Genomic DNA, 47,650 nt, shown 5'->3' with positions numbered 1-47,650 from the left:
TGTATTTAGCTACTGTTTAATATTTTTTAGCCCTCTTTTCTTCTCTTCTTTTATTTTGAACTTAATCGTTATTCTTGACTTTTATAAGTCATTATTAATATATAATCTGAATGATATAAAGCTCATTAAATAATGAGCCTTATATTAAAAATTCTTTTTTAGAATAAAATTTTAACTTTTAACCATTAAAATAATATCACTACCTAATAATGGCATTTTTAATATATGTTTTTTTATTTTGCCCCAAATTTGCATTTCACAAGCTTTGCAATTAAACTTCAGTAATAATTCTTCATTATTATTTTGTACTAATTTCATCGGTGTTACTTTAGTTTTAACACCTTGAATACCTTTAGCTTGCTTTGGACATAAATTAAAAGCAAATCTTAAGCAATGTTTAGTGATCATTAATGGAGCGTCATCTTTGACTTCGTGGGCTTCATAAGCACTTTCAATTAATTCAACACCGTGTAGTTTATAGAATTCTCGAGCTTTTTGGTTATAAACATTAGCTAAAAAACTCAATTGTGTTTCTGGATACATTGGCGTTGGGCTTATTTCTGGTTTTCGTATATTGCGCTTATAATTTGTTAATCTTTCTATAGTGAGTTTATCAATAACTTCTCGTCTTAACTGATTGAGTTGGCTATTAGGAATAAAATAAACTTCTGATAAATTTATTTTGAGATCTAAAAGATAGTAGATTGTATTTCCTAGTTTTGATATATTTTCTTGAATATTTTTAAGAATCTTATTTGGTTGAGTAGCCGGTTCAAAATTTCCTTTGAGTGCTAATTCAACACTAATGCCCTCTTCACTTATTGCTATTAAGCTAATACCATCAAAACTATTTCGGAGTTCAAATGAAACACCAATGCATCGTTTACTTGAATCTTTTAGTAAATTTTGTTGCCATACGTGATCTAAATTTCGATTAACAACATGTGGCAATTTAATAGAATAAAGCTGTTTAGGTATTTCATTAGGGTAAATGCGGTAATGATCTCGTGATATTTTTTCGACTTTGTCCGCTCTAAATCCAAAAATATCACGTTTAATTAATACATTAATTCCATCACCATTATTTAATGTGTTTTTGGATTTAATATCTAAAGTTTTAGATGTAACTTTAGTTATTTCGCCAATTTGTAAACCAATAAATTTGGGGGAATCAAAAGCACCAATATTTGGCTTTCTACCATGAATGAAATAATCTGTACTTCCTCTATGAAATGTTCGATTAGGGTCAGGTGTAAAAAAGTGTTCAACTCGACCGCTAGAGGCAGGAATTAAATCAGATGATTTATCTAAAATTTTATCCAATTTTTGCCGATAAAATGCTGTTATATTTTTGACATAACTCAGATCTTTATATCGCCCTTCTATTTTAAATGATCTTACCCCTGCTTGAATTAACCCAATTAGATTGTCCGATTGATTATTATCTTTCATAGATAATAAATGTTTTTCATAAGCAACAATTCGACCTTTATCATCTTTTAAAGTGTAAGGTAATCTACAAGCTTGTGAACAGTCTCCTCGATTAGCGCTTCGTCCTGTTTGAGCATGAGAAATATAACATTGGCCAGAAAAAGCTACGCACAGTGCACCATGTATAAAAAACTCAATGTTTGCATCAGTATTCTGATTAATATTAGCAATTTCAGTTAAATTAAGTTCTCGAGCTAACACAATTTGAGAAAAACCAACATCAGAAAGAAATTTTGCTTTTTCAGGTGTCCGAATATCCATTTGAGTACTAGCGTGTAAATCAATTGGTGGAATATCCATATTCAATATGCCCATGTCTTGGACAATTAAAGCATCGATACCAGCATCATACAATTGCCAAACCAGATTCCTTGCTGATTCCAATTCATTATCATGAAGTATAGTATTTAATGTGACAAAAATTTTTGCATAATATTGATGAGCAAATTCAACTAATTGTGCAATATCGCCAACCGAATTACCGGCATTATGTCTAGCCCCAAAATTTGGTCCTCCAATATATACAGCGTCTGCACCATGTAAAATGGCTTGTTTAGCAATTTCGATATTTTTGGCTGGGCTAAGAAGTTCTAATTTATTACTGGTGCTTTTTTGATGTAGCATTAATGACTCTTTTTTAAAAATACAATTTAAGAGGATTAGCTCTCGAGCTAGAATCAAACGTTATAATTAATTTAGTAATTCTTGTCAAGAAGTTTTAGGAAAGCATAGTTTGAGTAAAATTATACTCATACTATTCATTTGTTTTAGTATAACTATCTAGATAATATCCTGTTTATATATATATTTATGTTACCTAGCACTTTATTAACAACAATTATAATGAATACATTATTAGCTGCAGGTTAAATTTAATTCTTTTTTACTCACATACTCTATATTACTCAGTTAACTAACACTATGATTAAAGCGTTTAAATATTAATATATTTATTAATGGATAATACTTGTATATAAAATGAAACGAGAATTAAATCTAAAACATAATAGTTATATAGATTAATTTGACCTAATTATTGTAATAATTAAAATACTAACCTATATTACTTTAATAGTGAATATATTTTATAAAATTAAATTTATACTATAAGATGTAGTTCTATTTTTAGACTTTTCCTTGTTAAGGGATTTTTAAATAATTAGTTAGGGAAAAAACATGAAAAAACAGGCGGTATTTATTGCTGGCGATGAGAATATTTATTTTCCCGCGCTCGTAGCTTTGGAAAGTATTAATGAACACAATGAAGGTATATTTGATATGTTTATGTGTTTTGATGGCAGTAAATTGACACCATCTATGCAACAAACATTAAATAAATATTCGATAAATTTTGTTGATACTAAGGAATTAAGCAAATTTGGTATTGAAGAAAAATTTTCGACTATGATTGAAAATCATTGGCCTATTGATATTTTTTATAATTATGTATTACCTATTTATCTTGGTGAATTAGGTTATACTTATTCCTATAAAGTTGATTATGATATTCTTTGTGTTAGTAAATATATATTAGATGAAATAGAACCTTATGATGTTTTTTTTCTGGGTGGTCTAATAAAGTAGATTTAGAAAAAGAAAATATTGAAAAAGAAACCATTAAAAAACTTATAGATGAAAATATAGTTTCAGGACAAAGTATTGATTACATGAATGTAGGATTTCTTGGTTTTAATAATAAAATTTATACTGAACAAAATTTTTTCGAAAAACTATCTGAATATTACCAATTAATTAAAAGAGAGTCTCCTAATGCAAAATTATTAGAACAAATTGCTTTTGCATTAGTCATTGAAAGTACAAAAGGAAAATTCAAGAAAATTCCAGAAACTTATAATCATCGAGTTCTATCCACACGAGAAAGTGATGATAATTTTGAGTTTGATACTAAAAATATCCATTTTATTACAAAATTTAAACCTTGGAAAAAGCTTGAGAAAAATATAATCAAATGGGCTATTTTTAATAACGGAAGTCATATATATTTATATAGAAATTTATGGCTTGATTATGCATCCAAAATAGAAGGATTTGAGATTTTCTGCATGGAAAAACCATTAACAGTCAAACAACTTGTAGGAATGGAAATGCATGTTGTTCGATGCTTTAATGAAAAGTTAACTCATTAAAAACTTTAATTAACGGATAAGTTATCTTGTTATTTATTGACAACCTTTATATTGATAAAAAGGTTGTCAATTAAAAAAATTATCATTTTTTCTCAGAAAATTTAATAATTTTATCTAAATTTTCCATTTCATTACTTACAAACATTGTTAATCCTTTAATGTAACAAGATAATACTGACGGCGGCATCAATTGGTACTTATTATCAAATATCTTATTTAATAAATTAATTACTTTTTGATAATTTTTCTGAGCAAGAGACACTTTTGCCATTTGTATATGGCATTCTACATTATTAGGAGTGTGTTTTTCGAAATCGTCTAATAATTCATTTGATTTTTCAAATTGCCCTATGTTACGAAAAATATCAGCTAAAATTAATTGTGGTATATATTTTTTCAAAAAATATACAGATGTACTAGAATTTATCAAAGGGTTAAGCTGCATAATAGCTCCACCCCAATTTTGTTGTGTCATTTTCACGAGCCCATTTAATATATCTAATTCATTTTGCTCAAATAATCCTTTTTCTAAAAAATCAGAATTAATTTTAGCTGTATGCAGCGAATTGGGAATATAGTAGCAACATGTTAATTGATAAAAAAGATCTATCACTTTTTTATCATTGATTTTTTCCCAATATTGAAACGCTTCTTCCCATTTTTCCTGAGTCATTAAAATAAATGCTCTGGTTTTATTATCTTTAATATCTTCAATCCGGACTTTTACATTATTAAAAAACAGAGATATTTGATATTTTCGATAACCTGCCTCTGCTAACATTTGTTGTGCAAGAATTTTCCAATATCCTTCTTTCTTTAATAAAACTTTAGAGCAAGCTATGATTTGATCCCAATTTGCAGACATATCTAATGCTTTAATGTAAAGATTCAAGGCTGAAGCAGGAATTATCATATAGTTATTATTAAATCTTTTCTTTAAATGAGAGAGCACATTAGAATAATCTTCTTTCATTAAAGATAATTTAATTTTCTGTAATTCGAATTCAAAATTGTCCGTTTTGTGTTTTTCAAAATTAACTAACTGTGTTTGACATTTATCAAGTTCATTATTCTTCCTATATACATCTGCCAGAATTAATTCAGGAAAAAATCTTTTCAAAAAATTCTTTTTTACATTACTTTTAAGTAGAATATTTAATTTTTCTATAGCATCATTCCAATTTTCATTAGATGCTGATATTAATGCATTAATCAATAATGACGTTTCTTTATCATATTTTGATTGTTGCAAAAATTCATTTTGAACTTTAACAACATAATCATTATTAGTTAAATATTGACAACAAATTAACTGATAAAAGTATTTAGAGCTTGAATTTTCCTTTACTTTACTCCAACTATCATAAGCATTCTCCCATTGCTCTAATCCCATAAAAATAAATGCTTTCACTTTATCATTTTTAATATTATTAATATCAACAGGAAATATTGAAGGTTTTCTCTGATAGTAACATGCTTCTGCTAAAATAAGTTGTGCTATATCTTCTGGAGTTTTATCAAAGGATAATAATAGTTTAGCGCGCTCTATAGCTATTGGCCAATTAAGTTCTTCATACGCCCTTAACAGAAAATCAGTTAGTATTGTAAAATTTACTTCCTCCACCGCTTCATTAGGTTTATCTAAAGCTTCAATAGCTTCAAAAGTCCTTTCACAGCATTTGCCATCTCTGTAAGGGTAAACATTCTTAATTCTTGAAAAATACGGTTCTTGAATAGCAAAATCATTTTTAACAATTTCTTTTAAAGCATTAGTCAAATCTTCTTCTGTAGTAACAACAGGACCAAAAGCATGTTGTCTATAATCAAAATAACCTTTAGAAAAAGTATGTTTTCCTGAAAAAAATTCATGTTCATCAAATTGATAGTATATAATTTGTTTTTCAATATATGCCATTTCGAAGGCAATAGATGAATAGTCAGTGATAAGCAGTGTTGATTTCAAAAATAATTCTTGAATGCTACAGTTTTCAGAACGCCATTGTTCTATATATGAGGGTATATTAAATTCGTCCAAATATGGTTCTATATTTTTATGTAGAGCAAAAATAACTTTTATTCCATTATTCGTTATTTTTTTTAATTCTTCGTTATGTATGAAACTTTTCCAATGTACAGCATAATCAGTTAACATAAAATCAGGATTTTTATCGCGCTCTGAACGATCTGTTTTTGCTTTAGGTAAAATAGAATCACGCCATGTTGGCATTACTAAGATTGTTTTTTTATCTGATGCAAATTTGTCTTTTTGAAAAAATAATGCATCATGCCTTGGTAAACCTGTTAATTTTACTTCTTTATTTGTTAAAAAATATTTATCGTCAAATGCAATTGAATTGAACTCTGGTTCTGTACTCGTAAGCATTATACTTACATTTTTCTTGGTATTAATCCAATTTGATAAATCGTCTTTAATCACTCCGTGTTGTAAAAATACAAATTGTTGATTTAACATTGATCCGTCAGGAAAATAATCATTAACATATTTATCAATATGACTACTCACTACTTTTGATGCCGTTCTTAATAATTTTTTATGTTCAAAGGAGCCAAAATTTAATAAATTAAAATTATCTTTTTTCAAACGATTCCAATCATGAGATTTGTTTGATAATACATAGTAAATATTTCGCTCTGGATGTGTAGATCTTATATATCGATATAAGTGCTCTGCATTATCGTCAGCTGCAGAATCTCTGTCCATTAAAATCCAATGATCTTTTCTGTTTGTTTGAACAAACTTTGCTAAATTTTCTATCATTTTTTCATAAGATACCCCAGTATAAAAAAAGGTTCCTTTGATGAAAATTTTTGAATGAACACCATTAAATTTAATTTCAAATTTATTGAATTTTTCTGGTAACTGAACCCATAGTTTATATGTTGTTACAAAATATCTATCACCAAATGTGTGTTTTTTCTTTTTTTGATACTTTGGAATTGTATCATTATTATCAAATAGTATTGCAATATTACTATCATTATAACTATGATACGAGATTAGTATTTCTTTTTTAGCTTGATCATATCTTTCTATATAGGCGATCTGATTTATATCTGTTATACCTTTAAAAAATCCTAGCATTCCTACTTTGAATAAGAACCAAATACCTGCTAAATCAAAACTCAAAATTACTTCTTTATCTATATAAGATAAAACCTTTTTAGCATTTTCATAAAATCTAATTTTTTCATCTTCACTGAGGATATTTAAAGGATTTGGATTATTAATTAAACGTTTACAAATCCAAGCGAAATCATATAAAGCTTGTCGTTGAATAAATTCTGGTATTTGTTTTAATCTTTCCTTATAAAATTCCAAAACAAATATTGGACCGCGTTCTAAAGCATCTAAAAATTTACGTTTATCATTCCAAGATGTATCTAAGGTTGAAGAATTGTCATCTCTTTTTCTATAATAATATTTAGCAGAAGGTAAAAAAGCTACTTTTAGTGCTTTAATATAGTATATGTATTCTGAAGCAAAACGTGCATCTTCAAATGAAGGTTTCAATTTAGTGTCAAAAAATAAATCGTTTTCAAGAATTACTTGTGTAAGAAATATTCCTGAATTAACGGACATCACGATATTTTTTCCAAACTCAAAATTAGAGTTATATTTTACTCCATTTGCAAAACGATATTTTAGTGGATGTGTATCACTGTATTGATCAACATTTTCATTATAAAAAATGAAATTGCAGCTAACCATTCCGATATCTTCTGGATTTTTATCCAACACTTTTGCAATTTCTTCAAAATAATCTAGACTGACAAAGTCATCCGGATCCATAAAACTTACCCATTTAGTTTTTACATAATCCATACCGAAATTACGTGCAGATGCTTGTCCACCATTTTCTTTATGAATATAAGTAATATTATTTGGATATTTTTTTATCCATTTTTTAATGAGCTGTGCAGAATTATCTTTAGAATCATCATCGACTAAAATTAAATGAATATGATCCTCAAATCCAATAGTTTGATTGACTAAACTTTCAAAATAATCATTTAAATATCTCTCTACGCCATAAACTGCTGATACTACAGAGAATTCTTGTCCTGTTTTGTATTTTATTGATGGAGCATGCTTTAAAATATAATTTTGTCTTTTTAAATACATATCTGAGAAAAAAAGCTTAGGATTCCTTTTTAATTTATTCCATTTTTTTATTATTGACATAATCTTTTAAGACCCTATAATTCATGAAGTTAGTCGATTAAAGAAATAATTTTAATCTGTTATTATTTAATTAAATGTAAAATCTACTTAAAAACTTTATTAAATTATCTTTGTAGTTTTTTTCATTAATATTTTTTGCTGAAAAATCATTTGCACAAAAAGAATGAGGCAATGACTCATATCTATTACTAAGGAAAGTATAATTAGTTTTAGCTGTTGATGAACGTACATTGAAATAGTAACAAATATCACGTGACAATTTGGATTTACCTTCTAAATACATCATCCAAGGAACTAGGAATGTCGCTAAATTAAGATCATTTTCATATCTAAATCGATTGGGAAGAAATCCATTAATTTCATTTGTAAACAATGTCCAAGCTAACTCGAAATATGATTTCTTTAACGGAACATAAGTATGAGCTAATGGATTATTTATTTTTTTATTATATTTTTTTAATAGTAAATTACGACAATTTAAACTAGCAGATAAAGTTGGAGTATTGATACCTTTCTGAATCATTTGATCCAAATTTTTTTTATTTAAAAACAAAGATGACAAATTATTGCCACTTAAAAAATGTGTTTTAGGTAGTTTTCTGGCAATAAACACATCATCATTAAAGTAAATAAAATTTTCAGATAATCTAGGAATATTATGTAAATGTGCCTCAATAACATGAGAGTTAAATGTGGGAAGATATTTATGATTTATTATTTGCTTGTGATCAATTATTTTAACTTTATTAGATAAAGGAAATTCTGGAATTTGTTCATCCGTAACTAAATATATTGAATTTACCCAAGGTATGTGAGATTCAATACTTTTTATTACATAGTATAGTTCACCATGATTTTCAAACCTTGAACTATCAATGGATAAATGATTAATATCAATTTTACTATGAGCTTTATAATAATTTAGCTTTTTAATCCAATTTGGATCATTATTATTAACCCATGTAATAACCACATCAATAGTTTCTAAACATTGATTTTCATAAATGTTATATAACCTAAAATCATCCGTGATCAATATATTTTCATGAATAACATTGTGACCTTGTTCATCAAATGATAAAGGATATTTATTTATAAAATAGTCCCTAAGAAAAATACCTGGATTTCTTATAAACTTATTGAATTTACTCATACTATCAAATTAACATTTACTCATAATACAAAACTTATTTTAATTTTTTACTTACTTTCTCAAAATAAATAGAGTGTTTAACACAATATAACTTTAAAATAATTTCTGAATCTTGATAAACTGACTCTTTCAAATTTTCAATTTTTAGATCACTGTAATATTCCAATTCGTTAAAGGTTGACTTCACCCCTAGTTTATAAATACCATCAGGAATATCATCAATTAATAAACCTTCATTTTTAAATGTAAACATTCCAGCTTTATCATAACTAATATAATCTCCATTAAATAATTTCCGACTAATATTTGAATCTGAAAATTTTGCTAACTGTTTTTGATAATATGAATTCTCTTTACTAAATAATAAGAAGTTTTTTATACAAGGAGTATAATCAGGGCAAGGGATGCCAATAATAGCAGCGATACCTGTTAAATAGAGTTTATTATTTTTTAAGAAGATGTTATACAATTCAACATGATGATGACATTTTTTTTCGTCAATAGAGTCTCTTATAGGTGAGAGTTTATAGATATTATGAAATACTCCTTGACCTACATATATTGGCTTATTTTTAATTGTCTTATTCCAATAACGCTTTTGCGCTTTTATTTGACTAGCATGTGTTCTAATCCAGGGCTCAGTTAACATGATATTTTGCCGTTCCCAAGCAATATCTTTTTTCGTGGTCCTAGCAGGAGTTCCAACAATTACACAGTTGTTTGGATATTTTCCTTTTACAACGCTGGCAAAACCAATTACAGAACCTTCACCTATTTGACTACCAGATAAAACGACAGAATTAAAAGCAAACCATACATGCTCACCTATAATAATATCTTTTGATTTATTTACTCGATCTCCTGTATTAACATCATAAATTGCATGAGCATCATCCGAACGAATTTGATTACCTGTTGCGAACATGCAGTCATCTCCAACTACAATTTTCGTTTTTTCTGCTGATGTTATATATATTTTATTAGTACAAGTTACATTATCGCCAATGTTAATATTACAACAATAACCAGCTCTTATTTGTCCTGACAAGTTTCCATTTTCACCAATTATAATAACTGCATTATGTGATGGAAAATCAAAATTAAGATTACGAATTTTACTTGTATCTGCAATGATTAATTTATTGTTTCCGCCAACAAAATTCACTGTAACATTATGTAAATTTTTAGGCGCGAAAACCAAATTTCCATTATGGTCCGAATAATTACCAATTATATTTATATTTTTCATTCTAGTTTTCTCGCTAATATTTTCGAAAGAAATTAATTAATGTTCAACTCAAAATCAGTATAATAAACTGATCCCTTTATCTGGGATTTACTACATAAATAAGTTCGATAACGTTGAAATAATTCAGCATCAGGTTTTTGCCCTTCTTTCCAGAAATAATGGAGCCCTTTTTGAAAAGTTAGTCCTTTTATATCATAATGAGCATTACCTAACACTTTAACTGGTAATCCATGGATAAGAGCAGAAAGCCCACAAGTACTGTTAACTGTAACAAGTCCTTTTGCATTCCTTAATAAAACTGGCATAGGTATGCCATGTATATATATTACTCTTTTGCTAACACCATACCGTCTAGACAATTTTTTTATTAAACGATTATAATTGTTAAACCCTTCATCCATTGGGTGGTGTTTAATTAACAAATAACTTTCATCATCTGCAAACATGGAGAATGATCGAATAACTCTAAAAATATATGATTTCATTGAATGATAATTACTATGAACTTGGATTTGAAAATCTTGATCACATTGCAATGGAAAAATATAAAATGGTTTATATTTGTTATTAACTAAATTTTTTATTAATTTGGGTTTGATTAATTTTGCTTTTAATTTTCGAATTAATGCTAATCCCCAATGAGATGCATAAAAAGCTAATGATGTGTTTCTATGATGTATATAATTTAAGTACTTGTGTCTTTTTAAAAGCATTGAAATATAATAAACACTGGTATAATAAACCATTGAATAAAAATGTGATTTCCCTTTGTGTTCATCAAATGAAGCAATTTCAATATTCTGATAAAAATCATGATTTTTAGGAATAAGAGAAAAGCCATTCACACCATTTTTTTCAAATGTAATATAATGAGGCCTTAAATAACCCTCTTCAAATACCCAAAATGATAGATTGGAGTTAGAATTAACTATTGACTTAGCTATTTCATGATAAGCACGACAATCCCCAAAAACTACAATTGCATCAATAGTATATTTTTCAATATAATCCATTAAAAACTGATGAAATTCGGTAATTGGTTCATAAAAAGACATACTATTCTGCGGAAAGAAAAACTCATCGCCTCCATTTAAATTAACTTTATATACCTTACATCCTTGATTTTGTAACCATTTTGCAACATTTTTAAAAAATGGACCAACGGGTCCCTGTAACAAAAGAATATTTTCTTTTGTTTGAGCTAATTCGTATAAATAATGACTCATTCCATAATTCACATAATAAATTATTTCGCATAAAAAAACATATTATTTGTTATAAATACAAATATATAATTTATTAATCTAGTTCCTTTATAAATCCATTTATGAAACCAAAAACTTGCATATAATTTATTAACTTATGATTATAAATATAACTTTATTCTAAGGTTTAGTTTCAATAATAATTAATGTAATAAAACACAATAATATTTATTATTAATTTACCATTATAATAAGCTAATATTAAATTTTTGTAAAATTTATTAGAATTATTTTTGACCAAATTGCAGGTTTGAGTAAAAGTTGTTAGTAAATAGCAATAATTTCTCTATTTTTTTAAAGAATTAGATAAATTTTCATATAGAAAGTTATATTATAACATTCATAACGTTTTCAGACTTATTTAATCAATTTTTACTAAACTTCATTTTAACAATAAGATCGAGGATGTGCTTTATTTTTTGAAGTTGCTTTTTTAACCAGAATTGGTTAATTAGTCGTGTTTTTTCTAATTTTTCATTATTTAAATATTTAACCAATGTTTCTGGATCTGTGAAATCCATACTTTGTGGGTGAATATATATTGGATATTCATACATCACAATGTAAATTAATTCATCTAATGATAAAATTCGATTTCTTCTTGAGTTAGGATATATATCCTTAGTCAATCCCCAACCAGAATAAAATGGTTGGCCATAACAAACAACTTTTTTATGACGAATTAAAGCTTCAAAACCTGCCAATGAAGTCATTGTGTGAATTTCATCCACTTGCTCAATGCAATGAATAATATCAACAAATTCAACAATATCATTAATATATTTTTTTAATTCTGATTCGTTTATCCTTCCTATTCGATTACCACTTAAAACATCTGGATGAGGTTTATAAATAATATAAGCATCTGGATTTTTTTGTCTAACAATTTGTACGAGTTTCAAATTAGTTTTGATAATAGGTGATCCATATATTATTGATGCATCATCTTCAACTTGACCTGGTATTAGTATTATTTTTGACTTTGTTTCATGGGGTTTAATATTTTCTTCAAAACCTACATTGTATTTACCTAACTTTGTTTCTATTAGTAATTTCTGTAATGAATTCGCTTGTTGTTGTTCTTTCTTTGTTACTACTCTGGTCGCTAATAATGACTCTAATTCACTAACTTGTTGAGAATTAAAATAAATTCCCATTTCATCAATTACTAATGAATATGGCATTACAAAATTGGAACCTAATCCAATTGATCGAATAAAGCCATCTTCAATACGCATAGTATGAAATTGTCCATTTTGAATAATAGGGATAATATTTTTATTACCTTGTCCCCAGATTAATATTTTTTGGCATTCCACGTTATGATTAAATTTATTGTTATTTCCAATTTTTATAAACTTATTTATAGAATAAAAATGAGTTTTGACTGAAGGAAGATTTAGATATGGCAATAACACATTTTTTTTCCAGAATGAAAATCCAACTAAATTAACTGAACCTCGTAATTTATTATTTAATTTTTTAATTTTAATTAGGTAATTAATAACGTCGAAAATGGTCCCTTTTTTACCTGTATTTGGATTTATATATTGACAATATAAAATATAACTTGCTGCAAACAATTCGGTAATGCTTGCTTCAGTTCGTCTATTATTATGCTTTAAACTTTTTATATTTTTATGTCGATCATCTGTTAATCCCCACCCTGCATACCATGGTAAACCAAATGTTATAACCTCTTTTCCTAATAAAAGAGCTTCAAATCCCATGTGTGATGTAACTACATAGACTTTATTAACATGCTTTAAAAGTGAAATAGGATTGATGTCATCACTAAATAAAATTACTGAGTTATTATTTAAATTATTAGTTATAAAACCTTGTTTGTAACCATTAATTACGTCAGTATGTGTTTTAATATAAATTGTTGCGGTAGGATTTTCTTTTATAGCCTTATCTAGCATTTCAAGAAAAGTTTGTTGATCTGCACCACCATATTTGACGGACATATCACCTACAGTTTGATCAATTACTAAAACTTTCTCATTTTGATTTTGAATATGGTGTTTATTACTAAAACCTGTAAAGTCTGGTGCGTGATTGTATTTTGTTAATTCATTATCAATAATTAATTTTATTGCTTCAGTTGCCTCATTTAAGTGTAGAACTAATTGATTTTTATTTTTTATCAAATTTTCTAATTCTGAGGGTGAACGAGCATCATAATAAATACCTACGCTATCTGCTATAAGTGATAATGGTGAATAACCTTCTAATCCCAACCCCACAGAACGTAAAAATCCATCTTCAAGTGAAATAAATGGCAGTTTATTTTCTGTTGCATATTTTCTTGCTTTCTTTGTAGTCGGACGAAGTCCCCATCCAGCAATTGCATTAGCTTGCTTTTTAATTTTCTTATCTGTAAAAATTAAATCAGGAAAAAAATGATTAATGTTTTTAATTTTGATGATTTTTTTCGAAAAAACAGCAACTTTTTTCATAAACGATTGAATGGCTTTTAAGTTAATTTTTGTTGCTTATTATGATATTGATAAGCTTCATCGATAGTTTCAAATTGGTATAAATTACCTTCATCTAAAACCATTGCCTTATCACAATAGCTTTTTATTGCATTTATATTGTGTGACACTAATATCAATGAACGATCTTTTTTATTTTCAAATAGTTCTTTTTTACATTTTTGTGTGAATCTTGAATCACCTACAGCGATAACCTCATCAATTAGATAACAATCAAATTCTATTGACAAAGATAAGGCAAAAGCTAAACGAGCTCTCATCCCTGAAGAATATTTCTTAATAGGTTCATATAAATAATCTCCTAATTCAGCAAAATTCTCAACATATTCTTTAGCTTTTTTTATATCATTTTGATAGATTCTACAGATAAATCGTAAATTATCCATTCCAGTCAAACTACCTTGAAAAGCTCCTGAAAAAGCTAAGGGCCATGAAATGGTCATACTACGTTTAATCGTTCCTGATGTTGGTTTTTCAATTTCACTGATAAGTCTTATTAATGTTGATTTACCAGCCCCATTACGTCCCAGAATTCCGAGTTTTTCTCCTCGTTGGAGTGTAAAGCTAATATTATTTAATACAGTCTTGTAACCTTTACGAGTTATATATCTTTTAGATACATTATCTACTATGATCATCACCCTTCCTCAAGTATATAGTTTTCATTAATTTTAACCATTGCCAAACCAATGAATAGTAGAACTATATTACATAAAATTAGATAACTAATACTTTCATGAGTGGTAACAGATGAACCAAAATATCCAAAACGGAACATTTCAGTTCCATGAACAGGAGGAAGAAAAAGTAACCAGCTTCTAATTTCATCGGGAAAAGTATCTACCCAAAAAAAAGCACCTGAAATGGGTAATAACATAAAACTCAAAGTTCCCCATATCTTGTCAAAAGCTTCAAATCTAGCAGATAAAACAAAAATAATAAGCCCTAATCCAAGGGAAAACCAACACATCAATCCCCAAGCACACAGCATATAAAATGGGTCACTGGGTATGGAAATTAATCCAAAAAATATAAAAATTATCATTACGAATATTTGTGCTGCACTTGCACCTATCATTTCAAGAAAAATGCGCGCATATACAACATCTAAAATACGTATATTATGATGATATAGTAATGCTTGATTAGCTTTAACAGCCCCTTTTGCACGAGATGAACTATTACGCCACATCATTACCATAGGATAACCTGTTAATATAAAGGCTATAATATTAAGATTAGAAACAGCATTAACTTTAAAAAAATACCACATTAAGCTTATCAATAAAGTCAATGACATAGGTTCAACAAATAGCCATAAAAAACCAATATTATTACGACCATAACGAGTGATGATCTCACGTAATATTAAAGCTTTTATCACATTAATTTGTATAATGAGGGAGCGAAAAAACTGAGTTTTAGAAATGACTTCACTCATCAATCCTTGTGCTCCCTTATCCCAGCTATCATCAAATTAAATATACCATATATAATTAGGCTTATTATGAAAGTTGAGATCATATTGTATGCACGTGCAGGTTTGAATGAAACATCTGAAATACTAGGTTGCTCTATTCGTTCTAAATAAAGTTGTTTTTTAGTTATCTCCACTTGAGCATTACGTAAAGACAATGTAGCCGCTTCGAATTGCTGCTTTGCAACTGTATTATTTATAAGAATTTGTTGATATTCAGCTAGATTAGCATCTTTATTTTTATTCTTTTGGAATTCGGATAGAGCATTAGCTTCTTTTTTCATCTGTAATTCAGCATTTTTAATTTCAGCTAACGATGCTGTAATAAGATCTTGTTTAGCGCGTAAATTTATTTGATTTACAAATCCTTCAGCTTGTTTTAATAGATTTTCATTAATATTAAAAGCATCTTGCATATCAAATGCATTAACTTTTATTGTTGCAATACCCGAAGAACTATCGAAGTTGACAGTTATCATATCACTCATATAGCGATAAAAATATTCTTTTTTATCCATATATTTAAAATTAAACCCATTAAAACGAGCAATTATATCCCCTTTTTGAGTATACCATTGTTTAACGGGTAGCAGTTGTTCAATAGAAGACAATGCGTCTCTAGATTTTATATACGAAAGAACAACATATGAGTCATCATTAGAACGAGAAATACCAACTTTTGAAAAGAAAGACCCTAATCCTCCCAATGATGATTGAGTATCAGAGGAACGTATAATATATGTAGCTTCTGATGTATATATATTCTCTGCAATTAATCCAAAATAAATAATTGATAATAAAGTTGGTAGCGTAACGAGTAAATGCAGTAACCATCTTTTTTTCAAATTAATGAATAAAAACATAATTATATCAAGCCTATCTTGTAAATTAAAAAATTATTCTGTAATTTGATTAACTTGATTAATCATTCCTACACTTGGTGAAAATACAGCGTATAAGAATTTCTGTAGCTCAACAATTGGTGCAGAAGCAACATAAACAATATCATTATTTTGGATTTGGAAATTTTTTATAATGAATAAAGAATTTGGATCAGTTAAGTCTATTTGATAAATAGTTGGAATAGTTTCTTTTTTATTATTGGCTAATAGTTTATCTTGATATCTAAATACAAAAACACCCTTTGCATTTGCTTTATTATCAATTAAACCACCAATACGGCCTAGTGCTTGAGATAAATTTATCCCTATAGCTTCAAAACGTACTTCTTTGGTTGCTCCTGTTGCTCCCATTGAAATAAAAGAACTTGGTTTATTAATTAAAGTAATTATATCATTTTGTTGAAGATAAATATTAAATTTAGGATTTGATAGAAGCAAGCTTAATGGGATTTGGTTATTTTTTTTATTTCTAGTAAGTTGAATTAATGTATCTTTAATATCATACATACTATTACCTAACACGGCAACAGCATCTAACAATCGTTCTCCTTTAGCTGTAAGTGGCATTTTACCACTAAATTTATCTCCAATAATTGTGACTGTCGATGATCTTTTTTCTAATACCGTAACAATAATTTGGGGTCTATTTGCTATACCTGATAGTTTTTCAACTATTTCACTTTGTACTTGCCCAGTGGTTTTATCATCGACTTTTAGATTTCCAACAAATGGTAATGAAATAAACCCTTTTGAATCAACCGTCACCACTGGCAGATCAGTCAATCCAGTTTTTGGAGCTCCAGTATCATTTGAACCTATAAATAATATTGCTGGAGGAGTTTCAATAATTGAGATTTTTAGACTATCCCCTTTCCCAATTCTATCAACTTCTTGAATTTGATTCGTTGTTTCATTAATAAATTTTAAAGGGTCTTTTGATGAGTTAGCTTCTTTAGTAAAATTGATTGAATTATTGAGATCGATTAAATTAACTTTACTATAAATTGCATCCCTGTTGGAATCAGGTTTATTTATATTTTTTATTGAAGAGAAACTTGGTCCAGAATGCGGCAAAACCGAACAACCACTTAAAATCATGGCTAGTGTAATTGGCAGAAGGGATGGTAATTTCAAAATAAATTTCCTTATACATCATTTCTTATCTTTTATTATATTTATTATATTTATTATAAAACAGAAAATTTTAGTCTAATAGTGTTTTGTGGTGGAGACCCTATCAGCCACATCTCACACACATATTTTTTACTTTGGCTGCTTCCTTCCGGACCTGACCTGATGAGCAAAAAAATGTTGCAAGAGGACCCATAGTGCCTCCATAGGAAAGGTTATATTATGCTTTAATTATAAAATTATTTCAATTATTATTTTATCCAACAATATCCAATCGACCTTTCTTTAATCTTAATTTTAAAGAAAGGCGATTGTAATAAGAGTATAGTATAAAATTTAATTCTACATCATAAATTATAGAGCTAAATTCTTTTCTACTCGTTCTCTGAATTTAATACCTGGTCTGAATGTAACAACTCGACGAGCGGAGATATCCACACTTTCACCAGTTTTAGGATTACGGCCTGGGCGTGAATTTTTATCACGTATAGCAAAATTACCAAATCCAGATAATTTTACCGGTTCCCCTTTTTCTAAAGCCACTCGAATCTCTTCAAAAAAAAGTTCAACAAGGACTTTAGCTTCTTGACGATCAATATTAAATTTTTCGGCAAGACGATCTGCAATATCAGCTTTAGTTAATGTCATAGTTATTATTCTCTTAATAGGGCTTTAAAATGATTTTGTAAAGCAGTGACACACTTGCTTACAATGTTTGCTATATCTTCTTCTTCAAGTGTACGTGATTTGTCTTGTAAAATCAAACTGATAGCAAGGCTTTTTTGATCTTCTTTAATGTTATCTCCTTGATAGACATCAAAAAGATTAACTTTAACAAGTTGCTCTCCTCCAGCTTGCTTACACACTGAAATAATTTCTGCTGCTGGAATTGTATTTGAAACAATAATCGCTATATCTCGTTTGTTTGACGGATATTTTGAAAGGTCTTGAGCAACAGGCACCTTTTTAAAGTTAATTTTAGCTAAATTTATTTCAAAAACAAGCGTTTTACTATTTAAAGATAATTTTTTTTCGATTTCTGGATGTAAAACACCAAAATAACCGATAACCTCATCATTTAAATTGATTATAGCACTTTGTCCTGGATGTAAAGCTGATAATTCTGCTCTATTAAACTGGACTTGTCCATCACAACCTAATAATGAGAAAATGGCTTCAAGATCCCCTTTTAGATCATAAAAATCAACGCTCTTTTTAGGTAATTGCCAATGATCTTCATATAAATTACCCGTAATAACCCCAGAAAGCATGAACTCTTGACGCACACCAAACTCACATTTTTCATCTGGTATAAAACGTAAACCCGTTTCAAATAATCGTAAACGAGATTGTTGTCGATTTTGATTATAGAGCACCGCATCTAATAATCCTGACCACAATGATAAGCGCATTACAGACATTTCACTGGAAATTGGATTTGGTAAAGTGATTGCAGGTTCATTCGGATGAAGAATATGCTGAATTTTAGGATCAACAAAACTATATGTCACGGCTTCTTGATAACCACGATCAACCAATAAGTCTTTTATTCGGCGTAATGATATAATACTTTCTGGTTTTGGTTGCATTACCGATTCAATTTTCATATTTGCATTCGGAATATTGTTATATCCATAAATACGGGCAACTTCTTCAACCAAATCTTCTTCAATTTGTAAGTCAAAACGCCAGCTAGGTGATTTAACGATCCAAATGTCGTCTTTATATTCTACTTCACAACCAAGTCGAACTAATATATCTGTAATTTTTTGCGCTTCAATGGTATAACCTATAATTCGATCAATTTTGTTACGGTGTAACTTTATTGTTGCTTGTGAGGGTAATTCACTTTGATTTGTAACTTCAATAACAGGCCCAACCTCCCCGCCACAAATATCAACTAATAATTGTGTCGCTCTTTCCATTGCCACAAACTGTAATGCAGGATCGACACCACGTTCATAGCGGTGAGAAGCCTCAGTATGTAGACCATATTCTCGAGCTTTACCTGTAATTGCTAATGGAGCAAAAAAAGCTGACTCAAGAAAAATATCTTTAGTTGCTTGTGTTACACTTGATTTTTCACCGCCCATAATACCTGCAATTGCTAAAACTTTATTATGATCAGCAATAACTAATGTTTTATCATTCAATTTAACTTCATTACCATTAAGTAATGTCATTTCTTCGTCTTGGTGAGCATAACGAACGATAATGCCTTTTTCAATTTGCTTTAAATCGAACGCATGCATTGGATGACCAAGTTCGAGTAATACATAATTAGTAATATCAACGACTGCATCAACAGAACGAATGCCTCCACGACGCAACTTTTCTTTCATCCATAATGGTGTCGTCGCATTGATATTGATATTTTTAATCACTCTTCCTAAGTAGCGAGGAGCTGCTTTTGGAGCATCTATTTGGATTGATAAGGTGTCAGAAATTGTTGCTGGTACATTTGCTATTTTAATTTCTTTCATTGGAATATTATTAACGGCTGAGATATCTCTAGCAACACCAACAATACCAAAACAATCAGCACGATTAGGTGTAACACTTATATCAATCATAACATCGTTAAGATTTAAATATTCTCGAATGTCTTTTCCCAAAGGTGCATTATCAGGTAATTCAATAATTCCATTATGATCATCAGTAATACCTAATTCTGAATAAGAGCATAGCATCCCTTCTGAAGGCTCACCGCGAAGTTTTGCTGATTTAATTTTAAAATCACCTGGTAAAACTGCCCCAACAGTAGCGCAAGCAACCATTAAACCTTGTCGGCAATTTGGTGCACCACACACAATATCAAGTAATTCATCTTTACCTATGTCCACTTTAGTTACACGAAGTTTGTCTGCATTAGGATGTTGTTTACACTCAACAACTTTTCCTATCACAACACCAGTAAAATCTCCTGCAACCTTTTCCATATTATCAACTTCTAAACCAGCCATTGTTAATTGGTCGGCTAGCATTTCGCTACTAATTTCTGGATTGATCCATTCACGTAGCCAACTTTCACTAAATTTCATGTTTTGATCTCCAGAATTAATTAAATTGCTTTAAAAAACGTAAGTCGTTTTCAAAGAAAGAACGCAAATCAGTGACACCGTAACGTAACATTGTCAATCTTTCTATTCCCATACCAAAGGCAAAACCGCTATAAATTTCAGGATCAATACCAACATTACGTAATACATTAGGGTGAACCATTCCACATCCCAATACTTCTAGCCATTTACCATTTTTAGCTTTAATGTCAACTTCTGCTGAAGGTTCGGTAAATGGAAAGTAGCCAGGCCTAAATCTTATTTCCATATTATCTTCAAAAAAGCAATGAAGAAAATCATGTAATAAACCTTTCAAATGGCTGAAGCTAATGTCTTTATCAACTAATAATCCTTCCATTTGATGGAACATCGGAGTATGAGTCTGATCATAGTCATTACGGTAAGTTCTTCCAGGAGCGATGATTCTGATTGGCGGTTTTTGATTTTCCATAGTTCGAATTTGAACAGTTGAAGTTTGGGTACGTAATAAACGTTTCGCATCAAACCAGAATGTATCATGATCCGCACGAGCAGGATGGTGAGCAGGAATATTCAGTGCATCAAAGTTATGATAATCATCTTCTATTTCTGGTCCAGTTTCAACCGAAAAGCCTAGTTCTCCAAAAAAATCAACTAAGCGATTGATTGTTTTTGTCACTGGATGTAACCCACCTAACTCAAGAGATTTACCTGGTAAGGTAATATCAATCGTCTCATTTGCTAGTTTTGCATCTAGGACTTGACGCTCTAAAAGATTGCGTTTTTGATTTAATATTTCAACAACTTCTTGTTTTGCATCATTGATTTTTTGACCGACTGCTGGGCGTTCTTCGGCAGGAACATCACGTAAAGAAGCCATCTGCAATGTAAAGTAGCCTTTCTTACCAAAATATTCCACTCTGATCTGTTCGATCGTATTAATGTCGTTAGCATTTTCAATAGCGGATTTGGCATTACTTACCAGTTCAACTAATTGAGACATAAAATTCTCCTGCTTATTGTTCATTACATAAAAAAAGCCTCTCCTGAGGCTTTTATAATTATTTTTCGTTTTTCCATTGCCTCACGAATGAAAATTTTTAATGAAGCTAAAAAAGAAACGAAAAACAACTAATTTCATAATTACTTTACTCTTAAATAATATTTTCAATAAAATGATAAAAGCCGAGATAACTCGGCTCTTATAAAGCTATTATAATGCAGCTTTTGCCTTTTCAACTAATGCAGCAAATGCATTTTTGTCAAATACAGCAATATCAGCAAGGATCTTACGATCGATTTCAATTGAAGCTTTCTTTAATCCATTGATAAAACGACTATAAGAAAGACCACATTGACGAGCAGCAGCATTAATACGGACAATCCATAATTGACGGAATTGACGTTTACGCTGACGACGGTCACGGTAAGCATATTGTCCAGCTTTGATTACTGCTTGGAAAGCAACACGATAAACACGTGAACGAGCTCCATAATAACCTTTTGCTTGTTTTAAAATTTTCTTGTGACGTGCACGAGCAATAACACCACGTTTAACACGAGCCATAAACTATATCCTCTAATTAATTAACCAATAAATTAAGCGTATGGAACACACGCAGTAACTAAACCTAAATCGCCTTTTGACACAGTAGTCAAACCACGTAAATGACGTTTACGCTTAGTTGATTTTTTGGTTAGGATATGACTCTTGTTAGCTTGTTTATGCTTAAAGCCACCAGAAGCTGTTTTTTTAAAGCGCTTTGCTGCGCCTCTTACAGTTTTAATTTTAGGCATTTTATTAATTTCCACTTCGCATTGTTAATAAAAATAAAATAATGGTGTAATTTTTAGAAAACTAAAGATTAACTTGCAAAACCATTATTTCTTCTTCGGCGCTAGCACCATTATCATTTGACGACCTTCAATCTTAGTTGGATAAGATTCAATAACCGCCAAATCAGCTAAGTCTTCTTTAATGCGATCAAGCATCTCAGTACCTAACTGTTGGTGAGCCATTTCACGTCCACGAAAACGCAACGTGACTTTAGCTTTATCGCCATCTTCTAGAAAGCGAATCAGGCTGCGGAGTTTTACCTGATAGTCGCCTTCATCTGTACCAGGTCGGAATTTAATTTCCTTAACCTGAACAACCTTTTGCTTCTTCTTCTGTTCTTTTGTTGCTTTACTCTTTTCATAGAGGAACTTGCCATAATCCATAATTCGACAAACAGGTGGCTCTGCATTAGGGCTTATTTCGACTAAATCTAAAGTTGCTTCTTCCGCTTGTTTTAAAGCTTCTTCTAAGCTTACTATACCGAGCTGTTCACCATCGACGCCGGTTAACCTCACCTCACGAGCTGTAATCTCATCATTGATCTTATGCGCGCGTGTTGACTGAATACGTTTACTGACTTTAATATCTCATTCCTCCAAATTAATTTATCGTTAATTCATTTGTTCTAATGAACGACTATGAATTTCATTAAGCAACAATTCTATAACATGTTTCACTTCAAAGCTACCAAGATCTTTACCTTGACGAGTTCGAACTGAAATTGTTCCTGATTGCATTTCTTTGTCTCCACAAACAAACATATACGGAACACGTTTTAGAGTATGCTCTCGAATTTTAAACCCAATTTTCTCATTTCTCAAGTCTGCTTTTGCTCTAATTCCAACTTTTTGCAATTGCTCGGTTAATTGTTTGGCATATTCAGCTTGATTATCGGTAATATTTATTACTGCAACTTGCAAAGGAGCAAGCCACGTAGGGAAGAATCCAGCACAATCTTCGGTTAAAATTCCCATAAAGCGTTCCATTGAACCTAAAATTGCTCTATGGATCATAACTGGTGTATGGCGTTCGTTATCTTCACCTACATAAGTCGCATCTAAACGTTCAGGCAACATGAAATCAAGTTGTACTGTACCACATTGCCATGCTCGTCCTAAACAATCATGTAAAGTAAATTCAATTTTTGGCCCATAAAATGCGCCTTCGCCTGGTAAATATTCGAATTCAATACCATTTTCAGTTAAACATTCAGCTAAATCTTTTTCAGCTAAATCCCATGTTTCATCTTTACCAATACGTTTTTCTGGGCGAGTTGATAATTTAACGGTAATATCTGTAAAACCAAATGTGCTGTAAGTATCATAAACCATTTTAATACAGCTATTTACTTCACCCCGAATTTGCTCTTCAGTGCAGAATATATGCGCATCATCTTGGGTAAAGCCTCGAACACGCATTAAACCATGTAATGAACCTGATGGTTCGTTACGATGACAACTACCAAACTCAGCCATACGTAAAGGTAAATCACGATAAGATTTTAGACCTTGATTAAAAATTTGTACATGACCTGGGCAGTTCATTGGTTTAATACAATATTCACGATTTTCAGACGAAGTAACAAACATTAACTCTTTATAGTTACCCCAATGACCTGTTTTTTCCCATAATACGCGATCCATCATAAATGGACCTTTTACTTCTTGATAATTGTATTCTTTTAATTTAGTACGAACAAAAACTTCTAGTTCACGAAATATAATCCAACCATCATTATGCCAAAATACCATACCGGGTGCTTCTTCTTGCATATGATAAAGATCAAGTTGTTTACCAATTTTACGGTGATCACGTTTAGCGGCTTCTTCTAAAAATTGTAAATAACTATCAAGTTGTTTTTTATCCGCCCAAGCTGTGCCATAAATACGTTGTAACATTTTATTATCACTATTACCACGCCAATAAGCACCAGCAATTTTTTGTAATTTGAAATGATGACAAAAACGCATATTAGGGACATGTGGTCCTCGGCACATATCAATATATTCTTCATGATGATAGAGTGCCGGTGTTGAATCTTTAGGAATATTTTCGTCTAAAATAGCAATTTTATACGGTTCACGACGTTCCCAAAATACTTCTCTTGCACGTTCCCAGCTAACAACTTCTTTTTTTACTTCATAATCTTTTTTTGCTAATTCGTGCATGCGTTTTTCTAAAGCATCAAGATCTTCCTGAGTTAAAGAATGATCTAAATCGATATCATAGTAGAAACCATTGTCAATAGTTGGACCAATTGCCATTTGCGTATCAGGCCATAATTGTTTAATAGCATGACCTAATAAATGAGCACAAGAATGGCGAATAATTTCTAAACCATCTTCATCTTTGGCAGTAATGATAGCTAATGTTGCATCCTCTTCAATTACATCACAAGCATCTTTACGTTGACCATTTACACGCCCAGCAATACAAGCCTTAGCAAGCCCTGCTCCAATACTTTGAGCAACTTCTAAAACAGTAACTGGTTTATCAAATTGACGTTGACTTCCGTCAGGAAGAGTAATAATTGGCATAATAAATCCTTATAACAGTGGTGCGCCACACGAAAGCGCACATGCGTACATAAATAAGCAGAGTATACTATCACTTATTATAAGGTTTTTAAATAGGATTAAACTTGATTTAAAATTAGATTTTTATCGAATTAATCATCTATGATGATTTCATGAACTTAAAAAGCTCAAAATCAATTTATTAATGGTATTTATGAATATTAGATAAGAATTATGTAACACTATAATATTATAAGTTAAATAACCTAGCTTTAGTTTTTTAACTAATCAGCTAGGTTTAAAAAAAATTATAATTCAGCTAAATATATTTCAGGTATAACTGGCATTGAACCATTTTGGGTACAGACGTAAGAAGCGATACGATTTGCTTTAATATTAATATCCTGTAATGCTTTACCTTTCAAATATAACACACTACTAATTGCCATAAATGAATCACCAGCACCAACAGTATCAATCGCTGTGATTTTTTCTGCTGGACAATAATCTTGCTCACTTTTGGTAAATAGATGACTGCCATCACTACCACAAGTATAAATTAATAACTCTAGTTGATGATGTTGGTTAAGATAATCGAAAAGTTCTTTTGGATCAGATTTGATTTTTAATAAGTCTGCAATAATTGGTAGTTCTTCATCATTTAACTTTAAGATATTGGCATGTTCAATACAAAAAAGTAGAGTTGAATGGTTATAATGATTTTGACGCAAATTAATATCAACAATAATTTTGGTTCGTGGTGAACAATGAGTAATAATTTTTTTTAGTAAGTCATGATTCTGTTGATTGCGTTGAATTAAACTACCAAAATAAATTGCATCTAAATTATCTTGCTTGATAAGATCTAATAGCTGCTCTGTTAGCTGAATATCATCCCAAGCAACAGGATTAACTATATCATAAGTCGGTTTTCCGTCTGAATCTAATTTGACTAATACAGTACCTGTTGGATAATTCTTTGATATTTGAAGATGTTGTGGAATTTGCAGTTTTTCAATCAGATTACTTAAATCTTTACCATTTTCATCATCACCAATGGCAGAAACTAATATAGCGTTTGCCCCCGCAGATTTAGCATGATAACAAAAATTGGCGGCAGCCCCACCAATTTTTTTCCCATTAGGTAAACAATCCCATAAAAACTCGCCTATTGCGACCACTTTTATGTCATTCATTTTCAATTATTCCTTGTTTGACATCAATGTTTTTTTCCATACTGTCGGCTTGCTTTTGCCAATCATCAAATTGACCATATGCTGTATATATAGTCGATCCTGTTGGTAATTCAGGGTATTCATTTTCACCATTGGTTCCCCAATTCACCCAACCTGAATCTTTACGTTGAACAATTTGATAACGTCCAACAATATTACTCGTATACCAAACCATAGAATATCCTGATTCTGGATTAATTTCAGCCGTTTTATTTGCAGCAAGTGGAAAAATAGTTTGTTCAGGCACACTGTTAACATCAACTTCTTTCGCGAATAATACTTCTTTATTTCGTTCACTGTTATGAACAACATGATGCGCTTTACGTAAAATGGTTTTAACATGTGCTTTTATTTCTTCATCACTTAAAATACTTTCTTTAACACAAAATAGCCGCCAGAAGAAATCCCAAGATACCGCATTGATATTATCACCAATTGACTCTCGATAGCGCTTCGCATTTGGAGGGAGTTTATCAAGTGGTTGGGATAAAATTCGATTAACTTCATCCGCTAGTATGTTGGCATACAGATCTCCCTGCCTATAATAAGTACCACCGTAACTAGCAAAACGTGAAAACACCACATTATTTTGTCCACTTTCATACTCATCACCAACGGTGATCTTATTTATCACTGGCATTCCATCCACTGAGGTTTCAAAATCATCCACATAATAAGTACGTTTAAACCAAGGTGATTTATAAAAAAATTCCCAAACGATTGAGAATGATTTATTGTGCAATGCAGGATCTAATCCATTCGGTATTTGACCATCAAATCGATAACGACAATAAATAGGACCTTCAACCTCAGTTTTACATTGAACTATAGTATGTTCTGGTGGATTAATTAAGCCATTTGCTGGTGTAAAAAATGGTCCATAAAATCCACCGATAGCATTTGAGCAATCTTTAATCAAGTTACGATTTTCAGCTTTAGCTGCAAAATAACGAATACCCCATTTTCCATATGATGTACCATCAGCAGTCCCACGACATAATTCTAAAATATAATGCCCGGTATCAAGTCTTTTAATTCCATCTTTTAAAATGGGATCTAATTGCTTTATTCCCTCTAAATTACTTGATTGCGCTTTCGAATCTAAATACAAAGTATAATTTTCAACTAATTGATTTAAATTAGTTACTATGAAAGCTATTGAACAAGCAGAGATCAACTTATTTGCTCCATCATAAACTAAATCAAATAATTGATGCGGTACAATATTCCCTTTCTCATCGACAAGTTTTACTTGGGTAGGATCAATTGGCTGTTCTTTAAAAAAAAGGCGCGTAATTACAGGTTCATTTTGTCGATTTATACCATCTGGATTATTCAACATCAAAGTACATTTTTTCATTTTATTGTCCTATTAATTAAATTTTTATTATTCATGTTATTAAACAATTTATTTTGCTCTTTTTCGTTTCAACATATCGACATAAACGGCTAAAAAGATAATCACACCTTTTGCAACCAATTGCCAAAATGAATTTACACCCAATAAGTTCAAACCATTATTAATAACGCCGATAACAATAACGCCTAAAATGGTGCCACTAATACGACCTATTCCACCAGACATTGATATACCACCTAACACACAAGCAGCTATCGCATCCATTTCATATCCCTGTGCCACAGATGGTTGTCCTGAATACATTCTTGCGGCAAGAACGATTCCGGCGAAAGCTGCTAAGAAGCCAGCAATTGTATAAACAATGATTTCAACACGCTTAATTGCTATACCTGATAGTCTTGCTGCTTCACGATTACCACCCAGAGCATAAATATAAGTGCCTAAACGAGTTCGATTAACAAGAACTAACATAATGATGATAAATACCAACATATAAATCACCGGGTATGGAATCATTCCCAAATAACCCGTACCAATACGAGTAAAACTTTCATCAAAAATACGAATTGATTGGCCACCACTATAGATAAAACCTACACCACGAGCGATCATCATCATAGCTAAAGTGACAATAAATGGTGGAATACCTGTATAAGCAATAGCTACGCCGTTTGATAGGCCACAAAGAGTACCCATTAGCAAGCCTAGAAAAATTGCTGTAATTATGCCCATTTCACCTATTGATATAAATCCAACAGTAAGCGTACCAGCCATTGCAACAATAGAACCTACAGATAAATCTATGCCACCTAATATGATAATCAACGTCATTCCTAATGCTAAACACATATTGGTAGATATTTGTCTTAACACCGATAACATATTTTCTTGTGAAAGAAATACTGGACTTGCAAAAGTTAAAATTGTACTAATCAATAAAAGAGCAATTAATATACCTATATTATGAGTAATAAAATTTTTGAAACTTCTGATAATGATGTTATTGGTTATTGACGAGGGATGATAGATTTTATCATTTGATTGTTTAATAGATTGGTTAATCATTTTTTAAGCTCTCCCTGTTGCTAATTTCATAATCTTTTCCTGTGTAAGTTCATGATGAAATAGTTCTCCTTGGATTTGACCATTAGCGACCACACAAACTCTGTCACACATATTAATAATTTCGGGTAATTCTGATGAAATCATAATAATAGCGATGCCATTTGCACAAAGCTCATCAATAATTTGATAGATTTCAGCTTTAGCGCCAATATCAATTCCTCGAGTTGGTTCATCTAAAATAATAACTTTAGGTTTAATTGCTAACCATTTAGCTATAACAACTTTTTGCTGATTTCCACCACTTAATTGACCAACAATTTTGTCGGCATTTGGAGTTTTGATATTTAGTTTATTGATATAGAATTGAATGATTTCTTTCTGTTTCTGTTGATCAACTAAGCAACCGTGCATAAATTGTTTCAATACGGTTAGTGTAAGATTAAATGCGATACTATTACTTAATATCAGCCCCTGTTTTTTCCTATCTTCAGGTATTAATGCAATACCGATATCAATCGCATCTTGAGGAGATTTGATCTGGACTAACTTATTATCAAAATAAATTTCGCCACTATCATATTGATCTGCGCCAAAAATAACCTGCATGATTTCACTTCTTCCTGCTCCCATCAGACCAGAAAAACCTAAAATTTCTCCTTTCTTCAATTTGAAATTGACATTATTAAAAACGCCTTTCTTTGAAAGATTCTTAACTTCTAATAAGCATTCACCCTCTGGCTGATAATGACGTTGATAATAATTACTTAAATTACGACCCACCATCATTTTGACCAATTGATCAATATTTGTTTCTTTTGTATTAACTGTATCTACATAACTTCCATCACGTATAACAGTAATTCTGTCAGTGATGGTAAATAACTCATCCATACGATGTGAAATATATATGATGCTAACGTTATGTTCCGTTAGTTTTTTTATCATTAAAAAAAGTTGTTCTACTTCTTTATCAGTTAAAGAAGAGGTCGGCTCATCCATGATTAGAATGCGTACATTGAATGAAATCGCTTTAACGATTTCGATGAGTTGCTGTTGAGCTATGGTTAACTCATTTACTGGGCGTAGAACATCAATAGTTAATCCCATATTTTCTATCATAGTTTTAGCTTTGGCGATCATTTGTCGATGATCTTTAAAACCTAATCTAGTTCTTGGTTCACGCCCTAAAAAGATATTTTCATACACACTAATATAAGGAACTAAGACAATTTCTTGGTGAATAACATTAATTCCTCGTGATTGTGCATCTTTAATACCATCGATTATCTCAGTTTTATCATTAATTCTAATTTCACCGGCATCCGGTTTATAGATGCCGCCGATAATTTTAATTAATGTTGATTTGCCAGCACCATTCTCACCTAATAATCCATGTACTTCACATTGTTTTAAGTTAAAATGCATGTCTTTTAAAGCATGAACCCCAGCAAATTTCTTTTCTATATGAGATAGTTGTAAGACAACTTGTTCCATAGATTTATCACCTTATTGATTGTAAAAGCTATAACAGGATTTAAGTCGATTATTACTGCCAGACTTTTACGCCATTTTTTTCAATCATTTCTTTGGTAATAGGAAAAGTTGGTACTAAGATTTCTTTAGAAACAGGTTCTCCTGCTAAAACTTTTTTACCGACTTTATAGGTTTCTTTAGCTAATTGAATTGGTGCTTGGGCTACAGTTAAAGTTAAATCACCATCACTAAAAGCCTTTTTGCCATCAGGTGAACCATCAACTGTATAAATTTTGATATTTTTTAGTTTATTTGAAGCTTTTAATGCAACCACCACACCTAAAGCAGAAGGATCATTTACAGCAAAAAAAGCCTGTAGATCTGGATGAGCTTGAATAATATCTTCAGCAATTGGCATAGTCACTTCTAAAGCACATTTTCCGTTTTGTTGAGATACCACATTAAATTTACTTTTATTTTCACCTAACCCAGCATAAAAACCATCTGCTCTTAACACGCTGGCTCGATTGAATGGGCAATCAATGACTGCTATTTTTGCACCATTAGGAAAATCTTTAGCCATTTGTTCACCATTGATTTTACCTGCTAGAAAATTATCTGATGCGACAGTACTTACAATTAAATCATCATCACTAATTGGATTATCAATAACTACAACAGGAATTTGTTTTTGTTTAGCTGCAAGCAAACCTTGCCTAATACCTTCAGAATCGACAGCAATTAAATAAATGATGTCTACATTTTGATTAATCGCATCTTCCATCATAGATATTTGCTTAGCTTGGTCATATTGAGGATCAATAAGAATATATTGATCCCCATTCTGTTTAGCTATTTCAGAAAATGTATCTGAGATGGCGGTAAAAAATGAATTGTTTAATGTTGAAGTGATAAAAGCAAACTTGATAGGTTTCTTATCATCAGCATTTACAAGTTGAAAACAACTTGTAAAAAATATAGCTGTAATTGTTAAGCATATTGTTATGAGTTTTTTCATAAAGCCACCTCAGGTAGTCAATTGTTTTATAGAAATAATTTAATAATTAAATTAAAACATCAAAATTATGATTAAGTATTTTGAGCAAATTTAGTCTAATTATCTGAGGTAATCTAAACAATATTAATCTATATTTTTTATGATTTATGATATCAAGGTCACTTTTTTTATAAACTTGTAAAATTTAATTTATCAAGTTTAACGGATATGTCATACTGCATACATTATTGAAATTTTAGCAGGTAAAACCATGGTAAATAAAAGTGACCAGATATATAAAGAAATATTATTACAAATCAAAAGTGGAGTTTTAGATTCCAATAGTGCTTTACCCTCTTCATCCGATTTAAGTCAGGCATATAAAACCTCTCGACCAACAATAAGTAAAGTATTTTCGAAACTAAAAAATGAAGGTTATATTGAGGGTAAACAAGGAGGAAAGTTTTATGTCAGACAACCTAAAAATGAACAAGTGACAAAATATATTTTTGGCATTTTAGCTCCACGACTTGAGCAAGACGAAAGCAGAATGATTCTTGATAGTTTATATTCTGAAATAGCTAGTTTAGCAAATCATTATCAATTTTCATTATTATGGGCTGGTATGCTAACTAAAAGTCAGGATATACAATCTATCTTGGATGATGTAGAAAAAGTTATTATTAATTATACAAAAAATAACATCAACGGTATCTTTTTTACACCTTTAGAATTTCACCCATATGCCAACATTATTAACCACAAAATAATGGATTGCTTAAATCAATATAAAATTCCTTGCATATTGTTAGAACGTGATTATTGTTTATTTCCTACTCGAGGCATGGCTGATTTAGTCAGTATTGATAATATTGCGGCTGGTTATATTGTAACTCAACATTTTCTCAAACAAAATAATAAACGGATTGCTTTCGTTTCAAAGAGTGATTCAGCTAATACAATAGCATTGAGAATTATTGGTTATAAACAAGCGCTATTTGATGCAGGAATTACCAATAATTGGATAATTCAGATTCCACAAGTAGATGAAAAAGTCATAAATCATTTGTCAAAATTAAATATTAAACACGTTGTTTGTGGAAACGACTTTACAGCAATGCAATTAATTTCGTTAAATCAGAGAATCAATCCTAAACAAAAATTATTTACGATTAGCTTTGATGATGCCGATTATGCATGTCACCTTTCAACACCCCTTTCGACATATAAGCAACCTTTGGCTAGTATTGCCCTAACTGCGGTTGAAACTTTAATTCAACGAGTTTGTAACCCAACATTACCAATTCGAACTATTTATGTTAATGGAGAGTTAGTCATTCGAGCGTCAAGTGGGACTTGATTTGGTTTTTGCTAATATTAAACAGAGATACAAATGAAATATAATAATAATTACATTTAGTTAAATGTGACGTTGTCACTAAATTGAGCGAGATAATAACCTGTGTTTAATAAGAAATTTAATTAAAATGTTTAAATTTTAAATTTTCAAAAATAATTCCCTACTTTTAAAAGGTTTTGAACCAACATAAGGTTTTAAAGCCATTCGAGTAAAGCGTTTAGCTGCTTTTAGTGTATCAGGAGTGCTAAAATCACGATTTCCCAAAGCCAATACTTGTTCACCTGTGAAACTGGTACTATTTCTTAATAAACTACTGATAAATCCCTTTTCAGATTGATATTGATAATACATTGATTCAACAATATCATCACCTGTCGCGCTACAATGAAAAAAATCAACGTAATACCCCATATTTTCTAATAATGACAGTTCAAAAGTACGCAGAACATTCTCAGCCGGAGCTTGTTGTGCCAGTTGTTGTAAACTTTTTAAATAATCATCAAAAAGTGTTGGCATCTCAGTATCTGCAATTAATACCCGATGTAATAACTCATTTAAATAAAAAGCACTATATAGTGAAACCGAAACTAATGGTAAAGTGAGTGACATTGCTTCAACTTGACGTAATATTTTTATATTGCTTTTACCAGAATATTGTACTATTAAGGGGGTAAAAGGTTGCAATAGCCCTTTCAAAGAAGAATTTTTTCGTCGAGCTCCCTTAGCTAAAACGGTTATTTTGCCACCATTTTCAATGAATAGATCAACTAATAAGCTGCTTTCAGTTTGAGTACGTGTGTGCAAAACAAATGCTCTTTGCCAATTTTCCATGCAAAACCTTTAATTAGATTGTTGTTTTTTTGTTTAATAATAGTGTGTGAACAAAATTTAAGTAATTTTTTGAAATTTAACCTGAAATTAAGTTAAAAATCCGATATAATCAAATAATACAATAGGATTATAGGATAAATAAAAGACAAGCTATGGAACTTTTTTCAATAATTTTACTTCTCGTATTAATTGTATCACTTTCTGGTGTCGTTGTTAAAATGTTACCAATTCAAATACCATTACCGTTAATGCAAATATTATTAGGTTGCATTCTGGCTGCATTTGGTGTTTATGTAAAATTCGATCCAGAATTATTTCTTGTTTTATTTATTCCACCTTTACTATTTGCTGATGGACGAAAAACATCAGTAAAAGACTTCGTATATAATTTCAGAGAAATTGTTGGATTAGCGCTTGTATTGGTGGTTATTTCAATTATCGCTTTAGGTTACATTCTTCACTGGATGTTACCAAATGTCCAATTGGCAGCAGCTTTAGCTCTTGCAGCCGTTTTATCACCTACCGATGCCGTTGCCTTGAGTGGAATCGTTGGTAAAGGTCGTATAGAAAAAGAAAAGATGGAAATTATTGAAGGTGAAGCATTGATGAATGATGCTTCTGGTCTAGTTTCGTTAAAGTTTGCAATCGCAATTGCGACAGGACTGCTTGAATTTGATTTGTTGCAAATTAGTATATCTTTCTTTGTCGTTGCTGTCGGTGGTTTAGCTGTTGGGGTTTTATTTACTTGGTTATATGCTAAGGTTTTACGTAAAATAAACCAACTTACTAATAATGACCCAGCAATTCAAATCGTATTATTATTCTTACTTCCATTTGCCGCTTATATTATTGCTGAAGAATGCCATTGTTCTGGTATTTTAGCGGCTGTAAGTGCAGGTATGACCGTCAATCATTCAGGTATGATGCGTAATGCACCTTTGACAACACGTTTACAATCAGATAGTGCATGGTCAATGTTAACTTTTGTCTTCAACGGATTTGTTTTTGTTCTTTTGGGTATTCAGTTACCTAGTATTTTAAATAATACTTTCGCTGAAAATCAAACAGATGCATCAATTGAGCTATGGCAATTATGCTTGATTGTTTTATTTGTTTTTATCGTATTAATGGGAACAAGATTTGCTTGGCTATGGGCTATGAAACACATGCCAACCATGCCTTTTGGAACAAAACGACCTCTAGCATTTAGGGCATATACAAATCGTGATTTATTAATTTCAACTTTTGCAGGTGTCCGTGGAGCAATAACATTAGCGGGTGTATTATCTATTCCAATGACTATTGCAGGTCGGTATCAACTTGTCTTTATTGCTACAGGAATTATCTTAATTTCATTGATTGTTGCAGTAGTTATATTACCTATTTTATTACGAGGTAGTGTAATTTTAGATAATTCAAAACAAGACAATGAAATTTTAACAGTGAAAGGCCAAATGGCAGAAGAAGCTATTATTAGCCTAGAAAAAATGCAGAACAACTTACTACAAGAAACTTCTGAAGCAGGTTTGGATCAAGAAATAATTCACGAAGTTGGCTCGCGTGTTATCGGTTCATTAAGACGTAGGACAGGTCTCAAAGATTTAGAACAAAAAGCACTTGAAGCTGAGAACCTAGAAAGACGTATGCGTTTAGTTGCAATTGGTGCAGAACGTACCGCACTATTACAAATGAAAATTCGTAATGAAGTAAGTGAAGAGACTTTTGAACATCTAAACACTGATTTAGATATTTATGAGAAAATGATCTCTGGAGATGTGTAAATGATAGAAAGCCAGCATAATTTATTAGGAAAAATACATTCAACATTTGTTGATAAAGCGCCTCAAGTATTGGGAATTACTTTACGCTGTATTCCTTTTAATTTAAAAAAACAAGTTATTGAACAATTGTTACAATTACAATTTAAACATTCACTTGAAGATGGTGATCTTGATTTTTTAGAAAATCGCTGGCTTAAAATTGAAGTTACAGATCTACAATTAATATGGTTTGTTAGCCTAATAGAAAATAAATTAGTTGTCAGTCGTGAAGAAATTGCTGATGTAAGTTTCATTGGCAATGCTAATGATCTGATAATGATTGCAACTAGAAGACAAGACCCTGATACACTCTTTTTTCAACGACGATTAATTGTTGAAGGAGATACTGAGCTCGGTCTATATGTTAAAAACTTAATGGATTCAATTGAATTAGAAACTATGCCTAAACCTCTCAGAATAACTCTTGAAAAGTTGGCTGATTTAATTGAGAGTGCCCCAAAAGAGTAAAAATTGTCTATTATTCATAATTAAATAATAAGGGAATGATATTAATTCATTCCCTTTTTTTATTTTTACTTAAATTAAATATTCGTTTTTAAATTAGATATTACTATTTGTTTATTCACATCCTGATAATCACTTACATATTGTTATCTATTTCATTATTAGAATGATCTTTTGGATAATAATTTTTTTAGAAAATTTGATAATTAATTCTTAATGTTAATTTTAATGAAATATTGAGATATAAATCACAATAAACAAAGTATTTATTTTCGATTTTAACCTAGTAAAGCTAAATTAGAGGGATAAATAGTGAATATAGGTAAAAAAGTCATGGTCAACTTTAAGAAAAAACTATGCATTGTCATTTTATTAATAATTCCTTCTTTAGGGTATTGTCTCGATTTTAATAATAAAAATGAAGCAAATTACATTATTAATAACTTCAAATTTAATGATGGGAGTACAATGTCAAATCTATCAATACACTATATTACTCTTGGCAACCCGAAAAATAAGCCCATATTAGTATTACACGGAACTACTGGTAATGGAGCGTCAATGTTAAATGGTAGTTTTGGCCATGCTTTGTTTGACAAAGGAATGCCACTAGATGCAGAAAAATACTTTATTATCCTTCCTGATGCTATTGGTACAGGTCAATCTTCAAAACCGTCAGATGGTATGAAAAGTGACTTTCCACATTATGATTATACCGATATGGTTAATGCTCAATACCAATTAGTGAAAAATGGATTAGGCATCGATCATTTAGAGTTAATTATAGGTAATTCCATGGGAGGGATGAATACTTGGAATTGGGTTACAATGTATCCAGATTTTATGACTGCTGCAGTACCAATGGCTGCGACCCCTGCCCCTATGTCAAGCCGAAATTGGATAATGAGAAAAATGGTTATTAATGCTATTAAAGACGATCCTGATTGGAAAAATGGATTCTATGACAAACAACCAGAAAAATTCCAAACCGTTTATAATTATTATAATATAGCAACCAATGGAGGTGATATTGCTTGGCAAAACAAAGCGTATAGTACTGCAAAAACAGAAGAATTATTAGCTAGCACATTAAAAGAGCGCATTACAATGGATACTAATGATTTTTTATTTCAATGGGATGCCGCAAGAAACTTTGATCCAACTAAAGACTTGATTAAAATAAAAGCTCATATTTTAGCAATAAATTCAGAAGATGATGAAAGAAACCCACCTACTACTGGTTTGATGGAAAAAGCGATAAAAAACATTCCTCATGTTAAATATGTATTAATACCAGCAAGTATCAAAACCAGTGGGCATAGTACCACAATGACCGCCAATTTATGGAAACATCATTTAACTTCGTTTTTAAAAGAGATAGAGGACAACAAATAGTCTAATTTTTAAATAAAAGTGAATGATTTATAATTGATCACTATTATAGATAATATTATTTATAACAGTATTATACTTTTAATTTAAAGTTACAACGTCACAAAAAATCTTTATTTGATTAATGCCAAATGACTAATTTAAATAAAAGTTATATCATTTAATGTATATGAACTAGAAAACCATGATTTAAAGATTTAGTTAATTAGTAGTGCATTTAAAAGTTAAAATAAATCTCATGTTAAGATTATAAAATTTGCTCAAACAACATGTATATCCTGCTTATTAATTATATCTAATATCATAAAGTTGACCTTTTGATATCATAACGTATTGGGCTTTAAACTCGACATAAAGATCATAATTGCTTTTTGCTATCACAAAAATGGAAATAGCCCAACCATAACTAGGTCTATCGCAATATAAAAAGTAAGTTTAAAAATCAGATGTTACCATTTTGAGAACTTTACTAAACTCAGATATTTGTATGATTTTTAAATATATTGCATCGTTAGTTATTACAATTAATGATAAATATCATTCGTGGATTAAAATTAAATATCAAGCATTTCATCTATACCGAAATTAAAAGGCAATACTCCCTTTTTATGATATCCTTACACTTAAACCATCACGTAGTAATTTCTGGAAAACTAGGTTAAGATTTAGTTTAGTAGTACTATTTGTTTTGAATCGTTAGGCATCATTTTAATTTTCTACATTTGTACACAATTAAAAGCATAGCTATATATTTTGTATGTTCATAATCGCAAATAAATAAATGAACAATAAAACAGTTAAAAATCAAGAGATAAAATAATAATTAAGAGCCCAAAAGAATAATGAAAAACGACTTAAATCAGCCAACTTTTTACTTTCATGATTATGAAACTTTTGGTATAAACCCAGCTTTAGATCGCCCAGCACAGTTTGCAGGCGTTCGAACTGACGGTGATTTTAACATCATTGAAGATCCTTTAGTTATTTATTGTCAAATTGCTCAAGATTATTTACCAAATCCTGAGGCTGTACTTATTACTGGCATTACTCCTCAGAAAGCCAACCAAAACGGCATTTGTGAAGCTGAATTTACTAAACAAATCTATCAAGCTTTTAGTGAACCTAACACATGTATTTTAGGATATAACAATATCCGATTTGATGATGAAGTCACTCGTAATATTTTATATCGTAACTTTTATGATCCCTATTCCTATAGTTGGCAGAACGGTAATTCTAGATGGGATCTTCTTGATGTTGTTAGAGCTTGTTATGCATTAAGACCAGATGGTATCAATTGGCCCATCAATGATAATGGTCTTCCTAGTTTTCGTTTGGAGCATCTGACTCAAGCAAATAATATTAAGCATGAACATGCTCACGATGCTATGTCCGATGTTTATGCAACTATTGCTATGGCTAAACTAATAAAAGAAAAACAACCCAAATTATTTAATTATTTTTTCTTATTACGTAATAAAAACAAAGTTGCTGAACTTATTGATGTTGTCAATATGACACCTATCGTTCATGTATCGGGCATGCTAGGTAGTCATCGAGGTAATCTATCAGTGGTTGCTCCAATAATTTGGCATCCAATACAAAATAATGCAGCTGTTATATGTGATTTAGCGGGTGATATTGACCTCCTTATTGATTTGTCCGTTGAACAAATCAAAGAGAAACTGTATACAAAAACAGAAGATCTAGAGTTAGGAGAATCGCGAATTCCTTTAAAATTAATTCATACCAATAAATGCCCTATAGTTGCTCCATTAAAAACCTTGTTACCTGAAAATGCAAAACGATTTGAGCTTGATATAGAGCAATGTTTAATTAAACTACAAAAACTACAAGAAAATCAAAATTTGCTGCAAAATAAGATGCAAGAATTGTTTAATATTGATAATAATTATCCAATTAATTCAGATGTTGATGCTCAAATTTACCAAGGTTTTTTGAATAATCAAGATAAATTGCGCTGTGAAACGATTCGAACAACACCCACTCAACTATTAGATAGCCTATCTTTAACATTTGATGATCCTCGTTTAGCTACCCTATTTTTTAGATATAAAGCTCGAAACTATCCTCAAGCATTAACGGAACGAGAGCAGGCTGTTTGGTTCAATCATTGTCGAGATAAACTTAATATACCCAAAATACAAGATTATTTATTGAATCTAGAACTATTAGCTGAAACGTATATTCAACAACCTGAAAAATTAACAATAATTAAACAACTTTATAACTATTGTCATTATTTAGTTGGATAATTGAATTTGACGGGCGTATGATAGGATCAAATTTATTTATATCATTGAAGCCGCAGATATAAATAATCATCATAAAGTTTAATATATTTAATAATATAGTATTATGAAACATTTTTTAGCCAAACATGCAACGATAAAACATCGACTCTATTCTTTATATTATACGCTGTTCAGCTATGGTCGAGGATTGATTATTTTAACTCTCTGTTTATGGGTGGGAAATATAATCTCAAAAATAATACCGATAATGATTCCTGGCAGTATTATTGGTTTGTTACTTCTATTTTTCTTACTTGCTTTCCAGCTTATCCCAACTTGTTGGATCAAAAATAGCTGTAATCTATTCATGCGTTATATGACGGTTCTTTTTATTCCTGCGGCTATGGGCATAATGGATAACTATTCACTTTTATTAGAAAATTGGATCCCTATTATCTTTAGTAGTGTAGGTGGATCGCTCATTGTGTTAATTTTTACCGCTTATCTAACCGAAAATTTCCAAAAAACAATGCTCCAAAAAAGAACAATTTTATCAAAAAATCAGGAGAAGCAGCCATGATATGGATGCTACCACTCACACTTTGTGTGTTTCTCATTATTCGTAAAATTTCATTTAAATTAAATAGTCCTTTATTTAATCCATTAGTCATATCGGTTATTGTTTTAATTCCAATTTTATTAATAACTAAAACCAGTTATGCACAATATGTAGCAAATGTACAAATTATTAATGATTTATTGCCTTATTCGGTTGTAGCCCTTGCCTATCCTTTATACGAACTTATTCCTCAAATTAAAGCACGTTGGAAATCAATCATATTTATTACCTTTACTGCTTCGATTGCATCAATGATAACTGGCGTTTGCATAGCTTTTTGGTTGGGTGGCAATAATGCCATTGCAGCATCTGTTTTACCTAAATCAGTTACTACCGCTATTGCGGTAACCATTGCTGCCGATCAAGGTGGTGTGCCTTCTATAGCTGCATTATGTGTAATATTAGTCGGCACATTAGGTGGAATTTTTGGGCATCAAATATTAAATCTTGTTAAAATAAAATCGGCTTCGGCTAGAGGACTTTCTATTGGAGCTGTTTCACATGCGGTTGGAACTGCCCGTTGCATTGAGGTTGATTATAACGAAGGAGCTTACAGTTCCTTGTCGCTTGTTTTATGTGGTATTATGACATCATTGACAGCACCTTTTTTATTTCCAATAATGGTATTTATTTTTGATTGGTTTTAGCATGAATTTAAAAAAGCTTATAGCTTGTTTCATTGGTTTGTGCTTGATTACAATATCGGCGATTCTTATTCTTGACTATTGGATCAGCTATAAAACAGCACCTTATATCTATCACGATGAGAACAATCTTCCATATCGTGCAGTTGGTGTAGTACTTGGCACATCCAAATATGTTCGAGGTGGCGGATTAAATGGTTTTTATCGAAACCGTATTGATGGAGCAATCGATCTTTATTGGCGAGGTAAAGTCGATTATCTTTTACTGAGCGGAGATAATGCTCTATTAAGCTATAATGAACCAATCACTATGCAAAAAGATTTAATCAAGGCTGGCATTCCTAGAAAAGCGATAGTTCTTGACTACGCAGGTTTCAGAACGTTAGATTCAATTGTTCGCGCTAATAAAGTTTTTGATGCGAATGATTTCACAATTATCACTCAAGAGTTTCATTGCGAACGTGCAATTTTTATAGCTATTGCACAAGGAATCCAAGCACAATGCTTTGCTGTGCCATCGCCTAAAAGTATGAAATTAGTGCGTATCCGTGAAATGTTCGCGCGTGTTAGTGCCTTTATTGACCTTTATATCCTTACTAAAGAACCAAAATATCTTGGTCCTGTCATTCCAATCATATCTAATAATGAGTGATTTTTTGTAAAAAAGTTTCAGGTTATGGGTACGTTTCAGTAAAAAAATAGGCAGAAAGCTATTGTCTAATAAATTAGATTGCATTTTTATGCAAAAAAAAGTAATATTTAGTCAATTTAAATTTAAGAAAACGAAGAATGAATATTGAACTAAACCATATTAATTGCTTTTATGGTTCTCATCAGGCATTAAATGATGTTTCATTATGCTATCCACTTGGTGAAACGATTGTTTTACTTGGTCAAAGTGGTGCAGGAAAGAGCTCTTTATTAAAAGTATTTAATTTACTTGAAATTCCAACGTCTGGGGAAATGACGATTGCTGACTCACATTTTGATTTTTCAAAAAAAATCAGTGAATCAACAATTCGACTGCTTCGAAAAAATGTTGGTATGGTTTTTCAAAATTATAATTTATGGCCACATTTAACTGTACTTGAAAATCTAATTGAAGCACCTTGTCAAGTATTAAAAATGTCTAAAAAAGAAGCCAGTGACAAAGCAATGTCCATCTTAAAACGTTTGCGGATAGACGATATGGCACACCGTTACCCTCTTCACCTTTCAGGAGGACAACAACAACGTGTGGCTATAGCAAGAGCATTAATGATGGAACCTCAAATTTTATTATTTGATGAGCCAACAGCGGCTTTAGATCCAGCTATAACATCGCAAATAGCAGAGATCATTAATGAATTATCACAAACAGGGATTACACAAATTATTGTCACACATGAAGTTGATTTTGCTCGTAAAGTTGCTTCGCAAGTGATTTATATGGAACACGGTAAAATTATTGAACAAGGGCAATTAGAATGCTTTGCTCATCCTAAAACCAAAGAATTTAAAGCTTATTTATCACATTAAATAATATAATTGGGTGAAAATATGAAGAAAACATTATTAGCTGTTTTATTAGCGGGAACAGCATTTATTGCGCAAGCAGCAGAAAACCTTATCATCGGTACAGAAGCAACTTATGCGCCTTTTGAATTTACTAATGATAAAAATGAAATTGTCGGTTTTGATATTGATATGATTAATAAAATTTGTGACGAAATGAAAGTTTCTTGCAAAATTGTTAATCAATCATTTGATGGTTTAATTCCCAGCTTAAAAACTCGTCGAATTGATGCTGCAATTGCAGGTATAGATGTAACAGCTGAAAGACAAAAACAAGTTGATTTTACAAAAATTTATTATGATGATAGTTCAATTCAATTCATCACATTAAAAGACTCCCTAACAAGTTTAGATCAACTTAAAGGAAAACGTGTCGGTATTCAAAAAGGTACGACTTATTTAAAATATTTGAATGAAAAATTCCCGGATGTGAAACCGGTTAGTTACGATAGCTATCAATTTGCATTTCTTGATTTAAAAGCTAAACGTATTGATGCTATTGTTTCGAGTTCATTCGTAGCTGGTGACTGGTTAGGTAAAGATGCCGAAATCGTACCATTAGGTGATAAAATCACTGATCATGAATTTTTTGGTGAAGGTCTAGGTATTGCTTTACGTAAAGGTAATGATGAGCTTCGTGAAAAATTTAACCAAGCAATCGATAAGCTAAAAGCAAATGGAGAATTAGACGCTATTTATAAAAAATGGTTTAATAACTAGTCGTTAAAATTTAATTCCTAACTTGATTTATGATCTCGCCGCATACATTGCGGCGAGTTTATTTTTTTAATTTAAATACGGTTTTTTTATGTCAGACTTTCTATCCAACGGAACAAACTGGATTCTATCTTCGATGGACGGATATATCTTGCCATTAGCGCAAGCAACGTCAATCACATTATCATTAGCTTTTGTATCATTAATTGTAGGCATGATATTTGCTTTTATTTTTACACTGTTAGAATCTGCACCTTTCAAACCCGTTGCATGGTTAATGTCCTTATTTAATTTGACTATCCGCGCCCTACCCGAATTATTAATTGTGGTAGCAATTTATACTGGACTACCTTTGTTATTGATGTCATTAGATGATGGAATAGCAATTTCGCTTGGATTTACCTCATTTACATTGCAAATCGACATAGCAAACACAAAACCCGATCCATTTTTATGTGGTGTAACTGCCCTTTCATTACTTTATGCGGTTTATGCATCTCAAACATTACGTGGTGCTTTTAAAGCAATTTCAAACGGTCAAAAGCAAGCTGCACAAGTACTTGGATTAAGCAAATCACGAACGTTTTTTCGAATTATCATGCCACAAATGTGGCGTCATGCCTTACCTGGATTGAGTAATCAATGGCTAATACTATTAAAAGATACCGCGTTAGTTTCGGCAATCGCTATTGATGATTTGATGATGCAAACAAAAACCATAATTGCTCGAACTAATCAACCTTTTCTATGGTATTTCATTGCGATGCTTATTTATTTAATTATCTCTATTTTAAGTCAAAAGGTGATTACACGAATCGAAAAGCGTTCAACCTATTTTGAACAACCAAAATCAGCCAATAGTTTGTAAGGTCACGTTATGTTTGATAATTTTATTTACTATCTTAAAGTCATTTTACAAGGACTTCCTGATACCTTAAGTTTAGGCATTTTAGGCATTATTTCAGCAGGCCTATTGGCTGTTGTTTTATCTTGCTTATTATCGCTAAATTCTTGTTTGATAACTAAAATTATACGCACTTATATTATTATATTTACCGGTTCACCGCTATTAGTTCAGCTATTTTTAATCTACTATGGGCCATCACAATTTGGCGATGTTTTAAATAAAGTACCGACATTTTATGAGATTATCTCTTCACCTTGGTTCTGTGCTTATCTTGCATTAACACTTAATAGTGCAGCCTATACTACGCAAATATTTTATGGCGCTTTAAAATCCGTACCACAAGGTCAATGGCAAGCGTGTGAGGCTTTAGGTATGAATAAAAGACAAACATTAAAAATTGTCATGCCATATGCAATAAAACGAGCACTTTCGACTTATTCTAATGAAGTGGTGTTTGTAGTAAAAGGTACCGCTTTAGCTTCAATGATTCCTGTTATGGATATTATGGGATATAGTAATCAATTAAATGGAGATTATTACGATTTTTCAATTTTTGTGGTTGCTGGGCTAGTCTACCTCTTGATAAATGGGCTTTTAAGCACCATTATGAGGTTAATAGAGAAAAAAGCCCTCACTTTTGAAAACTAATATGAGCCAATTCGATTCAGCATCATTTTTAAAAACAGTCCCACATAAACCAGGTATTTATCAAATGTTCAATGATAAACAGACCATTATTTATGTGGGAAAAGCCAAAGATCTCAATAACCGATTAAAAAGCTATTTTAACAGTAGTAAAAAAACACTTAAAACAGATAGGCTAGTCAGCCATATTCATCATATTGAATTTACGATTACCAATACCGAAACCGAAGCTTTACTACTTGAACAGACTTACATCAAAAAATATCAGCCTCGTTATAATGTATTATTAAAAGATGATAAGAGCTATCCATTTATAAAGCTTAGTAAAGAACGTCATCCACAATTATCACTTTATCGTGGCGCAATTAATCGAAAAAAAGATGAGTTTTTTGGTCCTTATCCAAGTGGATATGCAGTTAAACAGATTTTAGCCCTACTACAAAAAACCTTTCCGATTAGACAATGTTTGGATAGTACTTATCGCAATCGTACTCGTCCATGTTTGCAATACCAAATTAAACGTTGTTTAGGTCCATGCGTACCTGGATTAGTTAGCGATGAAGATTATAATGAGCAAGTTAATTATGTTAGATTATTTTTATCTGGACGATCAGAACAGATTATCCAAAAAATAACTGAAGATATGCATAAAGCAAGTAGCGAGCTTAACTTTGAAAAAGCCGCAGCATTACGTGATCAGTTACAAGCCATAAAACATATTAATGAAAAACAAGCTATATATAATAATAATGATAATCTTGATGTCATTGGATTCCATTATGAGTCGGGCTTAGCTTGTATTTATGTTTTGTTTATCCGCAATGGGCAAACTTTTGGTCACCGCTCCTACTTTCCTAAAGTGCCATCAAACACTGAGCTCGAAGAAGTTATTGAAACCTTTTTAGGTCAATTTTATCTGCAAGGTAATCAAAATAGAAATATTCCTCAAAAGATTTTATTAAATTTTTCATTATCAGATAAACAAGCAATGGAAGAAACTTTATCTATCATTGCAGAACATCAAGTTAAATTAGTTGATGAACCTAAAGGCGATAATCTAAAATTACTTAATATTGCTACTGTTAATGCACAAACAGCAGTCAAAAATAAGTTATTAGAAAATTCAACCATAAAACAACGCTATGATGCGCTTAAGGCATTTTTAGGGATTGATAAAATCAATCGTATGGAATGCTTTGATATCAGTCATTTTATGGGTAAAAATACAATAGCGTCTTGTGTGGTATTTGATGAAAATGGTCCTGTCAAATCTGAATTTCGTCGCTATAATATAACGGACATAACTCCAGGTGATGATTATGCTGCGATGGATCAAGTATTAAGACGTCGTTACAATAAAAAAGATCTACCTGATGAAAAAGTTCCTGATATTATCTTCATTGATGGTGGTAAAGGGCAACTTAACCAAGCATTACAAGTATTTGAACAATTAGATGTAAATTGGAATAAAAATCATCCAATTTTAATCGGTGTGGCAAAAGGTGCAGAAAGAAAAGAAGGTCTAGAAACATTATTTTTTGAAGCACATGGGACAGGTCATTATCTTGATGATCGCTCCCCTGCTCTATTGCTTATTCAACAAATACGTAATGCGTCTCATGATCATGCTATTGTAGGGCAACGTAAAAAAGGGACAAAACAACTTACGGATAGTGCATTAGAACATATTGATGGCGTGGGCGCAAAAAGACGAAAAGCACTTTTAAATCATTTTGGTGGATTAAGAGAGTTAAAAAATGCCAGTATTGATGAAATAGCCCAAGTACAAGGTATTTCTAAACCGTTAGCTGAAAAAATTTATCTAAATTTACAACAATAACGCATTGAAAAAATAACACATTTCAGGCAACATAAGTGTTAAAAGAACACTATTTTTTTATTATCACTAATACTTTGATTAATAAGATAAAAAAAAGAGCTTATTTTACATGAAAATCAACCTACCAACATTTTTAACCCTATTTCGAGTTATTCTAATTCCTTTTTTGGTGTTAGCATTTTATCTTCTACCCCACGAATGGTCTGGTTTTTTTTCAGCGTTAATTTTTTTAATCGCAGCAATAACGGATATTTTTGATGGCTATCTTGCTCGACGTTTAGGACAAACTACCAAGTTTGGTGCTTTTTTGGATCCCGTTGCTGATAAAATTATGGTAACAATTGCACTAGTATTAATTACTCAATATTACCAAGCATGGTGGATCTCTGTTCCAGCAATAATAATTGTCTCACGTGAAATTATAATCTCCGCTTTACGTGAATGGATGGCTGAAATTGGCAAACGTAGTAATGTTGCCGTGTCGTCCATTGGCAAAATCAAAACCATTGCCCAAATGACTGCATTAACTTGGTTACTTTGGCGTCCTTGTGACATTGTTATTTATGCAGGCTTAGTCACTTTATTACTTGCTACAATTTTAACCATATTTTCCATGATCCAGTATTTATGGATAGCACATACTGATCTTTTAGAGGAAGAATAATACCTCTTCTTCTAATTTTAAAAGTGTAATTTTATTGTTTAACTTTGACTCAATAAAATTACACAAATCTACTTTAAATCAGCAAAAGAATATCTTTAAGCCATTATCAAGTTAAACATTAAGCAATCAATCGATTTATTTAAAATTTCTATTGACTGAAAAACTAAGATAGGTAAAATGCACAGCATCCAAAGCGAATTACTTTTTGATAATTAGTTTTGAGCCCGGGTGGTGAAATCGGTAGACACAAGGGATTTAAAATCCCTCGGCCTTTTTGGCCGTGCGAGTTCAAGTCTCGCCCCGGGCACCATTTAAAACACTTCTTTTGCGGGAATAGCTCAGTTGGTAGAGCGCAACCTTGCCAAGGTTGAGGTCGCGAGTTCGAACCTCGTTTCCCGCTCCAATTCACAATTTATAGTCTTTTATAATCAAATATTTATTGGCTTTTTCTATTTTAAAATCAGTCAGTAAGCTTTGTTTTGTACTCCATTAAAGAGTACTGAGTTGTATTATAATTCACTCGTAAATGGTACATTGCATTTTTTACTGTTTTTTAGTTCTATCTCCTTATAATTAAAATCTCCTTTTTTCTGTTTTGTTGTTTGGGGAGATTGTCCATGGCTTTATCTGATGCCTTAATGAAACATGATAAACCTAAATCGAAAGCTTATACTCTGAATGATAATGAGGGTTTGGCGTTGTTTGTGTCGCCTTCGGGCGGTAAAACGTGTCATTTTCGTTTTACGTTACAAGGTAAATGGCAACGTATTTCGTTGGAGGTGTATTCAGAAGTTGGCCTTGCATAGGCAAAAGTGATCCTCGCCAAAAAAGTGGACAAAAGTCGCCTCTATGATATAAACAAAAATCATAGGAGACAAATATCATGGTCAAAAAAT

Annotated in this window: 39 protein-coding genes, 2 tRNA genes, 1 other RNA gene and 1 pseudogene; 19 read left to right on the top strand and 24 right to left on the bottom strand. The window is 31.1% G+C overall.

Annotation, left to right across the window (positions count from 1 at the left end; all coding sequences use genetic code 11):
- Positions 1 to 171: 171 nt before the first annotated feature.
- On the bottom strand, positions 172 to 2,115 hold the full coding sequence (locus tag H3T96_RS13380; RefSeq protein WP_144093329.1) for a U32 family peptidase: 1,944 nt from the start codon (positions 2,113 to 2,115) through the stop codon (positions 172 to 174).
- A gap of 552 nt (positions 2,116 to 2,667) precedes the next feature.
- On the opposite strand from H3T96_RS13380, the gene H3T96_RS13375 reads away from it, so the two are divergent.
- Positions 2,668 to 3,075, top strand: coding sequence for a hypothetical protein (locus H3T96_RS13375; protein WP_144093327.1), 408 nt, complete (start codon positions 2,668 to 2,670; stop codon positions 3,073 to 3,075).
- 17 nt (positions 3,076 to 3,092) lie between these two features.
- Positions 3,093 to 3,638 (top strand): glycosyltransferase, encoded by a 546-nt coding sequence (locus H3T96_RS13370; RefSeq protein WP_313902995.1) that lies wholly within the window; start codon positions 3,093 to 3,095, stop codon positions 3,636 to 3,638.
- Positions 3,639 to 3,720: 82 nt separating this feature from the next.
- Here H3T96_RS13370 and H3T96_RS13365 read toward each other — a convergent pair whose 3' ends face one another.
- From H3T96_RS13365 to H3T96_RS13260, 22 genes are all read right to left on the bottom strand, one after another.
- Positions 3,721 to 7,842, bottom strand: a complete 4,122-nt coding sequence (locus H3T96_RS13365; protein ID WP_144093323.1) for a CDP-glycerol glycerophosphotransferase family protein — start codon at positions 7,840 to 7,842, stop codon at positions 3,721 to 3,723.
- Positions 7,843 to 7,912: 70 nt separating this feature from the next.
- Entirely contained in the window at positions 7,913 to 8,995 is a 1,083-nt protein-coding gene (locus tag H3T96_RS13360) for a stealth family protein (protein WP_039126787.1), read from the bottom strand.
- 34 nt (positions 8,996 to 9,029) lie between these two features.
- Complete coding sequence (locus H3T96_RS13355; RefSeq protein ID WP_144093321.1) at positions 9,030 to 10,244, bottom strand: acyltransferase; 1,215 nt, start codon at positions 10,242 to 10,244, stop codon at positions 9,030 to 9,032.
- A gap of 32 nt (positions 10,245 to 10,276) precedes the next feature.
- Positions 10,277 to 11,470: a capsule biosynthesis protein gene (locus H3T96_RS13350; RefSeq protein ID WP_086351313.1), complete on the bottom strand. Its 1,194-nt coding sequence runs from the start codon at positions 11,468 to 11,470 to the stop codon at positions 10,277 to 10,279.
- 404 nt (positions 11,471 to 11,874) lie between these two features.
- Entirely contained in the window at positions 11,875 to 13,971 is a 2,097-nt protein-coding gene (locus H3T96_RS13345) for a capsular polysaccharide biosynthesis protein (protein ID WP_144093319.1), read from the bottom strand.
- 17 nt (positions 13,972 to 13,988) lie between these two features.
- A complete protein-coding gene (locus H3T96_RS13340) occupies positions 13,989 to 14,648 on the bottom strand; it encodes an ABC transporter ATP-binding protein (protein ID WP_086351311.1) in 660 nt (219 codons plus the stop codon).
- Positions 14,648 to 15,451: an ABC transporter permease gene (locus H3T96_RS13335; protein ID WP_144093317.1), complete on the bottom strand. Its 804-nt coding sequence runs from the start codon at positions 15,449 to 15,451 to the stop codon at positions 14,648 to 14,650. Before H3T96_RS13335 ends, H3T96_RS13340 begins: the two co-directional genes overlap by 1 nt.
- Positions 15,451 to 16,350: a hypothetical protein gene (locus H3T96_RS13330; RefSeq protein WP_144093315.1), complete on the bottom strand. Its 900-nt coding sequence runs from the start codon at positions 16,348 to 16,350 to the stop codon at positions 15,451 to 15,453. Before H3T96_RS13330 ends, H3T96_RS13335 begins: the two co-directional genes overlap by 1 nt.
- Positions 16,351 to 16,383: 33 nt before the next feature.
- On the bottom strand, positions 16,384 to 17,523 hold the full coding sequence (locus H3T96_RS13325) for a polysaccharide biosynthesis/export family protein (RefSeq protein ID WP_144093313.1): 1,140 nt from the start codon (positions 17,521 to 17,523) through the stop codon (positions 16,384 to 16,386).
- A gap of 98 nt (positions 17,524 to 17,621) precedes the next feature.
- Positions 17,622 to 17,717: signal recognition particle sRNA small type (gene ffs / locus H3T96_RS13320), an RNA gene on the bottom strand.
- 157 nt (positions 17,718 to 17,874) lie between these two features.
- Complete coding sequence (locus H3T96_RS13315) at positions 17,875 to 18,168, bottom strand: integration host factor subunit alpha (protein WP_039126771.1); 294 nt, start codon at positions 18,166 to 18,168, stop codon at positions 17,875 to 17,877.
- A 5-nt stretch (positions 18,169 to 18,173) separates the two neighbouring features.
- Positions 18,174 to 20,561: a phenylalanine--tRNA ligase subunit beta gene (gene pheT, locus H3T96_RS13310; protein ID WP_144093311.1), complete on the bottom strand. Its 2,388-nt coding sequence runs from the start codon at positions 20,559 to 20,561 to the stop codon at positions 18,174 to 18,176.
- Between the two features lie 16 nt (positions 20,562 to 20,577).
- Entirely contained in the window at positions 20,578 to 21,561 is a 984-nt protein-coding gene (gene pheS / locus H3T96_RS13305; protein WP_025315576.1) for a phenylalanine--tRNA ligase subunit alpha, read from the bottom strand.
- A gap of 210 nt (positions 21,562 to 21,771) precedes the next feature.
- Positions 21,772 to 22,125 carry a 50S ribosomal protein L20 gene (gene rplT, locus H3T96_RS13300; RefSeq protein ID WP_024496189.1) on the bottom strand — a complete coding sequence of 118 codons (354 nt, stop codon included), beginning with the start codon at positions 22,123 to 22,125 and terminating at the stop codon, positions 21,772 to 21,774.
- A gap of 32 nt (positions 22,126 to 22,157) precedes the next feature.
- Positions 22,158 to 22,355 carry a 50S ribosomal protein L35 gene (gene rpmI, locus H3T96_RS13295; RefSeq protein ID WP_025315575.1) on the bottom strand — a complete coding sequence of 66 codons (198 nt, stop codon included), beginning with the start codon at positions 22,353 to 22,355 and terminating at the stop codon, positions 22,158 to 22,160.
- 84 nt (positions 22,356 to 22,439) lie between these two features.
- A complete protein-coding gene (gene infC / locus H3T96_RS13290) occupies positions 22,440 to 22,979 on the bottom strand; it encodes a translation initiation factor IF-3 (protein WP_025315574.1) in 540 nt (179 codons plus the stop codon).
- A 27-nt stretch (positions 22,980 to 23,006) separates the two neighbouring features.
- Positions 23,007 to 24,932, bottom strand: coding sequence for a threonine--tRNA ligase (thrS, locus tag H3T96_RS13285; protein WP_025315573.1), 1,926 nt, complete (start codon positions 24,930 to 24,932; stop codon positions 23,007 to 23,009).
- A 287-nt stretch (positions 24,933 to 25,219) separates the two neighbouring features.
- Positions 25,220 to 26,107, bottom strand: coding sequence for a carbohydrate kinase (locus H3T96_RS13280; protein ID WP_144093309.1), 888 nt, complete (start codon positions 26,105 to 26,107; stop codon positions 25,220 to 25,222).
- The gene (locus tag H3T96_RS13275; protein WP_144093307.1) at positions 26,100 to 27,506 is read right to left on the bottom strand and encodes a hypothetical protein; all 1,407 of its coding nucleotides are present in this window, start codon (positions 27,504 to 27,506) and stop codon (positions 26,100 to 26,102) included. Before H3T96_RS13275 ends, H3T96_RS13280 begins: the two co-directional genes overlap by 8 nt.
- A gap of 48 nt (positions 27,507 to 27,554) precedes the next feature.
- Entirely contained in the window at positions 27,555 to 28,571 is a 1,017-nt protein-coding gene (locus tag H3T96_RS13270) for an ABC transporter permease (protein WP_144093305.1), read from the bottom strand.
- A 3-nt stretch (positions 28,572 to 28,574) separates the two neighbouring features.
- Positions 28,575 to 30,065: a sugar ABC transporter ATP-binding protein gene (locus tag H3T96_RS13265; RefSeq protein ID WP_144093303.1), complete on the bottom strand. Its 1,491-nt coding sequence runs from the start codon at positions 30,063 to 30,065 to the stop codon at positions 28,575 to 28,577.
- 52 nt (positions 30,066 to 30,117) lie between these two features.
- Positions 30,118 to 31,062: a sugar ABC transporter substrate-binding protein gene (locus H3T96_RS13260; protein WP_144093301.1), complete on the bottom strand. Its 945-nt coding sequence runs from the start codon at positions 31,060 to 31,062 to the stop codon at positions 30,118 to 30,120.
- Positions 31,063 to 31,312: 250 nt separating this feature from the next.
- Between H3T96_RS13260 and H3T96_RS13255 the strand changes: the two genes are divergently transcribed.
- Positions 31,313 to 32,401, top strand: a complete 1,089-nt coding sequence (locus H3T96_RS13255) for a GntR family transcriptional regulator (RefSeq protein ID WP_144093299.1) — start codon at positions 31,313 to 31,315, stop codon at positions 32,399 to 32,401.
- Between the two features lie 138 nt (positions 32,402 to 32,539).
- Here the strand turns inward: H3T96_RS13255 and recO are convergent, their stop codons facing one another.
- Entirely contained in the window at positions 32,540 to 33,232 is a 693-nt protein-coding gene (gene recO / locus H3T96_RS13250) for a DNA repair protein RecO (RefSeq protein ID WP_039126754.1), read from the bottom strand.
- A 152-nt stretch (positions 33,233 to 33,384) separates the two neighbouring features.
- On the opposite strand from recO, the gene H3T96_RS13245 reads away from it, so the two are divergent.
- From H3T96_RS13245 to H3T96_RS13170, 16 genes and pseudogenes are all read left to right on the top strand, one after another.
- The gene (locus H3T96_RS13245) at positions 33,385 to 35,013 is read left to right on the top strand and encodes a Na+/H+ antiporter (RefSeq protein WP_039126751.1); all 1,629 of its coding nucleotides are present in this window, start codon (positions 33,385 to 33,387) and stop codon (positions 35,011 to 35,013) included.
- A complete protein-coding gene (locus tag H3T96_RS13240) occupies positions 35,014 to 35,520 on the top strand; it encodes an SCP2 domain-containing protein (RefSeq protein ID WP_039126747.1) in 507 nt (168 codons plus the stop codon). It abuts the gene before it with no gap.
- Positions 35,521 to 35,850: 330 nt separating this feature from the next.
- On the top strand, positions 35,851 to 36,912 hold the full coding sequence (locus H3T96_RS13235; RefSeq protein WP_232356467.1) for an alpha/beta fold hydrolase: 1,062 nt from the start codon (positions 35,851 to 35,853) through the stop codon (positions 36,910 to 36,912).
- Positions 36,913 to 37,751: 839 nt separating this feature from the next.
- Positions 37,752 to 39,185 carry an exodeoxyribonuclease I gene (gene sbcB / locus H3T96_RS13230; protein ID WP_144093295.1) on the top strand — a complete coding sequence of 478 codons (1,434 nt, stop codon included), beginning with the start codon at positions 37,752 to 37,754 and terminating at the stop codon, positions 39,183 to 39,185.
- A gap of 103 nt (positions 39,186 to 39,288) precedes the next feature.
- On the top strand, positions 39,289 to 39,744 hold the full coding sequence (locus tag H3T96_RS13225) for a CidA/LrgA family protein (protein WP_144093293.1): 456 nt from the start codon (positions 39,289 to 39,291) through the stop codon (positions 39,742 to 39,744).
- A complete protein-coding gene (locus H3T96_RS13220; protein ID WP_039126739.1) occupies positions 39,741 to 40,430 on the top strand; it encodes a CidB/LrgB family autolysis modulator in 690 nt (229 codons plus the stop codon). The genes H3T96_RS13225 and H3T96_RS13220 overlap by 4 nt, the downstream gene beginning before the upstream one ends.
- Position 40,431: 1 nt before the next feature.
- Positions 40,432 to 41,061, top strand: a pseudogene (locus H3T96_RS13215) (ElyC/SanA/YdcF family protein); the annotation flags it as partial.
- Between the two features lie 155 nt (positions 41,062 to 41,216).
- Positions 41,217 to 41,945 (top strand): arginine ABC transporter ATP-binding protein ArtP, encoded by a 729-nt coding sequence (artP, locus tag H3T96_RS13210; RefSeq protein ID WP_065737096.1) that lies wholly within the window; start codon positions 41,217 to 41,219, stop codon positions 41,943 to 41,945.
- A 21-nt stretch (positions 41,946 to 41,966) separates the two neighbouring features.
- Positions 41,967 to 42,701: a transporter substrate-binding domain-containing protein gene (locus H3T96_RS13205; RefSeq protein ID WP_039126734.1), complete on the top strand. Its 735-nt coding sequence runs from the start codon at positions 41,967 to 41,969 to the stop codon at positions 42,699 to 42,701.
- Positions 42,702 to 42,834: 133 nt separating this feature from the next.
- Positions 42,835 to 43,566 (top strand): arginine ABC transporter permease ArtQ, encoded by a 732-nt coding sequence (artQ, locus tag H3T96_RS13200; RefSeq protein WP_025315558.1) that lies wholly within the window; start codon positions 42,835 to 42,837, stop codon positions 43,564 to 43,566.
- A 9-nt stretch (positions 43,567 to 43,575) separates the two neighbouring features.
- Positions 43,576 to 44,253, top strand: coding sequence for an arginine ABC transporter permease ArtM (gene artM, locus H3T96_RS13195; RefSeq protein WP_144093291.1), 678 nt, complete (start codon positions 43,576 to 43,578; stop codon positions 44,251 to 44,253).
- Between the two features lies 1 nt (position 44,254).
- Positions 44,255 to 46,090, top strand: coding sequence for an excinuclease ABC subunit UvrC (uvrC, locus tag H3T96_RS13190; RefSeq protein ID WP_144093289.1), 1,836 nt, complete (start codon positions 44,255 to 44,257; stop codon positions 46,088 to 46,090).
- Positions 46,091 to 46,199: 109 nt separating this feature from the next.
- The gene (pgsA, locus tag H3T96_RS13185) at positions 46,200 to 46,754 is read left to right on the top strand and encodes a CDP-diacylglycerol--glycerol-3-phosphate 3-phosphatidyltransferase (protein WP_039126723.1); all 555 of its coding nucleotides are present in this window, start codon (positions 46,200 to 46,202) and stop codon (positions 46,752 to 46,754) included.
- Positions 46,755 to 46,976: 222 nt separating this feature from the next.
- A tRNA-Leu gene (locus H3T96_RS13180) sits at positions 46,977 to 47,064 on the top strand.
- A gap of 17 nt (positions 47,065 to 47,081) precedes the next feature.
- Positions 47,082 to 47,157, top strand: a tRNA-Gly gene (locus H3T96_RS13175).
- Positions 47,158 to 47,371: 214 nt separating this feature from the next.
- Complete coding sequence (locus tag H3T96_RS13170) at positions 47,372 to 47,560, top strand: Arm DNA-binding domain-containing protein (protein WP_144093287.1); 189 nt, start codon at positions 47,372 to 47,374, stop codon at positions 47,558 to 47,560.
- The last annotated feature ends 90 nt before the right edge of the window (positions 47,561 to 47,650 follow it).

The organism is Gilliamella sp. W8136 (assembly GCF_016101285.1).
Classification (GTDB): Bacteria; Pseudomonadota; Gammaproteobacteria; order Enterobacterales; family Orbaceae; genus Gilliamella; species Gilliamella apicola_N.
Note: the sequence above shows the minus strand (reverse complement) of the source record. Positions and strands in the feature narration are given on the sequence as shown.

Coding starts and splice junctions, on each gene's coding strand:
- artQ (WP_025315558.1), top strand. CDS start 42,835: ATGGACGGATATATCTTGCCATTAGCGCAAGCAACGTCAATCACATTA.
- H3T96_RS13265 (WP_144093303.1), bottom strand. CDS start 30,065: ATGGAACAAGTTGTCTTACAACTATCTCATATAGAAAAGAAATTTGCT.
- H3T96_RS13345 (WP_144093319.1), bottom strand. CDS start 13,971: ATGAAAAAAGTTGCTGTTTTTTCGAAAAAAATCATCAAAATTAAAAAC.
- H3T96_RS13235 (WP_232356467.1), top strand. CDS start 35,851: ATGGTCAACTTTAAGAAAAAACTATGCATTGTCATTTTATTAATAATT.
- H3T96_RS13275 (WP_144093307.1), bottom strand. CDS start 27,506: ATGAAAAAATGTACTTTGATGTTGAATAATCCAGATGGTATAAATCGA.
- H3T96_RS13335 (WP_144093317.1), bottom strand. CDS start 15,451: ATGAGTGAAGTCATTTCTAAAACTCAGTTTTTTCGCTCCCTCATTATA.
- H3T96_RS13260 (WP_144093301.1), bottom strand. CDS start 31,062: ATGAAAAAACTCATAACAATATGCTTAACAATTACAGCTATATTTTTT.
- thrS (WP_025315573.1), bottom strand. CDS start 24,932: ATGCCAATTATTACTCTTCCTGACGGAAGTCAACGTCAATTTGATAAA.
- pgsA (WP_039126723.1), top strand. CDS start 46,200: ATGAAAATCAACCTACCAACATTTTTAACCCTATTTCGAGTTATTCTA.
- H3T96_RS13205 (WP_039126734.1), top strand. CDS start 41,967: ATGAAGAAAACATTATTAGCTGTTTTATTAGCGGGAACAGCATTTATT.
- H3T96_RS13365 (WP_144093323.1), bottom strand. CDS start 7,842: ATGTCAATAATAAAAAAATGGAATAAATTAAAAAGGAATCCTAAGCTT.
- H3T96_RS13255 (WP_144093299.1), top strand. CDS start 31,313: ATGGTAAATAAAAGTGACCAGATATATAAAGAAATATTATTACAAATC.
- recO (WP_039126754.1), bottom strand. CDS start 33,232: ATGGAAAATTGGCAAAGAGCATTTGTTTTGCACACACGTACTCAAACT.
- H3T96_RS13220 (WP_039126739.1), top strand. CDS start 39,741: ATGATATGGATGCTACCACTCACACTTTGTGTGTTTCTCATTATTCGT.
- H3T96_RS13225 (WP_144093293.1), top strand. CDS start 39,289: ATGAAACATTTTTTAGCCAAACATGCAACGATAAAACATCGACTCTAT.
- H3T96_RS13360 (WP_039126787.1), bottom strand. CDS start 8,995: ATGAGTAAATTCAATAAGTTTATAAGAAATCCAGGTATTTTTCTTAGG.
- sbcB (WP_144093295.1), top strand. CDS start 37,752: ATGAAAAACGACTTAAATCAGCCAACTTTTTACTTTCATGATTATGAA.
- H3T96_RS13170 (WP_144093287.1), top strand. CDS start 47,372: ATGGCTTTATCTGATGCCTTAATGAAACATGATAAACCTAAATCGAAA.
- rplT (WP_024496189.1), bottom strand. CDS start 22,125: ATGGCTCGTGTTAAACGTGGTGTTATTGCTCGTGCACGTCACAAGAAA.
- H3T96_RS13340 (WP_086351311.1), bottom strand. CDS start 14,648: ATGATCATAGTAGATAATGTATCTAAAAGATATATAACTCGTAAAGGT.
- H3T96_RS13315 (WP_039126771.1), bottom strand. CDS start 18,168: ATGACATTAACTAAAGCTGATATTGCAGATCGTCTTGCCGAAAAATTT.
- artM (WP_144093291.1), top strand. CDS start 43,576: ATGTTTGATAATTTTATTTACTATCTTAAAGTCATTTTACAAGGACTT.
- H3T96_RS13330 (WP_144093315.1), bottom strand. CDS start 16,350: ATGTTTTTATTCATTAATTTGAAAAAAAGATGGTTACTGCATTTACTC.
- uvrC (WP_144093289.1), top strand. CDS start 44,255: ATGAGCCAATTCGATTCAGCATCATTTTTAAAAACAGTCCCACATAAA.
- H3T96_RS13240 (WP_039126747.1), top strand. CDS start 35,014: ATGATAGAAAGCCAGCATAATTTATTAGGAAAAATACATTCAACATTT.
- H3T96_RS13380 (WP_144093329.1), bottom strand. CDS start 2,115: ATGCTACATCAAAAAAGCACCAGTAATAAATTAGAACTTCTTAGCCCA.
- H3T96_RS13280 (WP_144093309.1), bottom strand. CDS start 26,107: ATGAATGACATAAAAGTGGTCGCAATAGGCGAGTTTTTATGGGATTGT.
- pheS (WP_025315576.1), bottom strand. CDS start 21,561: ATGTCTCAATTAGTTGAACTGGTAAGTAATGCCAAATCCGCTATTGAA.
- H3T96_RS13270 (WP_144093305.1), bottom strand. CDS start 28,571: ATGATTAACCAATCTATTAAACAATCAAATGATAAAATCTATCATCCC.
- H3T96_RS13355 (WP_144093321.1), bottom strand. CDS start 10,244: ATGAAAAATATAAATATAATTGGTAATTATTCGGACCATAATGGAAAT.
- H3T96_RS13375 (WP_144093327.1), top strand. CDS start 2,668: ATGAAAAAACAGGCGGTATTTATTGCTGGCGATGAGAATATTTATTTT.
- rpmI (WP_025315575.1), bottom strand. CDS start 22,355: ATGCCTAAAATTAAAACTGTAAGAGGCGCAGCAAAGCGCTTTAAAAAA.
- artP (WP_065737096.1), top strand. CDS start 41,217: ATGAATATTGAACTAAACCATATTAATTGCTTTTATGGTTCTCATCAG.
- H3T96_RS13245 (WP_039126751.1), top strand. CDS start 33,385: ATGGAACTTTTTTCAATAATTTTACTTCTCGTATTAATTGTATCACTT.
- H3T96_RS13350 (WP_086351313.1), bottom strand. CDS start 11,470: ATGAGTCATTATTTATACGAATTAGCTCAAACAAAAGAAAATATTCTT.
- pheT (WP_144093311.1), bottom strand. CDS start 20,561: ATGAAATTTAGTGAAAGTTGGCTACGTGAATGGATCAATCCAGAAATT.